This window comes from Lysinibacillus sp. FJAT-14745 (assembly GCF_001275675.1).
In the GTDB taxonomy this organism is placed as follows: Bacteria; Bacillota; Bacilli; order Bacillales_A; family Planococcaceae; genus Lysinibacillus.
The window spans coordinates 178,301-218,937 of the sequence record NZ_LITM01000009.1 but is presented as its reverse complement, the minus strand read 5'-3'; the positions used below and the strand labels follow the sequence as shown (position 1 = coordinate 218,937).

At 37.5% G+C, this 40,637-nt stretch carries 36 protein-coding genes, 1 other RNA gene, 1 pseudogene and 1 other annotated feature; of the genes and pseudogenes, 31 read left to right on the top strand and 7 right to left on the bottom strand.

Annotated elements, in window-relative coordinates; translation table 11 throughout:
- Together AMS59_RS16270 and AMS59_RS26395 are read left to right on the top strand one after the other, a co-directional pair.
- Positions 1-777, top strand: a 777-nt coding sequence (locus AMS59_RS16270; protein ID WP_156304711.1) for a PhzF family phenazine biosynthesis protein, incomplete at its 5' end; no start/stop codon positions are given.
- A 475-nt stretch (positions 778-1,252) separates the two neighbouring features.
- Positions 1,253-1,447, top strand: a pseudogene (locus AMS59_RS26395) (MFS transporter); the annotation flags it as partial.
- Between the two features lie 148 nt (positions 1,448-1,595).
- On the opposite strand, the gene AMS59_RS25370 reads toward AMS59_RS26395, so the two are convergent.
- Positions 1,596-1,838, bottom strand: a complete 243-nt coding sequence (locus tag AMS59_RS25370; protein WP_156304696.1) for a hypothetical protein — start codon at positions 1,836-1,838, stop codon at positions 1,596-1,598.
- Between the two features lie 218 nt (positions 1,839-2,056).
- On the opposite strand from AMS59_RS25370, the gene AMS59_RS16260 reads away from it, so the two are divergent.
- From AMS59_RS16260 to AMS59_RS16240, 5 genes are all read left to right on the top strand, one after another.
- Positions 2,057-3,148, top strand: a complete 1,092-nt coding sequence (locus AMS59_RS16260) for a carbohydrate kinase (protein WP_053484787.1) — start codon at positions 2,057-2,059, stop codon at positions 3,146-3,148.
- Positions 3,149-3,152: 4 nt separating this feature from the next.
- Positions 3,153-4,067 carry a pseudouridine-5'-phosphate glycosidase gene (locus AMS59_RS16255; RefSeq protein ID WP_053484786.1) on the top strand — a complete coding sequence of 305 codons (915 nt, stop codon included), beginning with the start codon at positions 3,153-3,155 and terminating at the stop codon, positions 4,065-4,067.
- A 212-nt stretch (positions 4,068-4,279) separates the two neighbouring features.
- Positions 4,280-6,475 carry a bifunctional (p)ppGpp synthetase/guanosine-3',5'-bis(diphosphate) 3'-pyrophosphohydrolase gene (locus AMS59_RS16250; RefSeq protein ID WP_053484785.1) on the top strand — a complete coding sequence of 732 codons (2,196 nt, stop codon included), beginning with the start codon at positions 4,280-4,282 and terminating at the stop codon, positions 6,473-6,475.
- A gap of 96 nt (positions 6,476-6,571) precedes the next feature.
- Positions 6,572-7,012 carry a D-aminoacyl-tRNA deacylase gene (dtd, locus tag AMS59_RS16245; protein WP_053484784.1) on the top strand — a complete coding sequence of 147 codons (441 nt, stop codon included), beginning with the start codon at positions 6,572-6,574 and terminating at the stop codon, positions 7,010-7,012.
- A 73-nt stretch (positions 7,013-7,085) separates the two neighbouring features.
- Positions 7,086-7,301 (top strand): DUF2642 domain-containing protein, encoded by a 216-nt coding sequence (locus tag AMS59_RS16240; protein WP_053484783.1) that lies wholly within the window; start codon positions 7,086-7,088, stop codon positions 7,299-7,301.
- Between the two features lie 279 nt (positions 7,302-7,580).
- Here AMS59_RS16240 and AMS59_RS16235 read toward each other — a convergent pair whose 3' ends face one another.
- Positions 7,581-9,170 (bottom strand): N-acetylmuramoyl-L-alanine amidase, encoded by a 1,590-nt coding sequence (locus tag AMS59_RS16235; protein ID WP_053484782.1) that lies wholly within the window; start codon positions 9,168-9,170, stop codon positions 7,581-7,583.
- A gap of 162 nt (positions 9,171-9,332) precedes the next feature.
- Positions 9,333-9,574: a binding site (T-box leader), on the top strand.
- Positions 9,575-9,668: 94 nt separating this feature from the next.
- Between AMS59_RS16235 and hisS the strand changes: the two genes are divergently transcribed.
- From hisS to AMS59_RS16155, 17 genes are all read left to right on the top strand, one after another.
- Positions 9,669-10,934, top strand: a complete 1,266-nt coding sequence (hisS, locus tag AMS59_RS16230) for a histidine--tRNA ligase (RefSeq protein ID WP_053484781.1) — start codon at positions 9,669-9,671, stop codon at positions 10,932-10,934.
- Positions 10,935-11,166: 232 nt separating this feature from the next.
- A complete protein-coding gene (aspS, locus tag AMS59_RS16225; protein WP_053484780.1) occupies positions 11,167-12,936 on the top strand; it encodes an aspartate--tRNA ligase in 1,770 nt (589 codons plus the stop codon).
- Between the two features lie 138 nt (positions 12,937-13,074).
- Positions 13,075-13,274: non-coding RNA, 6S RNA (ssrS, locus tag AMS59_RS24415), on the top strand.
- A 469-nt stretch (positions 13,275-13,743) separates the two neighbouring features.
- Positions 13,744-14,901: an N-acetylglucosamine-6-phosphate deacetylase gene (gene nagA / locus AMS59_RS16220; protein ID WP_053484779.1), complete on the top strand. Its 1,158-nt coding sequence runs from the start codon at positions 13,744-13,746 to the stop codon at positions 14,899-14,901.
- A gap of 31 nt (positions 14,902-14,932) precedes the next feature.
- A complete protein-coding gene (locus AMS59_RS16215; RefSeq protein WP_053485108.1) occupies positions 14,933-15,655 on the top strand; it encodes a GntR family transcriptional regulator in 723 nt (240 codons plus the stop codon).
- Positions 15,656-15,659: 4 nt separating this feature from the next.
- Entirely contained in the window at positions 15,660-16,379 is a 720-nt protein-coding gene (locus AMS59_RS16210) for a sugar isomerase domain-containing protein (RefSeq protein ID WP_053485107.1), read from the top strand.
- 17 nt (positions 16,380-16,396) lie between these two features.
- A complete protein-coding gene (locus AMS59_RS16205) occupies positions 16,397-16,666 on the top strand; it encodes an HPr family phosphocarrier protein (RefSeq protein WP_053484778.1) in 270 nt (89 codons plus the stop codon).
- 111 nt (positions 16,667-16,777) lie between these two features.
- Positions 16,778-17,953 (top strand): enhanced intracellular survival protein Eis, encoded by a 1,176-nt coding sequence (eis, locus tag AMS59_RS16200; protein WP_053484777.1) that lies wholly within the window; start codon positions 16,778-16,780, stop codon positions 17,951-17,953.
- Positions 17,954-18,237: 284 nt separating this feature from the next.
- Positions 18,238-18,549, top strand: a complete 312-nt coding sequence (locus AMS59_RS16195) for a PTS sugar transporter subunit IIB (RefSeq protein WP_053484776.1) — start codon at positions 18,238-18,240, stop codon at positions 18,547-18,549.
- Between the two features lie 13 nt (positions 18,550-18,562).
- Positions 18,563-18,883: a PTS lactose/cellobiose transporter subunit IIA gene (locus AMS59_RS16190; protein WP_053484775.1), complete on the top strand. Its 321-nt coding sequence runs from the start codon at positions 18,563-18,565 to the stop codon at positions 18,881-18,883.
- Positions 18,884-18,928: 45 nt separating this feature from the next.
- The gene (locus tag AMS59_RS16185) at positions 18,929-20,257 is read left to right on the top strand and encodes a PTS sugar transporter subunit IIC (protein WP_053484774.1); all 1,329 of its coding nucleotides are present in this window, start codon (positions 18,929-18,931) and stop codon (positions 20,255-20,257) included.
- A 25-nt stretch (positions 20,258-20,282) separates the two neighbouring features.
- A complete protein-coding gene (locus tag AMS59_RS16180; protein ID WP_053484773.1) occupies positions 20,283-21,365 on the top strand; it encodes a DUF871 domain-containing protein in 1,083 nt (360 codons plus the stop codon).
- Between the two features lie 125 nt (positions 21,366-21,490).
- Positions 21,491-22,465 carry an N-acetylglucosamine kinase gene (locus AMS59_RS16175; RefSeq protein WP_053484772.1) on the top strand — a complete coding sequence of 325 codons (975 nt, stop codon included), beginning with the start codon at positions 21,491-21,493 and terminating at the stop codon, positions 22,463-22,465.
- Between the two features lie 424 nt (positions 22,466-22,889).
- Positions 22,890-23,651, top strand: coding sequence for a ThiF family adenylyltransferase (locus tag AMS59_RS16170; protein WP_053484771.1), 762 nt, complete (start codon positions 22,890-22,892; stop codon positions 23,649-23,651).
- 353 nt (positions 23,652-24,004) lie between these two features.
- Positions 24,005-24,394, top strand: coding sequence for a hypothetical protein (locus AMS59_RS16165; RefSeq protein ID WP_234007826.1), 390 nt, complete (start codon positions 24,005-24,007; stop codon positions 24,392-24,394).
- Between the two features lie 172 nt (positions 24,395-24,566).
- Positions 24,567-25,127, top strand: a complete 561-nt coding sequence (locus AMS59_RS16160; RefSeq protein WP_234007825.1) for a hypothetical protein — start codon at positions 24,567-24,569, stop codon at positions 25,125-25,127.
- Between the two features lie 413 nt (positions 25,128-25,540).
- Positions 25,541-26,257: a hypothetical protein gene (locus AMS59_RS16155; RefSeq protein WP_053484770.1), complete on the top strand. Its 717-nt coding sequence runs from the start codon at positions 25,541-25,543 to the stop codon at positions 26,255-26,257.
- A gap of 107 nt (positions 26,258-26,364) precedes the next feature.
- On the opposite strand, the gene AMS59_RS16150 is transcribed toward AMS59_RS16155, so the two are convergent.
- On the bottom strand, positions 26,365-27,654 hold the full coding sequence (locus tag AMS59_RS16150; RefSeq protein ID WP_053484769.1) for a replication-associated recombination protein A: 1,290 nt from the start codon (positions 27,652-27,654) through the stop codon (positions 26,365-26,367).
- A 187-nt stretch (positions 27,655-27,841) separates the two neighbouring features.
- On the opposite strand from AMS59_RS16150, the gene cymR reads away from it, so the two are divergent.
- The 4 genes from cymR (at position 27,842) to AMS59_RS16130 (ending at position 31,403) form a co-directional block, all read left to right on the top strand.
- Complete coding sequence (gene cymR / locus AMS59_RS16145) at positions 27,842-28,261, top strand: cysteine metabolism transcriptional regulator CymR (protein ID WP_053484768.1); 420 nt, start codon at positions 27,842-27,844, stop codon at positions 28,259-28,261.
- A gap of 79 nt (positions 28,262-28,340) precedes the next feature.
- Positions 28,341-29,489, top strand: a complete 1,149-nt coding sequence (locus AMS59_RS16140) for a cysteine desulfurase family protein (protein ID WP_053484767.1) — start codon at positions 28,341-28,343, stop codon at positions 29,487-29,489.
- Between the two features lie 47 nt (positions 29,490-29,536).
- Positions 29,537-30,661, top strand: a complete 1,125-nt coding sequence (mnmA, locus tag AMS59_RS16135; protein ID WP_053484766.1) for a tRNA 2-thiouridine(34) synthase MnmA — start codon at positions 29,537-29,539, stop codon at positions 30,659-30,661.
- An 82-nt stretch (positions 30,662-30,743) separates the two neighbouring features.
- A complete protein-coding gene (locus AMS59_RS16130; RefSeq protein WP_053484765.1) occupies positions 30,744-31,403 on the top strand; it encodes a lipopolysaccharide assembly protein LapB in 660 nt (219 codons plus the stop codon).
- A gap of 59 nt (positions 31,404-31,462) precedes the next feature.
- Here the strand turns inward: AMS59_RS16130 and AMS59_RS16125 are convergent, their stop codons facing one another.
- The 3 genes from AMS59_RS16125 to hisA form a co-directional block, all read right to left on the bottom strand.
- Positions 31,463-32,203 carry a GTP pyrophosphokinase family protein gene (locus AMS59_RS16125; RefSeq protein ID WP_053484764.1) on the bottom strand — a complete coding sequence of 247 codons (741 nt, stop codon included), beginning with the start codon at positions 32,201-32,203 and terminating at the stop codon, positions 31,463-31,465.
- 489 nt (positions 32,204-32,692) lie between these two features.
- Positions 32,693-32,986: a hypothetical protein gene (locus AMS59_RS16120; protein WP_053484763.1), complete on the bottom strand. Its 294-nt coding sequence runs from the start codon at positions 32,984-32,986 to the stop codon at positions 32,693-32,695.
- The gene (gene hisA, locus AMS59_RS16115; RefSeq protein ID WP_053485104.1) at positions 32,983-33,750 is read right to left on the bottom strand and encodes a phosphoribosylformimino-5-aminoimidazole carboxamide ribotide isomerase; all 768 of its coding nucleotides are present in this window, start codon (positions 33,748-33,750) and stop codon (positions 32,983-32,985) included. Before hisA ends, AMS59_RS16120 begins: the two co-directional genes overlap by 4 nt.
- Before the next feature lie 188 nt (positions 33,751-33,938).
- On the opposite strand from hisA, the gene AMS59_RS16110 reads away from it, so the two are divergent.
- Positions 33,939-36,371 carry an ATP-dependent RecD-like DNA helicase gene (locus AMS59_RS16110; RefSeq protein WP_053484762.1) on the top strand — a complete coding sequence of 811 codons (2,433 nt, stop codon included), beginning with the start codon at positions 33,939-33,941 and terminating at the stop codon, positions 36,369-36,371.
- Positions 36,372-36,501: 130 nt separating this feature from the next.
- A complete protein-coding gene (locus tag AMS59_RS16105) occupies positions 36,502-38,283 on the top strand; it encodes a polysaccharide deacetylase family protein (RefSeq protein WP_053484761.1) in 1,782 nt (593 codons plus the stop codon).
- 18 nt (positions 38,284-38,301) lie between these two features.
- Here AMS59_RS16105 and AMS59_RS16100 read toward each other — a convergent pair whose 3' ends face one another.
- Positions 38,302-38,490, bottom strand: a complete 189-nt coding sequence (locus AMS59_RS16100; RefSeq protein ID WP_053484760.1) for a hypothetical protein — start codon at positions 38,488-38,490, stop codon at positions 38,302-38,304.
- 345 nt (positions 38,491-38,835) lie between these two features.
- Here AMS59_RS16100 and hpaB point away from each other — a divergent pair, with 345 nt between their 5' ends.
- Positions 38,836-40,272, top strand: coding sequence for a 4-hydroxyphenylacetate 3-monooxygenase, oxygenase component (hpaB, locus tag AMS59_RS16095; protein WP_053484759.1), 1,437 nt, complete (start codon positions 38,836-38,838; stop codon positions 40,270-40,272).
- Positions 40,273-40,637: the final 365 nt, after the last annotated feature.

Genomic DNA, 40,637 nt, shown 5'->3' with positions numbered 1-40,637 from the left:
GTACTCTCAACTCTAGCGGATACAGATGTTTTTTTGTATTCTTTTTTAGCAAGAACAGATTTTGGTGTTGAGCCTAAAAATTTTGACATAAAGTTTTTTACACCGACGGCACAGGTTGACCTTTGTGGACATGCTACTATTGCATCCTTCAAGGCATTATTAGACAGTTGTACTATTGAAGATAATAATACATATTTTATGAAAACACTCGCTGGCACACTTGCTGTTGAAGTGAATCAATCATTTATTATGATGGAGCAAGCTGAACCTCGGTTAGGAAAAATATTCGATGATTATGATAGTTTGTCAAGCCTTTTCAAAATTGATAAAAGCCAAATAGGAGATAAAACTTTTAATTTAGTGCCTCAAGCTGCAAGTACAGGTCTTTGGGATATAATGCTTCCATTAAAAACAAAGGATGATTTGTATGCTTTAAATCCTGATTTTAAAGCACTTGCTGAATATACAAAGATCAATAAAGTGGGGGGCGTTCATGCATTTACGCTCGACACAAAAGAAGGGATAGCAGAGAGTAGAAACTTTTGCCCACTCTACGGTATTGATGAGGAAGCCGCAACAGGTACTTCGAATGGGGCATTAACTTATTATCTTTTTCATAACCACATACTAAATGAATTTGATCAAGAGTACTCGTTCCTTCAAGGGCATAGTATGGGTAGACCTTCTAACATCATTACAAAATTAATAAATAAAAATAATCCAAGAGTTAAGGTAGGTGGGAAAGCAATTATCTTGTCAAAAGGGGAACTATGCTAGGATAGATTTCTTACCATATTATTAAACAGAAAATATTTATAACAGCAACTGTTCATGCTGTTACTATGTTTTTACATATTTTCACTATGTAGTAGAGTAACATATCAAAAAATACACGCTAAATGAAGTGGTGATCTTCGTTCCAACTGGGTGACTCCTTGGGGGGTAGCAACAATGTTTTATCTGTGCGAAAGCGAAGCGTCAGCAACAATGTTTTATCTGTGCGAAAGCGAAGCGTCAGCAACAAAAGCGGTTCATCGGACGCCCCCGGGAAAGCGGCCAGCCAGAACGGAAATCAACCCCAAGTTTTGAGAATCCATTTTGAACAATCATTTTTCAAAATGGATTCTTTTGTTTAGGTCCGTTTATTTCTTCTTCATCATAAGATTGAATTATTTTTTGCATAGTTTTCAATGTTTCGTAAAAATCATTGTATTTTTCTGAGCCAATATTATTAATAATTCTTTCTTGGATATCTTGCATTATTTATGGATGGATATTCGCATCACATCAAGCAGGAGCTGCAGTTGCTGACTATGGCGGTGGTCCCATCTATAAGTTTTTCAATTTATATACTTGGGCCTTTTTCCTTGCAGGGATGTTCTGTGCATTGGCAAGCTTATTTGTCATCATCGTGAAAAAACAAACACCCCATCAAGCCAATACTTGATAATTAGCTACTCGCTTTGCTTAGGGTGCGATTTTTGTTTGCTATCGTCGGTTCTCGAAGTTTTATCAGCGATTTTCATGTTGTTATCAGCGGTCGGCATTTTGGAGCATCGAGCCGTTCCTCCCATCTTGTTGTTGCTGCCGCTACGTTACACTACACTTTCGCACAGAAAACATTTGTCCAGCTTATGTTGGAATTCGCCGCTAAAAGTGTGAGTTGCGCCGCAAACCAAAGGAAGATCGCCGCTAAAACCTAAAATTGCGCCGCAAACCAAGCAAAGAACGCCGCAAAACCCTGAAATTGCGCCGCTATCGCTTTCACGCAAAAAAACATTTGTTGCTGTCGCTTCGCTTTCGCCAGATAGACCATAGAGCGAAGTGTAGCGGTTCATCGGACGCCCCCCAGTCGGAATGGAAATCAACCCTTCGTTTTGCCGAAGAGCCCCATACTTTATTTAACACGACACCTTAATTTCATTGAAGCAATAGTTATCGCAACAAAAAGTTGAAGCCAGTATCATATCGGTTTCAACTTTTTTTATTAAAAAATTTTTTGACATCAACCAAACAAAAGTTTATAATATAAACAAATATAACAAAAGGTGATGCTATGAATGAAAGAGAACAGGCGGTCCTTGCATTAATTCGCCAGAATCCGTTTATGTCTCAGCAAGAGATGGCAGATAAGATGAATCTGTCTCGACCAGTCCTTGCTAATTTAGTATCGAGCTTAACGAAGCAGGGGAAAATTGTAGGTCGTGCTTATATTTTGCCAGAGGAAAATGAAATTATTTGTATCGGTGGAGCTAATCTTGACCGAAAATTTCATGTAAAGGGGAATGTCCAGTTCGGTACATCCAATCCTGTTAGCTCTTCATTTAGTGTAGGTGGTGTTGGGCGAAACATTGCTGAAAACTTAGGCAGATTAAATCATCAAGTAACATTGCTGACTACTGCTGGCAAAGATGCTGATTGGCAAGTGATCCAAGAAGCTTCAGAGCCATTTATGAATTTACGTTATGTAGAGCAGTTACCTGACGCTTCGACGGGTTCCTATACTGCGATTATGGATGAGCAGGGTGAGCTAGCACTAGCAGTAGCAAATATGGAAGTATATGATCTTTTATTGCCAAGTTTGCTAAAAAAACATGAGGCAATGTTGATGAATGCGGGCTGCTTTATTATGGACTTAAACTGTCCAAAGGAAACAGTGGCTTACATACAGCAGGTTGCGATTGCTCGTGACATTCCATTTGTCATTGTACCGGTATCTTCACCAAAAATGAATCGATTACCGGATACGTTGCAAGGTGTGACGTGGTTTATTTGTAACACAGATGAAGCAGAGATGATTGTAGGTCATAAAATCGAAAACTCTGCGCATTATGAAAAGGCTTTACAGCAACTTCTTATATTAGGTGCTGAACATGTAATTATTACAGCGGGTAGCAAGGGTGTGTATGCAGCTTCAACTACAACTATACCAAGTCATTTCTCAGCGAAAGTTATAGAAAAAATTGAAGATGTAACCGGTGCCGGAGACGCCTTTGTCAGTGCTGTAATCCATGGCTGGCTTACTGGGCAATCCTTTGCAACATGTATTGATGCAGGCTTAACGAATGCCAAAAATACACTTGCATCCCCATATACAGTAAGACCTGAGCTATCAGTTGATTTGTTAAACAGTGAAATGGAGGAATAACAACATGAAAGAATTCATCGTATTATCAGAAGAAGTAAAAGCAGGACAAGCAAAAGGCCTACCAATCGTAGCATTAGAATCAACAATTATTTCTCACGGAATGCCATATCCACAAAATGTACAAACAGCACGTGAAGTAGAACAAATAGTTCGTGATAATGGTGCAGTACCAGCAACTATTGCATTAATCGATGGTAAAATCAAAATTGGTTTATCAGATGAAGAACTTGAAATGTTTGGTAATGCACAAGGTGTAGCAAAAGCATCTCGTCGTGACTTAGGCTATCTTTTAGCAACAAAAAAATTAGGAGCGACAACTGTAGCTGCAACGATGATTTGTGCGGAGCTAGCTGGTATTGAAATTTTTGTAACTGGCGGTATCGGTGGCGTACACCGTGGTGCTGAAACAACAATGGATGTGTCAGCAGATTTAGAAGAATTAGCGCAAACAAATGTTGCTGTAATTTGTGCGGGTGCTAAGTCTATTTTAGATATTGGTTTAACTTTAGAATATCTTGAAACAAAAGGTGTACCAGTCGTTGGTTTCGGTACTGATGAACTACCAGCATTCTATACACGTCAAAGCGGTTTTGATGTAAACTTCAAGATTGATACACCAGAAGAAGTGGCAGAAATGCTACGTGCAAAATGGCAATTAGGCTTAAAAGGTGGAGCTGTCATTGCTAACCCAATTCCAGAGTCTGAAGCACTTGAGAATTCATTCATTACAGGAATCATTGAAAAAGCTCTTGTAGAAGCAGAAGAAAACGGTATTAACGGTAAAAATGTGACACCATTCTTACTTGGAAAAGTGAAAGAATTAACAGAAGGTAAAAGCCTTGATGCCAATATTGCATTAGTGAAACATAATGCAGTAGTTGGTACAAAAATTGCTGTAGCGTATAATAAATTAAGCTAAGCAACTAGGATACGAGAAGAGAGACTCTTTGCGAAATATTACATTCGCAAAGGGTCTTTTTATTCATTATGGAGAATATTTTTACCATTTTTCACATTGTTCACGAGAATAACTAAACAAAATGACACAGTTACTTTACAATAGCCCATAATATTTTATACAATTAAGTTTATATCTAATCTGAAAAATTTGACGAGCAAGGTGGACATGTTATGGCGAAAGAGCAAATTTTGACTCCCGAGGACGTTTTTGAGTTAGTCAAATCCTACATGAATGATGAAAATGTCGCATTCGTGAAAAAAGCATATGAATTAGCAAGGGATGCCCATATTGAGCAATTCCGAAGCTCAGGTGAACCGTATATTATTCACCCTGTGCAAGTAGCTGGTATTTTAGCTGAATTACAAATGGATCCTGAAACAGTTGCGGCTGGTTTTTTACATGATGTTGTCGAGGATACGGATTTTACGCGCGACGATTTGGTTCGTGAATTCGGCGAAGAGGTTGCGATGCTTGTAGACGGTGTAACAAAACTGGGGAAAATTAAATATTTATCGAAAGAAGCGCAACAAGCAGAAAATCATCGAAAAATGTTTGTAGCTATGGCCCAGGATATTCGTGTCATTTTGATTAAACTGGCAGACCGCCTTCATAATATGCGCACGTTAAAGCATTTACCAGCAGAAAAACAACGCCGTATTTCTAAAGAAACGCTTGAAATTTTTGCACCACTTGCGCATCGTCTTGGGATTTCGACTGTTAAATGGGAGCTTGAGGATACAGCACTTCGTTATTTAAATCCACAGCAATATTATCGCATTGTCAGTCTTATGAAGAAAAAACGTGATGAGCGTGAAGCATATTTAGACAATGTAATGGCTGAGATGAAGTCACAGCTTACAGAGGTTGAAATTGAAGCAGATATTTATGGTCGTCCAAAACATATTTACAGTATTTATCGTAAGATGGTGTTACAAAAGAAACAATTCAACGAGATTTATGATTTATTAGCCATTCGTGTACTTGTCGATAGTATTAAAGATTGCTATGCCGTACTTGGGATTGTGCATACATTATGGAAGCCGATGCCTGGCCGTTTTAAAGATTATATTGCGATGCCAAAACAAAACCTATATCAATCACTGCATACAACAGTAATTGGTCCTTATGGTGACCCATTAGAAGTCCAAATTCGTACGAAGGAAATGCATAAAATTGCCGAGTACGGGATTGCAGCACATTGGGCGTATAAGGAAGGTAAAAAAGTTGATAATGAAAAACAAAATGTCGACCAAAAATTAACGTGGTTCCGAGAAATTTTAGAATTCCAAAACGAATCATCTAATGCTGAAGAATTTATGGAATCGTTAAAGTTTGATTTATTCTCTGATATGGTCTATGTCTTCACACCTGAAGGGGATGTCATTGAATTACCAGCAGGCTCTGTACCAATCGACTTCGCATACCGTGTGCATTCAGAAGTTGGAAATCGTACAATTGGCGCGAAAATCAATGGTAAAATGGTACCGCTTGATACACCGTTAAAAACGGGAGATATTATTGAAATTTTAACTTCTAAGCAATCATTTGGTCCGAGTCGCGATTGGCTGAAAATAGCTCAATCCTCACAGGCGAAAAATAAAATAAAGCAGTTTTTCAAGCGTCATCTTCGTGAGGAAAATATCATCAAAGGTAAAGAGATGATAGAGAAGGAAATCCGTGCACAAGATTTTGATGTAAAAGAAACAATGTCAGCGGAAAACTTGAAGCGTGTGTGTGAAAAATTTAACTATACAAATGAAGAAGATGTATATGCAGCTGTGGGCGTGAATGGAATTACAGCTCAGCAAGTTGTTAATCGTCTAGCGGAAAAACGTCGCAAAGAACGTGAACAGGAAGAAGCGCTTGAGAAAATTGAACAAAAAATGAAAAACCCTATTCCACAAAAACGTACGGAATCGGGCGTTATCGTAAAAGATATCGACAATATGCTTATTCGACTTTCACGTTGCTGTACGCCAGTTCCTGGAGATGAAATTGTAGGCTTCATTACGAAAGGTAGAGGTGTTTCAGTGCACCGTGCAGACTGTCCAAATATTCAAGTTGATGATGAGCAGGAGCGTTTAATAGAAGTAGAGTGGGAACACGGACTTACTCCAGAGAGAAAAGAATACCCTGTCGATATTGAAGTTTCAGCTTTCGATCGACCAGGCATTTTAAATGAAATCATGCAAATTGTTAGCGAAACGAAAACGAATATTTTAGCAGTGAGTGGTCGTGCAGATCGCGATAAAATGGCAACGATTCATTTAACGATATCAATTTCAAATATTTCACATTTGCATAAAGTAGTGGAACGTATTAAGCAAACACCTGATATATATTCAGTGCAACGTGTTATTAACTAGTTGACTTCTAATGGCTGATTGGGCAGTAGCAACATTGTTATGTACCGAAAATGGTTCTTCTGGTGCATACAAATAGGAGAATTGAGGTTTTAAAGAATGAAAGTAGTTTTACAGCGTAGTAAAGCAGCCTCTGTTACGGTTGACGGAAAAGTAACGGGAGCTATTGATAGTGGCTATGTTCTTCTAGTTGGCATTACACACGAGGACACGCAAGAGGATGTTGAATATTTAGCAAAAAAAGTAGCTAATCTCCGCCTTTGGGAAGATGCTGATGGAAAAATGAATCATTCCATTTTAGAGCAAGGAGGGGCTATTCTATCCGTCTCGCAATTTACATTGTATGGGGATGCAAAAAAGGGGAATCGTCCAAGTTTTACAAGAGCAGCAAGACCAGAAGTTGCGGAACCGTTATGGGAGGCTTTTAATAATGCCTTACGTGAACACGATTTACATGTGGAGACAGGAATATTTGGTGCAATGATGGATGTTGCATTTACAAACGATGGCCCGATTACAATACTTCTTGAGTCCAAATAAATGGTACATTTCCTACGATTCCTTCATACATTAAATAGTATGGTTAGTTTTGTAGGAAGGAAGTGCATGAAAGATGACGCAAGCAGGAAGCATATCAAATCCATATTTATACGAAACTCTTAACATGATGATTGGTCAGGCAATTGTAGTGCAAACGAGGGAAAATATCCAGCAAGGAAAATTAATCTCTGTATTACCAGATGATATCGTAGTAGAGGTTAACCATACACCTTTTTTCATTCGTATGAAGGAAATTGTATGGGTTACGTTAGCAACGAGGAAAAAATAAACGCATAAAGGATCTCTATACTCATGTATTGTGAGTTGGAGGCCTTTTTTCGTTTTAGCATGTGTATAGTATTTGACAGTGAGTACTGAGGGGGAAACATCATAACTTAGGATTGATTTCATTTCAGTAACTTATAACTTCTATAACGAAAGAGTCATATAAAACAATCTCATAGTTGACTAGTAAAAATAAATAAGCTGCAAGGGAAGTACAATTCTACTTTCCTTTGCAGCTTATTTATTTATCCCACAATCTATTTTGCCGAGGCATAATTGATCTTTATTGATTTTTGTTAAAGTAATTTAAAATACCTTGGTAGATGCCGAGAGTAGCTTGTTCCCGGAATTTAGCGGTTGTAATAATACGTTCCTCACTACCATTACTTAAGTAGCCTAGCTCAATGAGTACAGCTTTTTGACGATTTTCTCGTAGAACTAAATAATTTCCTTGTTGAGTCCCGCGATCCTTTAAATCTATTTTTTTTGAGAGTCCATTATTTATTGCCTCTGCAAGACCTTGTTGATTACTGTTCATATAATATGCGGTGAAGCCATTAATGGAGCTATCGTCTGTTGCATCATAATGAATACTGATAAAAGCATCTGCCTCATTCTGGTGCGCAATTGATACACGTTTACGAAGTGCAACATATTCATCTGATTCTCTTGTCATAACAACAGTTGCTCCAGCAGCACTCAACTTTGAAGCAAGAAGAGATGCTGTTTTCAATGTAATTTCCTTCTCATCTGTTCCACGTTGTCCTGTAGTGCCGTGATCATTTCCACCATGTCCAGCATCTACGACAATAGTTAGTCCATTTAAAGTGCCTTTTTTGCGTGGTTCAGATTTTTCTTCTTTTGTCGTAGTAGCATCTTTGCTGGACGAAGTAGTAGTAACGACCCAGTTCGCCACAAATGCAGTTTTGTCATCTACTTGTATTTCGTAAAAGTCATTTTTAGCGCCTACAATCGGGTAGGTTTCACCAGCATCTACACGTGCAACAACATCAGCAGTTGTTGTTGCATCAGTCCGCAGGTTAGTCCCATTATAAATGATTGTGACAGATTCAAGCTCTGAGGAAGAAGAAGATTTTGATGTCGTATTTTCTATATTTGAAAAAGTGCCATAAAAGCTATAAACCCAGCCTGCTTTTTTATCGTTATATTGAATTTGTACCCAGTTATGCTCTTGAGACAGCACTTTAAAGGCTTGTCCTTTTGAAACCGTTCCTATTTTTTTGGTATTTAAGTCTGGCTTTTGGCGCACATTAAGTGCATCTACTAAAACTGTAAATGTTGTATCTTTGTTGACTTTTTTTGTGGAAACTTCAACTTTAGGTTCATCAGTCTCATCTTCAGCTTTAGCTTTTTTTTCAGGTAGGTCATTGATTGTGACATAGTCAGTAGATACCCAACCTACTAGTCCGTTCCAATCTATTTTCGCCCATTCGCCATTTTTTTCAATAAGTTTTGCTTGGTTGCCTATTGATAATTGTCCAAGAACTGCAGAAGATACGTCAGGCTCAGTACGGATATTTAGACGATCGACCTGTGAAATCAAGGTTTTATCAATCGTTTGTGTAGTGTTTATTGAAGCTGTTAGCCAGGATGCTACCCAACCTTCGTAATCGCCTGCTTTTACTTGAATCCAATCGCCTTCACGGCTAATAGAGGTTAACGAATCACCCTCATCTAATATCGTAATGATTGGATAAGATAGTCCAGGTCCCTCACGTAAATGAAGAATCGTTCCAGTTACTTTTAAATCACTGGTGTCGGCTAGTGCTCGTTGAATATTATTCATGCTTGGAATTGCAATCATTAGCACTAGTACGAAGATGATATTAATATTTAAAAGTTTTGTCCTCATCAGATTCCTCCTATCTTGTGCTATTTTACCATGCTTTTGTAATAGAATTCGTGGGAAAAAGGTAATGGAATTTGTAATTTTAACGAATGTATTGTAAAAAAAACAAAAACAGTTGACATTGCCTTTTGTTGTGACTAACATAAAGGGTAATCAAAAAATGATTAATCGCTTATGACCAAGCAAGTAGCATATACCTCTATTGGAGAAGAGAGGGAAAGACCTAGGCTGAAATCTTTCCTACAAAAATGTATTTCGTGAACAACACTTGAGAGGCTTTTTTCTGAAAAGTAATACTTAGTAGGAAAAAACGGAATCGGCCGTTATCCGATCAGGAGGAGGACGCATGTATTTGATGCGTCAACTAGGGTGGAACCGCGGAAGCTTATACAGCTCTCGTCCCTTGCATTATGCAGGGGGCGAGGGCTTTTTTTATGGACTAAAAAATGTGAGAAGTCCAGAAGAGCTTGCTCATAAGCAATTTATAAAGGAGGTTTTTATATGAGTTTTAAAGTGCCACGAGGGACACAAGATATTTTGCCGGGTCAATCCGAAAAATGGCAAAAGATAGAAGCGGTTATCCGTGATATCTGTCGTGTCTATCGCTACAATGAAATTCGCACACCAATTTTTGAGCAAACAGATTTATTTGCACGTGGTGTCGGTGAAACAACAGATGTTGTTCAAAAGGAAATGTATACATTTGAAGATCGCGGTGGCCGTTCGTTAACATTACGTCCGGAAAATACAGCTGGAGTAGTTCGCGCTTATGTTGAGCATAAAATGTTTGGTGCACCTGATCAACCAGTAAAGCTTTCATATTTAGGACCAATGTTCCGTTATGAACGTCAACAAGCAGGGCGCTATCGTCAATTTGTTCAATTTGGAGTAGAAGCAATTGGTTCAGCTGATCCAGCTATTGATGCGGAAGTTATTGCACTAGCAATGGATGTCTATGAATCAGCAGGTTTAAAGGATTTAAAATTAGTTATTAATTCACTGGGCGATAAAGAAACACGTGATACCCACCGTACAGCACTGCTACAACACTTCGAACCACATATTCATGAGTTTTGTTCGGATTGCCAAAATCGATTGCAAAAAAATCCACTGCGCATTTTGGACTGTAAGGTAGACCGCGAGCACCCATTAATGCAATCTGCACCGGCATTAACTGATTTCCTAACAGAGGAGTCAGCAGCATATTTCGCTCAAGTTAAAACGTATTTAGATACACTGGGAATTTCGTATGAGGTCGATCCAAATCTTGTAAGGGGCCTTGATTACTACAATCATACGACATTTGAAATTATGTCAACGGCTTCTGGCTTTGGAGCCATTACTACACTTTGTGGTGGGGGTCGCTATCATGGCCTTGTGCAAGAAATTGGTGGACCAGAAGTACCGGGTATCGGTTTCGCATTAAGTATTGAGCGTCTGTTGCTTGCACTTGAAGCTGAAGGTGTTGAATTAGACACAGCATCAGGACTCGATGTCTATATGATCGCTATGGGCGAAGAAGCGAAACTAAAAACAGTAGAATTAACAAGTACCTTCCGTGCTAAGGGCATTTCTGCAGAGATGGATTATTTAGATCGTAAAATGAAAGCTCAAATGAAATCAGCAGACCGTTTAGGTGCGAAATATACGATTGTTTTAGGCGAAACGGAACTTGAAGAGCAAGTAGCTACTGTTAAACATATGGAATCTGGTGAACAACAAAAAGTTGCGTTCTCAGAATTAGTGAACTACCTATTAAAACAATAAGCGAATCTGTTAAAACAAAAATCGTTTATAGATCAATACAGGTTCATCTAATGAACTGCTAATTTTCCTTGGCATCCATTCACTACTTAGTAGGAACTGTATGCTACATAAGTAAAATAAACGGTTCATCAACGAAAGTTGGGGATGACATTTAGTGAAAATGTATGTCATGTGGATAAATCAACCCTAAGTTATGGTGATGAGCTAAATAAATTTTGGAGGAATTAAATAAATGGCAACAAGAACACATGCTAGTAATGAACTTTCAGAAGCATTAAAAGGCGAAAAAGTCGTATTAAAAGGTTGGGTACAACGTCGTCGTGACCTAGGCGGTTTAATTTTCATTGATTTACGTGACCGTACTGGAATTACACAAGTTGTCTTTAGCCCTGATGTTGCAGAAGCACACGCACTAGCTGATAAAGTGCGTAGTGAGTACGTAATCGAAGTGGAAGGGACAGTTATTCTTCGTGCAGAAGATCAAATTAACCCAAATGTACCAAACGGTAAAATTGAAGTAGAAGCGACAAAATTAATCGTCATTAATACGGCAAAAACAACACCATTCCAAATCGAAGATCGCACTGACGTATCTGAAGATTTACGTTTAAAATATCGTTATCTTGACCTACGTCGTCCTGTTATGTTTGATACATTCAAAATGCGTTCAGACGTTACTCGTACAATTCGAAACTTCTTACAAAATGAAGGCTTTTTAGAAGTAGAGACGCCAATTTTAACAAAATCATCTCCAGAAGGAGCTCGTGACTATTTAGTGCCATCACGTGTTCATGAAGGTGAATTTTATGCATTGCCACAATCACCACAGCTATTTAAGCAATTATTAATGGTGTCTGGTTTCGAAAAATACTTCCAAATCGCACGTTGCTTCCGTGATGAAGACTTACGTGCTGACCGTCAACCAGAGTTTACACAAGTTGACATTGAAACAAGCTTTTTAACACAAGAAGAAATTATTGAAATGAACGAACGCTTAATCCAAGCAGTTATGGAAGAAGTAAAAGGCATTGATATCCCTGCTCCATTCCAACGTATGAAATATCAAGAAGCAATGGATCGTTACGGCTCAGATAAACCTGATGTACGTTTCGGCTTAGAGCTAGTCGCTTTAAATGATATTTTTGATGGCTGTAATTTCAAAGTGTTTGCTGATACAGTAGCACAAGGTAAGCAAGTAAAGAGTATCAATATTAAAGGTGCAGCAGATAAATACTCTCGTAAAGACATGGACGAGCTAACAAAATTCGTTGGTATTTATGGAGCAAAAGGTCTTGCTTGGTTAAAAGTAACAGAAGAAGGCTTAAACGGACCGATTGCAAAATTCTTTGACGATGCTTTAGCTGCTGCATTAATCGAACGTATGAAAGCTGAAGTGGGCGATATTTTAGTATTCGTAGCTGATAAAGCTTCTGTTGTAGCAGCATCTCTAGGTGCACTTCGTACGAAATTAGGCCAAGACTTAGGTTTAATAGATGAATCACAATTTGCATTCCTATGGATTACAGATTGGCCATTATTAGAGTACTCTGAAGAAGATGGTCGCTACAAAGCAGCACACCATCCATTCACACGTCCATTTGAAGAAGATATTCAGTTAATGGAAACTGATCCATCAGCTGTTCGTGCACAAGCATACGATATCGTATTAAACGGTTATGAGCTTGGTGGAGGTTCATTACGTATTTATGAGCGTGAATTACAAGAAAAAATGTTTAATTTACTTGGTTTCACAGAAGAAGAAGCAAGAGCTCAATTTGGCTACTTATTAGAAGCATTTGAATACGGTGTACCACCACATGGAGGTCTTGCATTTGGTCTTGACCGCTTCGTAATGCTACTTGCTGGCCGCACTAACTTACGCGACACAATTGCATTCCCGAAAACAGCAAGTGCTAGTTGCTTAATGACAAACGCACCGAGTGAAGTGTCTCTAGAACAATTGAACGAGCTAAATTTAGCAATTAAAACATTTAAAAGATAATTAATACTACGAAATACCTGGATTCTCTAGCAAAATTTGTTGAGAATCTAGGTATTTTTTGCGTTTTCGCAAGAATGTAGATTTTTTTAAGAAAATAGTTTGAATTATCAGATAATAAATGTTATTATAACTGTAATACGAATCCTGAAGTGTTTGTTTAATTGCTAGCTCTACTTAACAGTTTTGACCGAACACATTAGAATCGGGAGCCTTCATTTTGTAGTCGCAAACAAGCCCCATGCGGAGCGGGACGTTTAAAGCTGCAAAGCAGGCACCCCCCTGCGAATTGCGGGTTCAAAACGAATGTTTCTTGGCATAACGGCACAATCGGGATTCGTCATACATAGTAAATAAGCACAAAGAGGAGCATAAAATTAGCTCCTTTTTTAGTGCAAGTAAATGATTATTCAAAAAGACAACCGCACAAGCAAGACTTATAATAGAACAAATTTGTTAATTGCAGAGGAGAACTGATAATGATCCTTGGCTTAAAAAAGAAAAATTGTGCCATATGATAACGAATGGAAAAATGAATTTAGACGAGTTCGTTCCGAGATTATAGAAATGGGCGACTCTTTGGAGATTAGCAATAAGTACCTGTTGCCCTGACGCCCCCAAGAAAGCGCTCAGCCGGAACGGAAATCAACTTCACGTTATGGTGATAAATCTAAAAAATTTAGAAAATATAAAAAATACTTTTTGTTTTTGTAAAAGTGTCATATAATTGGTATAGACAACTATACCGAATTAAATGATAGCTTGTTAACTTCAGCAAAGCTCCTCAAAAAATGACTAGGGGGTGATCTATTGAAGAATACGCTTTTAATTTCCAATGTTACGATAGTCAATCATGATGAAGAACTGTTTCAGGGCGACGTATTCATTGATAATGGTAGGATTATTAAAATAAGTCATACCTTATCTAATCAGGCTGAGCATTATATAGATGGCACAGATAAAAATTGGTACCTGCTACCTGGCTATATTGATATGCACATACATGGCTCTGCTGGGCATGATGTGATGGATGCTACACAATTAGCATTACATCAAATGGCACGTTCTTTAGTACAAGAAGGCGTTACGGGCTTCCTTGCTACTACAATGACGCAATCTATAGAAGCAATTGAAAGCGTTTTAGCCAACGTTGCTCAATTTGAAAATAATGATGATGAGGCAAGCTTATTAGGGATACATGTAGAGGGGCCATATGTATCGAAAAAACGGGCAGGAGCTCAGCCGATAGAATACATTATTTTACCGTCTACTGAGCAATTTACATCCTGGCAGAACATAAGTAAGCAACGCATTAAACAAGTCACAATTGCACCTGAGGTAGAGGGAGGCTTGACGTTTATTGAATCGTTAAAAGATTTAAATGTTATTGCTTCCATTGGCCATTCTGACGCCTCAATTGAGGAAGTGGATAAGGCAGTAGCATTGGGCGTAAGGCAGGCTACACATTTATATAACCAAATGCGCCCTTTCCATCATCGCCAACCAGGTGTCGTTGGTGCAGTGTTATTAGAAGATCAGGTGAAGACTGAAATTATAGCTGATTTCGTGCATAGCCATCCACAGGCTGTAAAGCTAGCGTATCGTATGAAAGGAGCGAAGGGGATTATCTTAATTACCGATGCGATGCGGGCAAAAGGCTTACATTATGGTGATTATGATTTAGGTGGTCAAACCGTTCATGTTTCTAAGGATGGGGCTCATTTATCTAATGGGGCTTTAGCGGGCAGTGTGCTAACGATGGAGCAGGCAGTAAAAAATATGAAAGCAGTTACCGATTGCTCCTTGCAGGAAATTGTCGCAATGTCCTCTACGAATGCTGCTAAGCAATTACAGCTTGCAACTAAAGGTTGTATTGCAGAAGGCTATGATGCAGATTTTGTATTACTAGATGAAAATTTAAATGTACAAAAAACTATTTGTCGGGGTAAAGTTGTATTTGAGAAGTGAAAGTAAAGAGGCGATAAGGATGGTGCAACACTTGTTAGATAAAAATTCTCATATACCTATCTATATACAAATAGAAGAAATCATTAAACAACGGATTTATTTAGAAGAATACAAAATCGGAGAAAATATACCTTCTGAGCGAGAGCTTTCTACGCAGTTTGATGTTAGTAGAATGACTGTCCGTCAATCAATCACAAATTTAGTCAATAGCGGTTTGCTGTATCGTGAAAAAGGGAAAGGTACATATGTCGCTAATCCAAAATTAGAACAACCGCTAAAGGGATTAACAAGTTTTACAGAGGATATGCGGGCTAGAGGAATGGAACCAAGCAGTAAAGTGTTACGCTTTGAAAAAATCGTACCACCAGTTGATATTGCTGGAGATTTAATGTTAAAGCCGGGCGAAGAGGTATTCTTCGTTGTACGGATTCGTAGTGCAGATTCCAAGCCAATGGCAATCGAAAGAACATATATTCCAGTAAAAGTATATCCAGAATTAGATGAAAAGAAAATAATGGGGTCATTGTATGCGTTAATTGAAGCAAAATTCCATCAAAAAATTGGAAATGCTATTCAGCAAATGGAGGCAGCTATTGTTCCAAAAGAAGATAGTAAATTTTTGCAAATTAATCATACTGCACCAGTATTAATTATTAAACGTACAAGTTATTTATCTGATGGAGTTCCATTTGAGCTTGTGCGAAGTACTTATCGAGCTGATCGATACAAATTCATTAGTGAAATTAAAAGGTGATTCTATGGATGCATATTTTCTAGAAATTCAAAAGCTAATGCAGGCTGTGAAGGAGCAAGAATATGCCCAAATAAAAGAAGCCGCACAATTAATTGTACAAAGGCTTCAACGCGGGGGAATTGTCCAATTATTTGGTTGCGGCCATTCTCATCTTTTAGCACAGGACGGTTTTTATCGTGCGGGAGGGCTTGTACCTGTACGTCCGATCATTATAGAACCTTTAACATTACACGCAGGAGCAATGACATCATCTGAAAATGAGAAGGACCCGACTATCATTGAACAGTATAAAGGTCATTTTGAATTTCATGAAAATGATGTTTGTATTGTTATTTCAACATCCGGGAGAAATCAAGCACCTATAGATGTAGCATTTTTAGCGAAAGAAGCAGGAGTGCTGGTCATGTCTCTGCAATCGCTTGCTTATTGTGAACAGCCGACTCGCCATCAAAGTGGACAGCGCTTAGAGGATGTAGTAGATATAGTGATCGATACGCATATACCAATAGGAGATGGTTTGCTGCACCACAATGAAATACAGTATGCACCATCTTCTACAGTTATTGGTTCAATTATTTTAAATGTATTATTCAGTGAAGTCATTGAGATCATGGCCATATCAGACGAAGTATTACCAGTTTTTAAAAGCAATAATGTTGACTCGGATTTGTCTCATAATGAGGCTATGATTGCCTATTATCAACATCGAATTAACTTTACATGACAAGTGGAGGGATATCTATGAAGAAAATATATAAAATAACAGCGCCGGAGGGACTACATGCTAGACCCGCTGCTTTACTTGTAACTGCAGTCACATCATTTGAGTGTGATGTTCTATTAACGTATAAAGAGAAATCGGTCAATTTAAAATCAATTATGGGTGTTATGGCACAAGGAGTAGCACCCGGAAGCATTGTGGAAATTTCAGCAGATGGGCCCGATGCTGAGAAGCTTTTACAAACAGTAACAGAAGTAATTGTTTCTAAAGGAATTGGAGAGGAATTCTAAAAATAAAAGGTATTGTTGTATCTCAGGGGTGAACTATAAAGATCCAAGGTAGGTATTAAGTTTATCTTGAATTGCAAGAATATTCAGTGTTGAGAGGGGGTGATTTTGCATATGGAAATAAAAATAATTCCACCAGAAGATTATAAGCAGGTACATCAATTAAGAGATTATTGTTTTCCTAATAAGTATACTGGTGCGCGGCGCGATGATTTTCATTATTGGGTTGAGCATAGCACAACATTGGGTGCTTATGATGAATATAAAGTAGTTGGACAGCTATTAATATTGCCACTTAATATGATAATTCATGGTGAAAATTATAATATGGGCGGAATTGGCTTTGTTGCAACCTATCCTGAATATCGGCAACAGGGAATTATTAAAAACCTTATGACAGAGGCACTTCAGAAAATGCGAGAGAATGGGCAAAGCATTTCTGTGTTAGCACCATTTTCTGTATCATTTTATCGTTACTTTGGCTGGGAATTATTTTTTGAGAAGCTATGTTATACCATTCCACAATTAATGTTTCCTTCTTTCGGAAAACAGCTAGACGTAGTAAAGCGTATGAGCTTTGAATGGCCAGATCGAGATCTTTTTCAGGGGATTAAGGATTTTCATAATGCACAGGCACTTTTCCATAATGGAAGTATGCTACGAGATGATGCTTGGTGGAAAAGAATAGAGAGAAGGATGCCTGATAGTCATTTTGCGGTCTATTTTAAGGCTAATCAAATTGCAGGTTATATTCGTTATATCATTCAGGATGGAACGTTTGAGATTCATGATTTTATAGCTGAAGATTTACAAGCAGAACAAGCAATTTGGCGTTTTATAACATCTCATGCGGCAAGTGTAAGTAGCATTAAGGGAGTTACTGCTAACGACCATCCATTTGGCTTCTATTTTAAAGAACCACAGTTTAAAAAGGAAGTTGTTCAGGATGTGATGGTAAGAATAGTAGACGCTTTGAGGTTTATGCAGCATTATCCGTGGGGCGATATTCAGGAGCCGTTATATATTCAAATTGAAGATGCATTTTGTAGTTGGAATAAGCACGTATATAAAATAAATAAAAGTGGAGACGTCTCGATAATTGAGACAAATTCTATTCGAGAAATGCATATGTTAACATTACCAATTAATCTTTTCTCAGCGATGATGGTTGGCTATCTATCTGTAAAGGATGCGGTCATGTATGCAAATAAACAATTGGCTGAAGAGATAATTGATCGATGGCAGTTAGCGCTACCCTCTAATAAACCAGCCTTCTATGAATATTTTTAAGTATCGATGTCAGAGGATATGCACGTATTTTGTTCTAAAAATTTAAATTTTTTTGAACTTTTTTCTGGACTATACCAGTTAGGTGAATCCATTCAGTAGTCTGTAGCGGAGTTATAGCCCAATTTTTAAAGTCTTTTTATGAGGAAGGGAATGGTGTAAAAAGTATATTGTGGTATATACCAATAGGTGCTATTCTCAATTTAAGAAAGCGATTTCATAGTCGGGAATTACAAAAATTAAAGTTAGCTAGAAAGACGAACTTTATCATGAAAAGGAGTGTTTTGATGAAAAACATTATGCTAGTGTGCGTAGCGGGAATGAGTACTAGTTTGCTAGTGTCTAAGATGCAAAAAGCCGCACAAGAACTAAATATTGAGGCAGATATTTATGCAATTGCTGAAAGTGAGGTTGACAAAGTATTAGCTAATAAAATGGCGGATGTACTGCTACTGGGTCCACAAGTTCGTTACTTAAAAGGGACTTTTGAAAAAAAATACAAGGAAATGAATTTTCCAATTGATGTCATTAACATGATGGATTACGGCATGATGAATGGCGAAAAAGTTTTAAAGCAGGCGTTAACGTTGATTGGTTAAGGGGGCGACGACAATGGAAGAAACAGTTTTGATGGAATCCATTATGGGACTGATTGTGCACAGTGGTAATACGAAAAGTGAGTGTATGGAGGCTATCCAACTAGCAAAAAATGGGCAGATTCAGGAAGCAAAGGGAAAAATACAGTTAGCTAACGATTCATTGATTGAAGCGCATCATTCTCAGACGGCTTTACTGTCACAAGAGGCAAGGGGAGAAAAAGTAGAAGTGTCGATGCTGTTAATTCACGCACAGGATCATTTAATGAATGCCATTACCTTTCGCGATTTGGCAACGGAAATGATTGAATTGTATGAGCGATTTAATGGGGAGTAGCATCAAGCCTTGATGTCACAATAAAAAGCAAAGGGAGTGTGTGAAATGTTCCGTTTTTTAGAAGAAAAATTTGTGCCGGTTGCTGCTAGAGTAGGGAATCAGCGTCATTTAGTTGCCATTCGAGATGGATTTATTACGATTATGCCATTGACAATTGTTGGATCACTTGCGGTTCTTGTGAATAATTTGCCTATCAAATTCTATCAAAATGCGCTCGATGCCATCTGGAAGCATGAAACTTGGACACAGTGGGGCGGCAATGTTTGGGGAGCAACATTTGGAATCATCTCTCTGTTATTAGCTTTTACAATTTCTTACAATCTTGCGAAAAGTTACGACAAGGATGGACTTTCTGCCGGTGTAATTAGCTTTTCAACTTATTTGACGTTCGGTACCTTTGGTGAAGGTGGAATAACAGGGTTAACGACAGGTACAGGTGGTATATTTATTGCCATTATTATTGCGTTGCTGTCAACTGAAGTATTTTGTAAATTGACTGGCAATCCTAAGCTGTTAATTAAAATGCCGAATGGAGTACCACCGGCTGTTTCAAAATCTTTCGCCGCATTATTACCTGCTATTATTACAATTGGTTTATTTGCTCTAGTTCGTACAATTATTTCGGCAGGCTTTGATATTCCTGATATTGTCGGTTCATTCTACTCAGCCATTCAAGAGCCGTTTATGGGCTTAACGAATTCATGGATTGCGGCTTTACTTTTAGCATTCATTCCTACGTTTTTATGGACATTAGGTGTTCATGGTGCTAACATTATCGAACCATTTATGCAAACGATAAATTTACCAGCAATAGAAGCGAATGTAAAAGCAATTTCATCTGGGGAAGTAGCGCCATACATCGTCAATAAACCATTCTTTGATGCCTTCATCAATATGGGTGGTTCTGGTACGACAATAGCACTTATTATTGCTATTTTCATTATCGCTAGAAAAAATAAACAATATAATACTGTTGGAAAATTGTCGGCAGCACCAGGTCTTTTCAATATTAATGAACCATTACTTTTCGGCCTTCCAATCGTGTTAAACCCAGTGTTATTCGTACCGTTTATTTTGACACCAATGATTAACGTAACAATTGCATTCTTTGCAACAAAATGGGGGTTTGTGCCAGCAGCTACAGTTTCACCACCATGGACAACGCCACCGATTATTAATGGATTCTTAGCGACTCAATCTTGGCAAGGAGCTGTACTAAGTCTTGTTTTACTTATCGTCGCAGTGTGTATTTATTTACCGTTTATTTCAATGGCAAACCGTATGGCCAAGCAGAATGAACTACGAGCTGCTGAAGCAGAGTCTCAAAACGAACAGCATGTTACAGAATTAGAAAATCAAAAAGTAGAAGTGTAATTGTGAACTAACGGAGGTATTTGAATTGAGAAGATTAGGGATTTCACTATATCCTCAGCACAGTACTCTAGAAGATATGAAGCGGTATGTTCAGTTCGCTCATGACAATGGTTTTGATCGAATATTTACATGTCTTATGTCGTTGAAAAACGATCAGGAACGACAAAAATTACAGCAAATCAATAAATTTGCGCAGCAGCTTGGCTTTGAAATTTCAGCTGATATTGCACCAGCTGTTTTTGAAGATTTAGGCTTAACGTATAAAGATATTGGTTACTTTAAGGAGCATTATCATTTAGCGGCATTGCGCTTAGATATGGGTTTTTCTGGCCAGGAAGAAGCGTTTATGTCTCTCGATGCAAGTAATTTAAAAATAGAATTAAATATTAGTAACGGTACTAAATATGTAGAAAATATATTATCCTATCAAGCGAATAAAGATAATATTATTGGCTGTCATAATTTTTATCCGAGACGGTTCACAGGTCTATCACGGCAACATTTTTTACAAACATCTAGGCAATTTAAAGCAAATCATATTCGAACAGCAGCAATGATTTCATCACAGCATGCGATGTTTGGGCCTTGGGAAGAAACCGAGCATGGCTTGCCAACATTAGAAGAGCATCGTCATCTGCCAATCACTGTGCAAGCAAAGGATTTATGGCACACTGGTTTAATAGATGATTGTATTATCGGCAATATGTATGCTTCTGAGGAAGAAATACGTGCATTAGGCCAATTAAATCGCCATAAGCTAGAGCTGAAGGTTGAGCAGTCTGTTGAAACCTCTGTTTTAGAAGAAGCCATCCTTTTTAAGGAGCCGCATTTTAATCGTGGCGATGTTTCGGATTATGTCATCCGTAGTACGCAATCTCGTGTTAAATATAAAAATGGTGACTTCCCTCCACACGATAGTCATCCGTTAAAATTGGGAGATGTGACAATCGATAATAATTTAGATGTGCGTTATAAGGGTGAGCTACAAATTGTTTTAAAGGAAATGCCGAATGCCGGATCGACAAATGTTGTGGCAAGAGTTGTAGAAGAAGAGCAATTTTTATTAGCACATATTCAGCCTTGGGCATCATTTGGCTTTACGAAATGATTACAGAAGAAGGGATTAAGCCATTAGTTGAAAGTGCTTAATCCCTTTTTTATTCAGCAGATTTTTTTGTAGCGGAAGTGAAATGACGCTAAGTCGAAAATAACTTAGAAGAAAGGAGCAAAGATATGTATGTATTAGCGATTGATGGTGGCGGAACGAAAACGTCAGCAGTGATTTGTGATGAGCTGGGCAATATTTATGCCAAAGTAGTAACGACTCGGAGTAATCCTACAGCAATGGGTGTTCAATATTTTAAGTCAACGATTCATGATCTACTACAAAATTTACAACAACAAAATCCGCAAGTATTTGCAGCTATAGATAGCTGTTTTGCGGGCATGGCTGGGGTCAAGGAGCTAGAGGCAGAGGGGCTTGTAGAAGTAATATTGCGCCAATATATTCATAAATCAGCGGCTGTCGTCGTCGACAATGATGCTATAATAGCGCTCTATGCAGGCACACTAGGCAAAGAGGGTATTGTGCAAATTGCAGGGACAGGCGCTATTACAATGGGCTACAATCGTGAGCAACATTTTCATAGAGTAGGCGGCTGGGGTTATCTTTTTGATGATGAGGGTAGTGGCTATGATTTAGGTGTTCAAGTGCTGAAAGCTATTTTTCAAAGCTATGATGGACGAGGAGACCAAACAACTTTGACGGATGTAGTATTGCGTTATTTTTCTATGGAAAATGTACCACAATTAATTGAGTGTATATATGGAGAGGAGCATCCTCGGACAGTGATTGCACCATTAAGTAAATATGTTTTTGATGTGGCAGACAAAGGAGATCGTGTTGCAATTCAGATCATAGAGGATGCTTGTACGAAATATTATGTGGCGATTAAAGCATGTTACTCACATATGACTTGGGAGGAAGGGGACATACCTGTCGTATTAGTGGGTGGCGTTTTTAATAATAAAGCATATTTTGTATCGAAATTACAGCAATTTGCACAAGCTGACGAGATACCATTGCAATTTATGGTACCAATCTTACAACCAATCGGCGGGGCAGTAATTGCTGCTTTCAAGCAAAAAAACGTTCAGCTCGGCTCAGATTTTGTGGAATCTTTCACCAAAAATTATGACCAGGAATGAAAGTGATAAGACTAAAGGCAATTGGATTACGCTTTATTCAATTGCCTAAATAAACATATAGATTAATGGGCTCCATTTAAACTTTACATACTAAAAAAGTATTTGATTAGGAATACTTAATTTTTTTAGTTATAATTTTTACTTGATGAATATCGTGATAAAATGTAAGATAAGTTTGATTTTATCTTAGTATATAACTAGGTTTACTAATAAAGTAATCAGTGGGAGACTTTATCCACCGCTGATCACCAATCAGGTTTGTACAGGCAGTTTATCCTCCTAATTTCTTTTGAGGTGGGAGTCTTGTTGCTGACGCTTCGCTTTCGCACAGATAAAACATTTGTTGCTGACGCATCGCTTTCGGTATAGATAAATTACTGCCCGCTAAAGCAGGATCAAAATTCAATAGACGGAGAGTGTAAGGATGTTACATCAATTTTCACGTAATGAGCTCGCAATAGGAACAGAGGGACTCGAAAAATTAAAAAATACAACGGTAGCCATTCTTGGTGTAGGTGGTGTAGGTTCATTTGCTGCTGAGGCATGTGCACGAAGTGGTATTGGCCGCATTATTTTGGTGGATAAGGATAATGTAGATATTACGAATGTTAATCGTCAATTAGTTGCCTATCTTTCCACGGTCGGAAAATCTAAGTCAGGTGTTATGAAAGAGCGTATTGCTGATATTAATCCACAATGTGAAGTAATTGATATGCACATGTTTTACACGGAGGAAACATATGAGGAATTTTTTGCCCAAGGCATAGATTATGTCATTGATGCAAGTGATACAGTGATGTATAAAATTCATATTATGAAGGAATGTCTAAAGCGTAATATTCCAATGATATCTAGTATGGGTGCAGCCAATAAAATGGATCCAACCCGTTTCAAAATTGCAGATATTTCCAAAACGCACACAGACCCATTGGCTAAAGTAATTCGTACGAAATTACGTAAGGATGGTATTCATAAAGGAGTAACGGTTGTGTTCTCAGATGAGAGTCCTATCGTAGTTCGTCCAGATGTAGTGGAGCACGTCGGAAAACCGGATGCAGCTATCCGTAAAGCTAAAATGCCTCCATCTTCCAATGCCTTTGTTCCTTCAGTAGCAGGCTTAATTGCAGCAAGCTGGGTTGTGAATACAATCTTAAAAGATGTAAAAATTACACGTGTACAAGGTTAAAACAACTTTGAAAAATCTGTTATGTCGATAAATATAACAAGTTAGGCGATAAATCCAAAAAATTGGGTAATAAATTCAAAACTTTCATCGATAAATTAACAATATTTATCGATAAACTCAAATAGTTTCTCGATAAAAAAAAGCGGAACGAAAATCACCCTCAGTTATGGTGATGGTCCATCTTATGGAAGCGGCTGTCTCGATTGAAGACAGCTGCTTTTTCTATGTTACAATAGGAACATTACAAAAAAGGGGTCTACGATATTTATTAGGATATCTCTTCAATTTATGTTGAAGAGACGCATTATGACTCCTCCAACATTTGCTGTAGAACCTATAATAGGAGGCGTTTTATGATGGAGAAAATCTATCAAATGGAATATAGGGGCTTAAATCTATTCGATGAAATTAGCACAGTAGAATTAGCTATCGATGAAGAAGGGCAAACAATACACATTTTTGATGTTGGCCAGGTTGTTAGCCCTATTTTTAATTTTGATGTTTCAGCTTTCGAGCTATCAGATGGTTTTTACAAAATGGCGGATATACTTCGACATAAACATATATTGACAAATCAACAACCAGGTAGTGAACTAACGCTTAGTGAGTGGTTAATTACAAACACTGCCTATTTTTATATACCACAAAAAAGAATAAAAAAATATGCACAAGGAAGTATTATCGAAATTGTTGATCGAACGAAAGAGCACTCTTTATTTGATGATTATGTACAAAGAATATAATTCTACCAAAATCGTTCGTCTTACGTGTTCAAAAATGCTATTAATTCACTAAATTGCCTTATTTTTTTCATGTGCCCACCTCTTTATTTGGTTTATTGCTATAATTTTAATAAATCCAATAGATAATAAATCAGTTTGTTTGGAATGTGCAGGACTGCTTAGGGGAGTAGGAATGACGTTTAGAAAACAAATGACAACATCGGAGAGTGGTAAAATGGAAATTCAAGTAATTCGTGATCATTTAGACATTGTAAAGCTTCAAGAGAAAATGAATGATATTGTATTTGATTATTTGGATACATCTAATAATTATCCAAAGGCTATGAAAGGACTAAATCCTTTATATACACAAGCTACAACATTTTATAAAGAATATCTAAACAATAGTGCGGGTGAATTACCAAGTGCCAATACATATTGGCATTTGTTTATAGATTGTTGTGCAAAGCTTTGCTACTTTTTAGCGGCATCAACTTATTATTCATCCAATGAGTTACAAAAAACACCTGAAAAAGTTGAGCAATTATTAACGATTGCTGCCTATTCTTTACCTAGCATTGACCAAGAAGAGAATGAACAATTATTATCAGCAATTTTTGCACTTTATAGTGAAGTCGTAGGGGATGAAGAGAAAACAGTATCGCTACGAAATGCAGTCCTTGAACAAAAAGGTGCCGTCAAACAATGCTTGCAACAATTTAAAGTATTTGTTGATAATGAAATTACGAAATAATTTAGACGTGATTTATCATCACTTTCATAAAATAGAATAACAGTCTAGAGTCTGCTTACTTTTTGCGGTTGATCCACCAATCCTTACAACACTTTTTGTGAGAGGGATTGGGTTTCCAATTCTTAAAGTTTTGCAGATTTTTTTGTTAATGTTAAGAGATTAGTAGTTATAGTAGTGTTGAAATTTTGTTGTACGTAATTTTAAAAGGACTTTTTTCTTAAAAGGAATTTATAGATTTTTGTCGAAATATAGTTAGAAAATTGAAAATACATGTGCGAGGTTTATGAATCATCATCATTTGTTAAAATGTATAAATTGATTGGAGTGTCAATTGCAACGACAATCAACTCTACGTTATGGTGATGAATAATGTTTATTCAATGTTGTAAGAATTTGTGGGAAGGGGCTATGCAATGTTAATAAACGGTATCGAAATCGATTTGTCGAAATTAGAAAAACCACTCTTATTAGTAAGTGAGGATGAGGAAGTTTTATTTCAGCAGCTTATACAATCAACACTTGAACATGAGCTTATCCAATGTCAATTAGCTCTCTCGACAAGAAAAACCATCTCATTAGTGAAGGATTTTTGGTTGGCTATGTATAAAGATCAAGAAAAATTATATATCAACAGTGGACATGCGCTCCTGTATCCAATTCGTTTGATCATATTCGAACTGGTAACACAAGCGGAATACTTTAAACGTTTGTCGAAAAAATCTTTCGGAGATGAACGTCTGTCACTTATTTATGCCATTGTCCTATTACAATTTGTCTTGCTGTGGATAAAGGAACGGTTTAGTAATAACAAGGAAGTTTATGAGGCATTAAAATTATTATATAGAACTACAGATGATCATGTAGATGATCAAACCTCTCCGTCAAGAGAGCAGTCAATTGGTCAAGCAATTGCTGTAAAAGCAATTCGCTTTGAAGTACGTGAGAACGCCCAGGAATTTGCTAGTCTGCTCTATCAAACCTACAATTTTCTTCATCATTTACATGATATCGAAAAAGATATAGAGCAGAAAGAAACGACTAACTTACCGTCGATGAGAAATGTGGAAGATACATTAAACCAATTTTACAATAAGCGCTATACAACAAATAAGGCAACTTTTACAGGGTGATTGCTTAGCAGTCAGTCCTGTTTTTAGTTACAAGATAAAAGAAAATAAGGCGCTTCTTGTTAAAATTGAAGTGCCCTATTTTCAGGGGAAAACATAATAGTAATGTATTACTTTTTATCTTTATGAAAAGATTTAAGCTTTTCGTAGATTCCTGCCATTCGTTTTTCTTCACCTGCAACAACTGGTTTATAAAATTCGGTGCCCACAAGCTCATCGGGTAAATATTGCTGGTCTACCCAGCCACCGAATGTTCCAATAGGGCTGTTATGGGGATATTGATAACCTACATGACCTAAATCTTTTGCCCCTTCATAATGAGCATCGCGTAGATGATGTGGAATATCGCCTGTTTTTCCTTCATGAATGCTAGCAATGGCGGCATCGATAGCTATAATTGCAGAATTGGATTTGGATGCAAGGCACATTTCAATAACAGCACTTGCAAGCGGAATACGCGCCTCGGGTAGCCCTAAACGCTCAGCCGCCTGTACAGCAGCAAGCATATGAGGCCCTACATCAGGATTAGCAAGGCCTATATCTTCATATGCCATAACAAGTAAACGTCGACTAACAGCTACTAAATCACCTGTTTCCAATAAATGAGCTAAATAATACAATGCTGCATTCGTATCACTTCCACGAACTGATTTTTGTAATGCAGATAGCAAATTATAAAAATGAGAGCCTTTTTTATCACCATAAACGCCAATTCTGCTGATAAGATGCTCAATGATATGATCAGCAGCAATTGTTTGACCGTCTACTTCATCACTTGCATAATAAATCGATTCAAGCAAGGTTAATGCTTTCCGTGCGTCACCATTAGCTGCTTCAGCAATTTGCTCAATTTGATGATCTGTTAATACAAAATGATGTTTACCTAGCCCCCGTTTATCATCAGAAAGTGCTTTTTTTATAAGTTCGATTATATTTTCTTTCGTTAAACGTTTTAGTTGATATATTTCTCCGCAACGTGAGCGGATAGCGGGATTAACATCATGGTACGGATTTTCCGTCGTAGCTCCAATTAACACGATTGAACCGTTTTCAACATGTGGTAACAAAGCATCTTGTTGTAATTTATTAAAACGATGAATTTCATCCAAAAAAAGAAGGACTTTCCCAGATATTCGAGCTTCCTGTACAATATCCTCAACGTCCTTTTTACCAGCGCGAGTAGCATTCAGTGCGAAAAAGGGAAGCTTCGAGCTCCCTGCTAAGGCATTCGCTATTGACGTTTTACCGATACCTGGCTCACCGTATAGTAGCATAGATGGAACATGCTCATTTTGAATCATTTTATAAAGAGCGGTGTTAGGACCGATAAAATCTTGGTGTCCTACAATCTCTTCAAGGGTTAAAGGACGCATGCGATAAGCGAGTGGTTCGTTATGCATTAAAAATTCCCCCTTTCAACTGTTTTTTTTGTGCTTCTAATGAAGCGTTAATAGTATTTTGACTAACTATACTAATGCGCAATTTATAGTATATCATAACCTCCCGAGAGTATTTCCGAGTTCTTCGAGAGGAGATTATGATATACTGTTGGTAGTATTTTTGACTAGACTATTTGAGGGTGATTAAATGAAAATTTCTACAAAGGGCCGTTATGGGCTAACGATTATGATTGAATTAGCAAAGCATTATGGAGAAGGACCTATTCCACTACGCAAAATCGCTGCTGAAAAGGAGCTTTCTGAGGCATACTTAGAGCAGTTGGTTTCGCCATTACGTAATTCTGGCTTAGTGAAAAGTGTACGCGGTGCATATGGTGGGTATATGCTAGCAAATCCACCAAGTGAAATTTCGGCTGCAAATGTTATTAGTGTGTTAGAGGGTCCAATTCAACCAGTAGAAGGTATTGAAAATGAAGAAGCACCTCAACGAGAGTTATGGCTCCGCATTCGTGATGCTGTGAAAAATGTATTAGATACAACGACAATTGAGGATCTAGCACAATATACTGAAGAAAATGTAGCAGAAGGCTATATGTTCTATATTTAAAATTAGGCTAAAGCATAGCTCTCTAGCTTGAGGCAGGGAGACAGATCTTTAGCGCTTTTCGTACAAAGGAGTTTTCAACATGAATTCATATATTTATCTCGATCATGCAGCGTCTTCACCAATGAATGACAAAGTAATAAACGCTATGACTACAGCAATGCAACAGGTTTATGGTAATGCATCAAGTATTCATGGGATAGGTCGAGAGGCGCGCAAATATTTAGATGATGCACGTGAAATACTTGCCCGATCAATTGGTGCTCAACCTGGAGAAATTATTATAACAAGTGGCGGAACAGAGGCGGATAATACGGCTATTTTTGGCACTGTTTATGCACGGGCTGCTGAAGGGAAACATATCATTACCACACAAATTGAACATCACGCTGTGTTACATACTTGTGAAAAGCTTGAGCGAGATGGCTTTGATGTGACATATTTGCCGGTTGATGAAAAAGGACGTGTTTCTGTAGAAGACGTGCGAAATGCATTACGTGAGGATACAATTTTAGTAACGATTATGTACGGCAATAATGAAGTCGGTACGATTCAACCGATTGCTGAAATTGGTAACTTGCTACGTGAACATAAGGCTGTTTTCCATACAGATGCTGTTCAGGCATATGGTTTAGAGTCAATTAATGTTGCTGATTTACAGGTTGATTTACTAAGTGTTTCTGCACATAAAATTAATGGTCCTAAAGGTATTGGTTTCCTTTACCAAAAAGCAGGAACACCATTTACTAGTTATGCATTAGGGGGAGCGCATGAGAAAAAACGTCGTGCAGGTACTGAAAATGTGCCCGCAGTGATTGGCTTTGCTACTGCAGTGCAAATTGCAAATGAGTTGCGAGAAGAGAAGCGCGCACTATACAATCGCTTTAAGCAAATAATGCTGGATGTTTTCACGAAGGAAAATTTAGCATTTCATGTGAATGGAGATTTAGAAAATATGCTCCCACACGTTTTAAATGTAAGTTTTTCTAGTATGGAAGTAGAGTCATTTCTAGTAAATCTTGATATGGCAGGTATTTGCGTATCGAGTGGTTCAGCGTGCACTGCTGGCGCTATTGATCCATCACACGTTTTAGTTGCGATGTTTGGACAAGGGGTAGAAGAATTACGTAACTCGATCCGCTTTAGCTTCGGTCAAGGTTTAACAGAAGCTGATGTACAACATGCGGCAGAAAAAACAGCAGCGATTGTGAAAAGACTAGCGAAAAAATAATTCGCTGTACATTTAATAGAATTAGAAAAAAAGAAAAGGTGACCAATATGAAAGAAACACGTGACCCCTCACAAATTCGTGTTGTTGTCGGCATGTCGGGTGGGGTAGATTCTTCGGTTGCTGCATATTTACTAAAACAACAAGGATATGAAGTAATCGGGATATTTATGAAAAACTGGGATGATACAGACGAAAATGGCGTTTGTACAGCTACAGAAGACTATGATGATGTTATTAAAGTATGTAATCAAATCGGGATTCCGTACTATGCAGTGAATTTTGAAAAGCAATATTGGGATAAGGTTTTCACATACTTTTTAGAAGAGTATAAAGCAGGACGTACGCCAAATCCAGATGTTATGTGTAATAAGGAAATTAAATTTAAAGCGTTTTTAGAGCATGCGATGGATCTTGGAGCTGATTATTTAGCGACAGGTCACTATGCTCGAGTGGATCGTAGTGGAGATGGCGAAGTTAAAATGCTTCGTGGCATTGACAATAATAAAGATCAAACGTATTTCTTAAATCAATTATCACAGGAACAATTGTCGCATGTAATGTTCCCAATTGGACATATTGAGAAAAAGGAAGTCCGTAAAATTGCTGAAGAAGCTGGGTTAGCTACAGCGAAGAAAAAGGATTCAACAGGAATTTGCTTTATTGGAGAGCGTAATTTCAAAGAATTTTTAAGTCAATATTTACCAGCTCAACCTGGTAAGATGGAGACGATGGATGGTGCCGTAATGGGCCAACATGATGGATTAATGTACTATACACTTGGTCAACGTCATGGTCTTGGAATTGGTGGTGACGGTGAGCCTTGGTTCGTGTTAGGGAAAGATTTAGAGCGCAATGTGTTACTAGTTGGACAAGGTTTCAATAATGATTCACTATATTCTACTTCACTGACTGCTGTGAAAATGAGCTATACTTCGACAAAAAAATTGCCCGGGAAATTTTCATGCACAGCAAAATTCCGTTATCGTCAAACGGATACACCAGTTACAGTGGAAATTTTAGAGGATGGACGTACACATATTACGTTTGCTGAACCAGTCCGTGCGATTACACCTGGACAAGCTGTTGTACTATATAATGGTGAAGAATGTTTAGGTGGCGGTACAATCGACGAAGTCTTTAAAAATAATGAAAAACTAACATATGTAGGTTAATTTGCGAAAAGACTGCTTATACTCTTTCCTAAAGCGTATAGAGTTTAGGCAGTCTTTCGCTACATAGAGGTGAAGAAAAACAATGAATTATAACGAGAAGGGCATTCAAGCGTTTCAAGAAAAGCGCTACGAGGATGCTGCACAACTTTTTACACAAGCAATTGAAGCAGAGCCTAAAAACCCAATTGGTTATGTGAATTTCGGAAATCTCTTAGCAGTTTTAGAGGATACTGAACGTGCAGAGCGATTTTTCCAAAAAGCAATCACTGTTGATGAAACGGCAGCAACTGCTTATTACGGTTTAGCAAATTTATATTTTAATGCGGAACGATGTGCGGAGGCAGTAAAGCTTTATGAGCAAGCACTAAAACATAAAATTGAAGGCGCAGATGTGTATTATATGATAGGCAAATGCTTTGAGCGAATGGAAAATCCGAAACTTGCACTGCCATATTTACAACGAGCTTCAGAGCTTGCACCAGAAGATACACAAATTCGTCTAGCATATGCCATCGTGCTATGTGCGCTTGAAATGTACAAAGAAGGCAAAAAGGAATTAGACTATTTGATCGAACAGGATTGGAATAATGCAGATGCACATTATAATTTAGGAGTACTATATGCGGTATCTACTGAGCAAACAGAAGATGCTATGTACCATCTAAAACAAGCCTTTACATTACAGCCAGAATACGACCAAGCGCGTTATATTTACGATATGATTGCACAGCGCTTTAACTAAATAACTCATAATAGAGAAAGGATGCCAAAATTACTTTGGCATCCTTTTATATCGAGAGATTAGTCTTGGTCATCCTCAGAAGAATAACCAAGTGGTAGTTGAGATAGATATTGTGCTAAATAAGCAATAGGCATTGCTTCTAATGACGTCTCTTCTTCAGCCGCTTTTAGAATATTTATTTCTTCATTTAGTCGTTCCATTTTTCGATCCAGTTCAGCTGCTTGAATGGCAGCTTCCTTCAATTCCAAACGTATATGTTCAGGTACTTCCTTGTTGTATTTGTAATAGATTTTATGTTCAAGGCTAGCCCAGAAGTCCATTGCAATTGTACGAATTTGAATTTCTGTATAAACACTTTCTACACGATCGGACATAAAAATTGGGATTTTTATAATTAGATGCAAGCTTCGATAGCCATTCTCCTTTGGGGATTTAATATAATCCTTAACATCCACAACTTCAATATCATTTTGCGCCTGTAGCATGGCACTTACTTTATAAATATCCTCTACAAAGGAGCAAGTAATTCGCACACCCGCAATATCACGAATGTTTTCACGAATCACTTCGACATTTGTCTTAAGGTTCTTTTTCTGGATTTTCGATAATATACTTTTTGGTGATTTTACTCGAGTTGATATATGCTCTATCGGGTTATATTCATGAATTAACTTAAACTCTTCTTGTAAAATATTTAGTTTCGTTTCAATTTCTTGCAAGGCAAATTTATAGGCTAAAAAGAAACGTGTTATTTCTGATTGTAGGTTTTTTAAAGTGATTGCTTCGAGTTCATTTTTCATTCTTCATAAAATCCTTTCTTTTAGCAAATAACATTAATGAAATTCTCTTATTGTGATCTCATCAATAATAGCTTAACAAAAATAGCTACGAAATAGAAATATGTGCTCTCAGGTGTGTTGATTAACCATTTTTATACATCCAAAGAGGCTGATTTCCGCTACGGGCAACTCGCTTTCCTGCGGGCGAGTGTCGAGCCGCTTCCTCCGCTTCGCTCCGTGCGGGGTCTCGGGCCAACACGATGTTGGTCACGAAGGCGTTATCACAGGATGTGATGGTTTTAGCCTTCGTTCCTCTATCGCTTTCCCGCGGGAGTCGAGTAGCCCTACGCTACAATCAGTTAAAATGGAAATATATTGTAAAAGTGGTAACGAAAAAATCCTTTTATCGCTCAATAATAAACTTATTTTTTCCTAATCAACACGCCTGATGTGCTCTGAAATATGTATAGTATTCTTGTTTCAAATAAAAAAAGGGGGTGTTTAGTCCCCTTAGTAATCAACGATAATTTCAGCATTTAAGTTGTATCGTTTATTAAATTCATCAACGAATATTTGTAAATCTATATAAATGCCAATATAAGGCTCTGTTTCCTGATCACGTAAGAAGCCACATGTTGCCTTTAAAGATTTTGAAAACTCAAGTAGCATTTGTTCATCATCTAGCTGTATTTGTAACGAAAGAGAATGATCCTTCGTGTTTATTTTGAAATATTTACCGTCTATAATGCGTTCTAAATTTGTTTCTTGAAAGGGGAAAACATAATCCTTATATATTAATTTCACAATACCCCTCCTTTTTTGCAATAATGCACTACATCTGAATAAGATAAATCTCCACCGAAAATTGAAAGAGCGCTACCGATTGTCACATGAAGTTTACCGTTTGAGATATTTTTAAATTTCTTTAAGTCGTCTAAAGATCGAACGCCACCAGCATATGTTGTTGGTATAGTTGTCCAATTGGCTAAATCTTGCACTAAACTTTCCTGTATACCGCCTTTTTTCCCTTCCACATCAACAGCGTGAATAAGTAGTTCATCACAGAAATTTTCAATAAATGCAATAGACTCAGCATTCACTTCAAAATCACTAAACTTTGTCCATTTATCAGTAACAACAAACCATTTTCCATCGCGCATACGGCAGCTTAAATCGATGACAAGATGCTGTTTACCGATAATCTGTACTAATTGCTTTAGTCGATCTAAATGGAGTTTGCCATCATTGAATATAAATGATGTGACAATAACATGGGTAGCTCCCGCAGCAATATATTTTTTTGCATTTTCTGTGGTGATGCCGCCACCAACCTGCAACCCTTGAGGGTATGCTGCTAGTGCGGTTAATGCGGCTTCTTCGTTTCCATCACCTAGCATAATGACGTGCCCACCTGTTAATCGATCCGTGGCAAACATTTTTGCATAATAACTAGAGTCATGATTTGAAATAAAGTTCTCAATAACTTCTTGATCTTTATGACCTAGTGTGCTGCCAACAATTTGTTTTACTTTGCCATCGTGTAAATCAATGCAAGGTCTAAATTCCAATAGTTTCACAATCCTTCCGTGCAACAAATTCACCTATATCATAGCATGTAAAGGTTGAGCATAACCGTGAAATGTTATTTATCATAAAATTTTTAAAGAATATAGTGAATTCTCTTTTTAAACGATTTTTCACATTATGGTGTGGTAAAATATAATGATTGAAATGAACACGAAAGGACGAACCTAAAATGGCAGAGAATCTTGATTTATTTGAACAAAATAAATTTTTTATACTCGGGCGTCCAATCGTCTCTATCTTCCATAATGCACAAAATATGTATTCGATAGTTCGTGTGAAAATTCAAGAGACCAACTTACAGTATGAGGATAAGGAAATAATAGTTGTTGGATATTTTCCGCCGTTACAGCTGGATGAACAATATCGTTTTACAGGATTATTGAGACAACATCCAAAATATGGTGTACAATTTCAAATAGAGACATTTACAAAGGAAGTACCCGCAACGGAGCAAGGAATTATTCATTACTTATCGAGTGACTTGTTCGTTGGAATCGGAAAAAAAACTGCTGAAACAATCGTAGAGAAACTAGGGGCAAATGCGTTACGTCTTATTTTAGAGGACCCAAATGCGCTCGATGCTGTACCTCGACTATCTGCAGAAAAAAAAGAGGTTATCCATCGTACGATTGAACAAAATCTAGGCTTAGAACGAGTGATGATTCAACTGAATGAATGGGGTTTCGGACCACAGCTCGGCATGAAAATTTACCAAACATACCGAACAGAGGCCGTTGAATTATTAACTGAAAATCCATACCGCCTTATTGAGGATGTAGAGGGTGTTGGTTTCTTTCGTGCCGACGAGTTAGGTTCAAAATTAGGAATTACTGGCAATCATCCAGACCGTATTAAGGCGGCGATTTTACATACTCTAAATACAGCAGCTTTATCGGATGGGCATGTATATTTAGATGCAGAACATGTGTTACCGCTAGTAAAAGATATGCTTGAGCAAAGACAACGAGAGGCAATTCCTTTTGAGACCATTTCTAAAGCTTGCATCGAATTACGTGAGGAAAGTAAAATTTGTGGAGAAGAAACGAGATTATATTTACCATCTCTATATTTCTCAGAAGTAGGAATTGCATCAAAAATATTAGCTTTAATCGAACGTAACAATAAGGCTGAACATTTTAGTAAGGCTGAAATACGCAAAGCGATTGGTGAAACAGAAGAGATGCTCAATGTCACATATGCTGAAACACAAGCGAATGCTGTTGAACAAGCTTTAAACTCAGCTGTTATGATATTAACTGGTGGACCCGGAACAGGTAAAACAACTGTTGTTCGGGGTGTAGTAGAAGTGTATGCAAAGTTACACGGACTATCATTAAACCCGAAGGAATACGCACAAAAAGAAGAGCCCTTTCCGATTATTTTATGTGCTCCAACAGGACGTGCTGCCAAGCGTTTATCGGAATCAACAGAACTTCCAGCAATGACAATCCATCGATTGCTAGGCTTTACTGGTCAGGAGAAAGAGGAAGAAACTGAGCGTGAGGTTACAGGAAAACTCATTATTGTAGACGAAATGTCGATGGTCGATACTTGGCTCGCGCATCAATTATTAAAATCCTTGCATGAGGATGTGCAAGTCGTATTTGTTGGCGATCAAGACCAGCTACCACCAGTAGGACCAGGGCAGGTGTTAAAGGATTTGTTGGCTTCCGGGCAAATACCTACTGTCGAATTAACAGAAGTTTATCGACAAGCAGAGGGCTCAACGATTATTGAACTTGCGCATCAAATTAAACGTGGTAATATCACTAATGACCTAACATTAAAGACGTCTGACCGTTCATTTATTAAAGCCTCCTCAGATCAGGTAGCAAGCGTTGTCACACAGGTTGTGAAAAGTGCGGTTACGAAAGGTCAAGAAATCCGTAATATCCAAGTGTTAGCACCAATGTACAAAGGTCCAGCAGGAATAGACAGTTTAAATAAAATGATTCAGGAACTTATTAATCCAAACGATACTGGCACTAGAAAAGAGCTCGTCTTTGGTGATGTCACATATCGCATAAAGGATAAAGTCTTACAGCTTGTCAATCAACCAGAGAGCAATGTTTTTAATGGTGATATGGGTGAGGTAATCAGTATTATAAAGGCAAAGGAAACAATTGAGAAACAAGATTTACTTGTTGTGTCATTCGACGGTATTGAAGTAACTTATCAACGGAGTGACCTCAATCAATTGACACTTGCCTACTGTTGTTCAATTCATAAATCGCAAGGCTCTGAGTTCCAAACAGTTATAATGCCGGTTGTACGAGGTTATTCTAAAATGCTGCGTCGTAATTTGTTATATACAGGCATTACGCGTGCAAAAAATTTCTTAATTTTATGTGGTGAACCTGATGTGCTAGCAGATGGTTTACAGCGTACGGATGATTTACAGCGCTTTACGTCTCTACGTGCAAGGCTCAATCCAATGAATGTTGCAGAGGAAATTAAAGAAGTAGTAAAGGTTCCATTAAACGAAGATTTACAAAATGACAAACGATCCATTGATTTTAAGCTAACGGTAGAAACAGAAGCATATATCCATCCATTAATTGGAATGGATGGCATCTCGCCATATGATTATTTAGATAAGTGAGTTAATTTCATAAATTTAATCCCTTTAGTATCAAGATTCTAAACAATAAAAAACGGACAATAAGCTCTTGGAAAATATAATTTATGAAATTAATTCAACCAATAAACTTTTATGGTTGGAACATCGTCTTATGATTGAAGTAAAAGATAATAAAAATTTTTATGAGGTGAATAAAGTGAAACGCATGCTAGTATTGCTTCTGTTCATGATGTTAATACCATTTGCAGAAAAAGCATATGGAAATAGTACCGTCATCCAAGTGAATGAGGAAGCAACTGTCTTTGATAATCGTTCAGGATCACTAGTTCAGGTGGGAACATTATCAGCAGGGCAAACTTTTGAAGTTATAAAAGATTATGGAGCCAATTGGTGGCAAATTCGTTGGGGTGGTTATTATGGTTATGTTGAAAAACGTTATACAAAGGTTGTTTCAGCAAAAAGCTATAAAAATACAGTCCCAGCTGTTACTAAAATAAAGGACTATATTGTCCCAACAAACAAAGCACCGATTTACGATAATACTGGCAATAAACTTGTTCAATTTGCCACATTGTCAGAGGGAGTTCGCTTCCCTATATATAGCAAAATGGGTGATTGGTATGGCATTGCTGTCAACGGACGCTTAGGGTATGTTCATAGTAATCTTGTTGTGGAAGAAAAAGGTCAGAATACAACAAATACGAATACAGCAAATACGAATACAACTATACCAAAGCCTGTTGAAAAACCAACTACAGCTCCTCCTATTAAACAAAATGGTTATATAGAGGCGTTAGAAAACGTAATTCTTTATGATTTCCGCCGTGAAAAAGAAATGGCTATTGCTACGTTAATGAAAGGGCAACAGCTAGAGGTTGTAGAATCAATGGATCCAACATATGTTCAAGTTCGTTGGGGAAAATCATTTATTTATGCAGAAAAATCAAAGGTGAAATTTTTAAATACTCCTTCGTATAAAAATGTTGGTAAGGACAATACCATGAAAAATGAGTATTTCATCCCTATTTCTGCAAACAGTGAAATTTTTGACAAAACAACAAAAACGTTACAGCCATTTGCTAAACTAGATACAAATCGTCGTTATCCGATATTGCGGAAAGAAGGGGATTGGTACGTAACAGTATTTGGCGGCCGTGAAGGATATATCCATAGCTCTAAAGTAGCGATTGATCGTGGCGTTCCTGTAATGATGTATCATCATCTTCTAAAAGAGCAGGAGCTTGGACGTTTCAAAAATGTAAGTACTACGATGACAGATGTTCAATTTGCAAAAGAAATGCAGTTTTTAAAAAGTAAAAACTACGAAACCGTTTCTGTAGACGAATTATTGCGTTTCATGCGCAATGAAATTACACTGCCTGCTTACTCAATTGTTTTAACTTTTGATGATGGCTTATTGTCGACACGTGAATATGCGTATCCAGTACTTAAAAACAATGGCTTTAAAGCTACACAATTTTTAATTACGCACCGTAATGAAAATTCGAAAGATGGGCAAATTTTTAATTATCATGATTTACAGGCAATTTCACGTCAGGACATGACAAATATGCAAGATGTTTTTGCGTATGGATCACACACTTACAATTTACACGACTTAGTAGGGAATAAAGGCAAAATGCTTCTAATCCCATACCATGAGGTTGTTCAAGATTTACAACGTAGCACAACAATTATTCCAAAGGCTAAAGCTTTTGCTTATCCGTTTGGGCAATATAATGCCGACATTATTAATGCGGTAAAGGAAGCTGGATTCACAATGGCATTTTCAACGAAGATTGGCTATAACAATCCGTACGATGATGTATATCAAATTAAACGCTTGTCCAGTAATCAACAAACAACATTTATGCAATTCCAAAAAATGGTCCTGCCATATGCGAATATACAAAACCCGATCAATTCGAATTGATCGGGTTTTGTTGTATGATTAGTGGATACCAACTAGGTGATGTTTAACTACTTCATATGCTTGGCAAACGTTTTTAAATTGATCTTTTTCTTTGGCAATCATATCCGAAGCGATAGAAAATAAAAGGTTCTCTTCGTTATGATCCTCCATTTTATTCATTAATACAGCTTCCATTTCCGCCACGTACGAGATGATTTGTTTATTCATATATATTCTCCTTTAATAAAAAAGATGTTTTTTGTTTAGTTTACGAAGCTATCTTACACCTGCACATATAAAAAATCTAGCAATTCTGTACTAGTCGAAGAGGACTTTTCTGTGAATGTGTCACAAAATTGAACTCGTTAAAAAAGTGCTTATTGAAACCGTTTTTATCTAAAGTAACTGAAAAATCGTGCAATAAATGCGTTTTTTAATTGTATTAATAAAGTAGTACAGTTTGGGGTATTTTAGTGGTTGCTATAATACAGTGGGCTAAAGAGGAACCTAATATAAGGAAATTTCATATACTGAAAAAGTATAAAAACATTTGTAACGTTTAGGGGTGACTGCATGCCAGTAATTACAGGACAGCAATATATAGACCGTATTGATGCTTTAAAAACTTATATTTCGATTGATGGGAAAGTCGTCACAGGGAAGGTGTCGGAGCATCCAGCATTTAAGGGAGTAATGCAGAGTCAGGCAAGGCTTTTTGATTTACAAAATGAAAAGGCCTTGCTTGAAAAGATGACATATGTTTCACCAACGAGTAATAAGCGTGTAGGTATGTCTTTTCTTCAAGCGGTGACAATCGAAGATCTCGTGAAAAGACGTAATGCAATACGAGAGTGGGCATTATCCAATAATGGACTTATGGGGAGAAGTCCGGATTACATGAATACGACATTAATGGCTCTAGCATCGATAGCAGAATATTTGAAAGATAAGCCAAATTGTTTCCCGCAGCATTTGTTAAAATATTATGAGTATGCTCGTGAGAACGATTTGACGATGACACATACATTTATCGAGCCACAAGTAAACCGTCAAAAATTTTATTTTGAAGATGAAGAAGTTACAATTGCTGCTAAAATTGTAGATAAAACGAGCGAGGGGTTAGTAATTAAAGGTGCGAGATTACTAGCGACACAGGGAGGTATTACAGATGAACTCCTTGTTATATCAACAAATGGTTTTGATGAAGGAAAAGGCTTTTCTTTCTCAATACCAAGTAATACAAAAGGTTTAAAGTTTTTATGTAGACAATCATTTGTCGGAGGGGAATCGGCTTTTGATTATCCATTAAGTAGTCGTTACGAGGAAATGGATGCAATCGTTGTGTTTGATAATGTAGTAGTGCCGTGGGAACGCGTCTTTTATTATGAGAATGTGGAAGTTGCCAATAACTTTTTGAACGTAAGTGGTTTTCAAACATATGGTTTACATCAAGTTCTTACACGTCAAATTGTCAAAACAGAATTTGTCTTAGGTGTTGTACAGTCAATTGTAAATACGATCAATATCGGCGAATATCAACATGTGCAGCAAAAGGTTGTTGATATCATCGTGACATTAGAAACGATGAAGGCCTTACTGTTAAAGTCTGAAGTAGAGGCAAAAAGGGATGATTTTGGTTTTATAAGACCTGACCTTCCAACAGTACAAGTAGCTATTCAGATGTTCCCTAAAGTGTATCCGACCTTTACAGAAATTATCCAGTTACTTGGCGCAAGCGGATTAATGTCCATTCCAAGTGAAAAAGCATTTACAGCGGATGACGGTGATCTTGAGCATTATTTACAGTCTTTTCAGGATGGTGGAGAGGAGCGCGTCAAAAAATTCCGCTTAGCTTGGGATTTAACAATGAGTAGCTTTGGTACAAGACAAACACTGTATGAACGCTTTTTCTTTGGGGATCCAGTCCGTTTAGCCAGCGCACTTTATAATTCTTATAACAGGGAAGAATTAGTAAATCGGGTAGAAAACTTTTTGAAAAATAATAATTAGTTTTGAGGAAGTAACTGTTTACAATTAATTTAACTTCTTTCAGCGGGGAGCCAAACATCTGTACCTGTCGCTACGCTTTCGGTACAAAAAACACATGCTGAAATTGAGGAACTAAGTCTAAGAACGCCACGTCCTGTGGCAACTACTGAGTGACCAACATCATGCCGCTGACGCTACGCTTTCGCGCAAAAAACATCATGTTGGCCTAAAGCCTCCAGCGGATTCCGGACGCAATTATGCCGGTATAATTTATACAATTTCTGCTCTTTGAGTATGGTGTACTATAAAATATCAGGCGTGTTGATTAGGAAAAAATAAGTTTATTATTGAGCGATAAAAGGATTTTTCCGTTACCACTTTGCCAA

Bases quoted from the DNA above. Each gene is read 5' to 3' on its own strand.
- hpaB (WP_053484759.1), top strand. From the start codon at position 38,836: ATGCCAGTAATTACAGGACAGCAATATATAGACCGTATTGATGCTTTA.
- mnmA (WP_053484766.1), top strand. From the start codon at position 29,537: ATGAAAGAAACACGTGACCCCTCACAAATTCGTGTTGTTGTCGGCATG.
- cymR (WP_053484768.1), top strand. From the start codon at position 27,842: ATGAAAATTTCTACAAAGGGCCGTTATGGGCTAACGATTATGATTGAA.
- AMS59_RS16110 (WP_053484762.1), top strand. From the start codon at position 33,939: ATGGCAGAGAATCTTGATTTATTTGAACAAAATAAATTTTTTATACTC.
- AMS59_RS16140 (WP_053484767.1), top strand. From the start codon at position 28,341: ATGAATTCATATATTTATCTCGATCATGCAGCGTCTTCACCAATGAAT.
- AMS59_RS16185 (WP_053484774.1), top strand. From the start codon at position 18,929: ATGTTCCGTTTTTTAGAAGAAAAATTTGTGCCGGTTGCTGCTAGAGTA.
- aspS (WP_053484780.1), top strand. From the start codon at position 11,167: ATGGCAACAAGAACACATGCTAGTAATGAACTTTCAGAAGCATTAAAA.
- AMS59_RS16130 (WP_053484765.1), top strand. From the start codon at position 30,744: ATGAATTATAACGAGAAGGGCATTCAAGCGTTTCAAGAAAAGCGCTAC.
- AMS59_RS16175 (WP_053484772.1), top strand. From the start codon at position 21,491: ATGTATGTATTAGCGATTGATGGTGGCGGAACGAAAACGTCAGCAGTG.
- AMS59_RS16165 (WP_234007826.1), top strand. From the start codon at position 24,005: ATGATGGAGAAAATCTATCAAATGGAATATAGGGGCTTAAATCTATTC.
- AMS59_RS16150 (WP_053484769.1), bottom strand. From the start codon at position 27,654: ATGCATAACGAACCACTCGCTTATCGCATGCGTCCTTTAACCCTTGAA.
- dtd (WP_053484784.1), top strand. From the start codon at position 6,572: ATGAAAGTAGTTTTACAGCGTAGTAAAGCAGCCTCTGTTACGGTTGAC.
- AMS59_RS16250 (WP_053484785.1), top strand. From the start codon at position 4,280: ATGGCGAAAGAGCAAATTTTGACTCCCGAGGACGTTTTTGAGTTAGTC.
- AMS59_RS16195 (WP_053484776.1), top strand. From the start codon at position 18,238: ATGAAAAACATTATGCTAGTGTGCGTAGCGGGAATGAGTACTAGTTTG.
- AMS59_RS16160 (WP_234007825.1), top strand. From the start codon at position 24,567: ATGACGTTTAGAAAACAAATGACAACATCGGAGAGTGGTAAAATGGAA.
- AMS59_RS16205 (WP_053484778.1), top strand. From the start codon at position 16,397: ATGAAGAAAATATATAAAATAACAGCGCCGGAGGGACTACATGCTAGA.
- AMS59_RS16155 (WP_053484770.1), top strand. From the start codon at position 25,541: ATGTTAATAAACGGTATCGAAATCGATTTGTCGAAATTAGAAAAACCA.
- eis (WP_053484777.1), top strand. From the start codon at position 16,778: ATGGAAATAAAAATAATTCCACCAGAAGATTATAAGCAGGTACATCAA.
- AMS59_RS16190 (WP_053484775.1), top strand. From the start codon at position 18,563: ATGGAAGAAACAGTTTTGATGGAATCCATTATGGGACTGATTGTGCAC.
- AMS59_RS16170 (WP_053484771.1), top strand. From the start codon at position 22,890: ATGTTACATCAATTTTCACGTAATGAGCTCGCAATAGGAACAGAGGGA.
- AMS59_RS16105 (WP_053484761.1), top strand. From the start codon at position 36,502: ATGATTGAAGTAAAAGATAATAAAAATTTTTATGAGGTGAATAAAGTG.
- AMS59_RS16210 (WP_053485107.1), top strand. From the start codon at position 15,660: ATGGATGCATATTTTCTAGAAATTCAAAAGCTAATGCAGGCTGTGAAG.
- hisS (WP_053484781.1), top strand. From the start codon at position 9,669: ATGAGTTTTAAAGTGCCACGAGGGACACAAGATATTTTGCCGGGTCAA.
- AMS59_RS16255 (WP_053484786.1), top strand. From the start codon at position 3,153: ATGAAAGAATTCATCGTATTATCAGAAGAAGTAAAAGCAGGACAAGCA.
- AMS59_RS16235 (WP_053484782.1), bottom strand. From the start codon at position 9,170: ATGAGGACAAAACTTTTAAATATTAATATCATCTTCGTACTAGTGCTA.
- AMS59_RS16100 (WP_053484760.1), bottom strand. From the start codon at position 38,490: ATGAATAAACAAATCATCTCGTACGTGGCGGAAATGGAAGCTGTATTA.
- AMS59_RS25370 (WP_156304696.1), bottom strand. From the start codon at position 1,838: ATGAACCGCTACACTTCGCTCTATGGTCTATCTGGCGAAAGCGAAGCG.
- AMS59_RS16240 (WP_053484783.1), top strand. From the start codon at position 7,086: ATGACGCAAGCAGGAAGCATATCAAATCCATATTTATACGAAACTCTT.
- AMS59_RS16260 (WP_053484787.1), top strand. From the start codon at position 2,057: ATGAATGAAAGAGAACAGGCGGTCCTTGCATTAATTCGCCAGAATCCG.
- AMS59_RS16125 (WP_053484764.1), bottom strand. From the start codon at position 32,203: ATGAAAAATGAACTCGAAGCAATCACTTTAAAAAACCTACAATCAGAA.